The 53,619-nt window shown below is 67.8% G+C and carries 60 protein-coding genes and 1 tRNA gene (2 of these 61 cut by a window edge); 34 read left to right on the forward strand and 27 right to left on the reverse strand.

Annotated features, from left to right (window positions below):
- A protein-coding gene (locus R0232_RS12060; RefSeq protein WP_431512247.1) for a SurA N-terminal domain-containing protein crosses the window boundary here: on the forward strand, window positions 1-484 show its 3' portion. 1,436 nt of this gene lie to the left of the window's left edge; 484 of the gene's 1,920 nt are visible here — the last part of the coding sequence; its start codon lies beyond the left edge, outside the window; the stop codon is at window positions 482-484.
- A gap of 115 nt (window positions 485-599) precedes the next feature.
- A complete protein-coding gene (locus tag R0232_RS12065) occupies window positions 600-1,274 on the forward strand; it encodes a histidine phosphatase family protein (protein WP_208512135.1) in 675 nt (224 codons plus the stop codon).
- Window positions 1,275-1,289: 15 nt separating this feature from the next.
- On the opposite strand, the gene R0232_RS12070 is transcribed toward R0232_RS12065, so the two are convergent.
- Window positions 1,290-1,622 (reverse strand): hypothetical protein, encoded by a 333-nt coding sequence (locus R0232_RS12070; protein ID WP_093343026.1) that lies wholly within the window; start codon window positions 1,620-1,622, stop codon window positions 1,290-1,292.
- Between the two features lie 25 nt (window positions 1,623-1,647).
- Window positions 1,648-1,896 carry a GlsB/YeaQ/YmgE family stress response membrane protein gene (locus R0232_RS12075; protein WP_093343024.1) on the reverse strand — a complete coding sequence of 83 codons (249 nt, stop codon included), beginning with the start codon at window positions 1,894-1,896 and terminating at the stop codon, window positions 1,648-1,650.
- A gap of 204 nt (window positions 1,897-2,100) precedes the next feature.
- Between R0232_RS12075 and R0232_RS12080 the strand changes: the two genes are divergently transcribed.
- The 3 genes from R0232_RS12080 to R0232_RS12090 all read left to right on the forward strand — a co-directional run bounded on the left by R0232_RS12080 (window position 2,101) and on the right by R0232_RS12090 (window position 3,614).
- Window positions 2,101-2,757: a YbhB/YbcL family Raf kinase inhibitor-like protein gene (locus R0232_RS12080; RefSeq protein ID WP_431512248.1), complete on the forward strand. Its 657-nt coding sequence runs from the start codon at window positions 2,101-2,103 to the stop codon at window positions 2,755-2,757.
- Window positions 2,758-2,834: 77 nt separating this feature from the next.
- Window positions 2,835-2,910, forward strand: a tRNA-His gene (locus R0232_RS12085).
- A gap of 356 nt (window positions 2,911-3,266) precedes the next feature.
- Complete coding sequence (locus R0232_RS12090; protein ID WP_093343020.1) at window positions 3,267-3,614, forward strand: H-NS family nucleoid-associated regulatory protein; 348 nt, start codon at window positions 3,267-3,269, stop codon at window positions 3,612-3,614.
- Window positions 3,615-3,725: 111 nt separating this feature from the next.
- On the opposite strand, the gene R0232_RS12095 is transcribed toward R0232_RS12090, so the two are convergent.
- Entirely contained in the window at window positions 3,726-4,712 is a 987-nt protein-coding gene (locus R0232_RS12095; RefSeq protein ID WP_057590318.1) for an NADPH:quinone oxidoreductase family protein, read from the reverse strand.
- 130 nt (window positions 4,713-4,842) lie between these two features.
- Here R0232_RS12095 and surE point away from each other — a divergent pair, with 130 nt between their 5' ends.
- Genes surE through rlmD form a run of 5 tightly spaced genes read left to right on the forward strand, consistent with a single transcriptional unit; the run spans window position 4,843 to window position 9,838 of the window.
- On the forward strand, window positions 4,843-5,601 hold the full coding sequence (gene surE, locus R0232_RS12100) for a 5'/3'-nucleotidase SurE (protein WP_093343018.1): 759 nt from the start codon (window positions 4,843-4,845) through the stop codon (window positions 5,599-5,601).
- 1 nt (window position 5,602) lies between these two features.
- Window positions 5,603-6,394: a protein-L-isoaspartate(D-aspartate) O-methyltransferase gene (locus tag R0232_RS12105; RefSeq protein WP_431512249.1), complete on the forward strand. Its 792-nt coding sequence runs from the start codon at window positions 5,603-5,605 to the stop codon at window positions 6,392-6,394.
- Between the two features lie 11 nt (window positions 6,395-6,405).
- A complete protein-coding gene (locus R0232_RS12110; RefSeq protein ID WP_431512250.1) occupies window positions 6,406-7,320 on the forward strand; it encodes a peptidoglycan DD-metalloendopeptidase family protein in 915 nt (304 codons plus the stop codon).
- A 4-nt stretch (window positions 7,321-7,324) separates the two neighbouring features.
- Entirely contained in the window at window positions 7,325-8,338 is a 1,014-nt protein-coding gene (locus R0232_RS12115; RefSeq protein WP_431512251.1) for a sigma-70 family RNA polymerase sigma factor, read from the forward strand.
- 51 nt (window positions 8,339-8,389) lie between these two features.
- Entirely contained in the window at window positions 8,390-9,838 is a 1,449-nt protein-coding gene (rlmD, locus tag R0232_RS12120) for a 23S rRNA (uracil(1939)-C(5))-methyltransferase RlmD (RefSeq protein WP_093343011.1), read from the forward strand.
- Window positions 9,839-9,929: 91 nt separating this feature from the next.
- Here rlmD and R0232_RS12125 read toward each other — a convergent pair whose 3' ends face one another.
- The gene (locus R0232_RS12125) at window positions 9,930-10,631 is read right to left on the reverse strand and encodes a Bax inhibitor-1/YccA family protein (RefSeq protein ID WP_093343010.1); all 702 of its coding nucleotides are present in this window, start codon (window positions 10,629-10,631) and stop codon (window positions 9,930-9,932) included.
- 180 nt (window positions 10,632-10,811) lie between these two features.
- Here R0232_RS12125 and R0232_RS12130 point away from each other — a divergent pair, with 180 nt between their 5' ends.
- Complete coding sequence (locus R0232_RS12130; protein ID WP_093343471.1) at window positions 10,812-11,219, forward strand: GlcG/HbpS family heme-binding protein; 408 nt, start codon at window positions 10,812-10,814, stop codon at window positions 11,217-11,219.
- 200 nt (window positions 11,220-11,419) lie between these two features.
- On the opposite strand, the gene hemP is transcribed toward R0232_RS12130, so the two are convergent.
- The 7 genes from hemP to R0232_RS12165 form a co-directional block, all read right to left on the reverse strand.
- Window positions 11,420-11,632 carry a hemin uptake protein HemP gene (gene hemP, locus R0232_RS12135; protein ID WP_093343008.1) on the reverse strand — a complete coding sequence of 71 codons (213 nt, stop codon included), beginning with the start codon at window positions 11,630-11,632 and terminating at the stop codon, window positions 11,420-11,422.
- A gap of 95 nt (window positions 11,633-11,727) precedes the next feature.
- A complete protein-coding gene (locus R0232_RS12140; RefSeq protein WP_093343007.1) occupies window positions 11,728-12,141 on the reverse strand; it encodes an ExbD/TolR family protein in 414 nt (137 codons plus the stop codon).
- 5 nt (window positions 12,142-12,146) lie between these two features.
- Complete coding sequence (locus R0232_RS12145) at window positions 12,147-12,860, reverse strand: MotA/TolQ/ExbB proton channel family protein (RefSeq protein WP_057590302.1); 714 nt, start codon at window positions 12,858-12,860, stop codon at window positions 12,147-12,149.
- A gap of 11 nt (window positions 12,861-12,871) precedes the next feature.
- A complete protein-coding gene (locus R0232_RS12150; RefSeq protein WP_093343469.1) occupies window positions 12,872-13,573 on the reverse strand; it encodes an energy transducer TonB in 702 nt (233 codons plus the stop codon).
- A 114-nt stretch (window positions 13,574-13,687) separates the two neighbouring features.
- Window positions 13,688-13,960 (reverse strand): (2Fe-2S)-binding protein, encoded by a 273-nt coding sequence (locus R0232_RS12155; RefSeq protein WP_082322199.1) that lies wholly within the window; start codon window positions 13,958-13,960, stop codon window positions 13,688-13,690.
- Window positions 13,961-14,090: 130 nt separating this feature from the next.
- Entirely contained in the window at window positions 14,091-14,771 is a 681-nt protein-coding gene (locus tag R0232_RS12160) for a Fe2+-dependent dioxygenase (protein WP_208512141.1), read from the reverse strand.
- 101 nt (window positions 14,772-14,872) lie between these two features.
- Window positions 14,873-17,278 carry a catecholate siderophore receptor Fiu gene (locus tag R0232_RS12165; protein ID WP_431512252.1) on the reverse strand — a complete coding sequence of 802 codons (2,406 nt, stop codon included), beginning with the start codon at window positions 17,276-17,278 and terminating at the stop codon, window positions 14,873-14,875.
- Between R0232_RS12165 and R0232_RS12170 the strand changes: the two genes are divergently transcribed.
- The gene (locus R0232_RS12170; RefSeq protein ID WP_431512253.1) at window positions 17,277-17,438 is read left to right on the forward strand and encodes a hypothetical protein; all 162 of its coding nucleotides are present in this window, start codon (window positions 17,277-17,279) and stop codon (window positions 17,436-17,438) included. The two genes, R0232_RS12165 and R0232_RS12170, sit on opposite strands and share 2 nt — an antisense overlap.
- 147 nt (window positions 17,439-17,585) lie before the next feature.
- Here R0232_RS12170 and R0232_RS12175 read toward each other — a convergent pair whose 3' ends face one another.
- The 6 genes from R0232_RS12175 to bfr form a co-directional block, all read right to left on the reverse strand.
- A complete protein-coding gene (locus R0232_RS12175; RefSeq protein ID WP_431512254.1) occupies window positions 17,586-18,947 on the reverse strand; it encodes a sulfite reductase subunit alpha in 1,362 nt (453 codons plus the stop codon).
- On the reverse strand, window positions 18,944-19,972 hold the full coding sequence (locus R0232_RS12180) for an FAD:protein FMN transferase (protein WP_431512255.1): 1,029 nt from the start codon (window positions 19,970-19,972) through the stop codon (window positions 18,944-18,946). The genes R0232_RS12175 and R0232_RS12180 overlap by 4 nt, the downstream gene beginning before the upstream one ends.
- 26 nt (window positions 19,973-19,998) lie before the next feature.
- A complete protein-coding gene (locus tag R0232_RS12185; protein ID WP_431512256.1) occupies window positions 19,999-20,808 on the reverse strand; it encodes a DUF4198 domain-containing protein in 810 nt (269 codons plus the stop codon).
- Window positions 20,809-20,855: 47 nt separating this feature from the next.
- A complete protein-coding gene (locus R0232_RS12190; protein WP_177239332.1) occupies window positions 20,856-21,356 on the reverse strand; it encodes a DUF2271 domain-containing protein in 501 nt (166 codons plus the stop codon).
- A 70-nt stretch (window positions 21,357-21,426) separates the two neighbouring features.
- Window positions 21,427-22,080, reverse strand: coding sequence for a PepSY-associated TM helix domain-containing protein (locus R0232_RS12195; protein WP_431512257.1), 654 nt, complete (start codon window positions 22,078-22,080; stop codon window positions 21,427-21,429).
- A gap of 228 nt (window positions 22,081-22,308) precedes the next feature.
- Window positions 22,309-22,785, reverse strand: a complete 477-nt coding sequence (bfr, locus tag R0232_RS12200) for a bacterioferritin (protein WP_056583098.1) — start codon at window positions 22,783-22,785, stop codon at window positions 22,309-22,311.
- Window positions 22,786-23,058: 273 nt separating this feature from the next.
- Here bfr and ahpC point away from each other — a divergent pair, with 273 nt between their 5' ends.
- The 7 genes from ahpC to R0232_RS12235 all read left to right on the forward strand — a co-directional run bounded on the left by ahpC (window position 23,059) and on the right by R0232_RS12235 (window position 31,653).
- Window positions 23,059-23,622: an alkyl hydroperoxide reductase subunit C gene (gene ahpC, locus R0232_RS12205; protein WP_057595992.1), complete on the forward strand. Its 564-nt coding sequence runs from the start codon at window positions 23,059-23,061 to the stop codon at window positions 23,620-23,622.
- 91 nt (window positions 23,623-23,713) lie between these two features.
- Window positions 23,714-25,270, forward strand: coding sequence for an alkyl hydroperoxide reductase subunit F (ahpF, locus tag R0232_RS12210; RefSeq protein ID WP_093342995.1), 1,557 nt, complete (start codon window positions 23,714-23,716; stop codon window positions 25,268-25,270).
- 194 nt (window positions 25,271-25,464) lie between these two features.
- Window positions 25,465-27,735, forward strand: a complete 2,271-nt coding sequence (locus R0232_RS12215) for a TonB-dependent hemoglobin/transferrin/lactoferrin family receptor (RefSeq protein WP_431512258.1) — start codon at window positions 25,465-25,467, stop codon at window positions 27,733-27,735.
- A gap of 34 nt (window positions 27,736-27,769) precedes the next feature.
- Window positions 27,770-28,867 carry a hemin-degrading factor gene (locus R0232_RS12220; RefSeq protein ID WP_431512259.1) on the forward strand — a complete coding sequence of 366 codons (1,098 nt, stop codon included), beginning with the start codon at window positions 27,770-27,772 and terminating at the stop codon, window positions 28,865-28,867.
- Between the two features lie 40 nt (window positions 28,868-28,907).
- Window positions 28,908-29,810, forward strand: a complete 903-nt coding sequence (locus R0232_RS12225) for a heme/hemin ABC transporter substrate-binding protein (protein ID WP_431512260.1) — start codon at window positions 28,908-28,910, stop codon at window positions 29,808-29,810.
- Window positions 29,807-30,847, forward strand: a complete 1,041-nt coding sequence (locus R0232_RS12230; RefSeq protein WP_431512261.1) for a FecCD family ABC transporter permease — start codon at window positions 29,807-29,809, stop codon at window positions 30,845-30,847. The genes R0232_RS12225 and R0232_RS12230 overlap by 4 nt, the downstream gene beginning before the upstream one ends.
- Window positions 30,844-31,653 carry a heme ABC transporter ATP-binding protein gene (locus R0232_RS12235; RefSeq protein ID WP_431512262.1) on the forward strand — a complete coding sequence of 270 codons (810 nt, stop codon included), beginning with the start codon at window positions 30,844-30,846 and terminating at the stop codon, window positions 31,651-31,653. The genes R0232_RS12230 and R0232_RS12235 overlap by 4 nt, the downstream gene beginning before the upstream one ends.
- A 48-nt stretch (window positions 31,654-31,701) precedes the next feature.
- Here R0232_RS12235 and ppsR read toward each other — a convergent pair whose 3' ends face one another.
- Window positions 31,702-32,523 (reverse strand): posphoenolpyruvate synthetase regulatory kinase/phosphorylase PpsR, encoded by an 822-nt coding sequence (ppsR, locus tag R0232_RS12240; protein WP_057595986.1) that lies wholly within the window; start codon window positions 32,521-32,523, stop codon window positions 31,702-31,704.
- A 194-nt stretch (window positions 32,524-32,717) separates the two neighbouring features.
- Here ppsR and ppsA point away from each other — a divergent pair, with 194 nt between their 5' ends.
- The 7 genes from ppsA to dnaB all read left to right on the forward strand — a co-directional run bounded on the left by ppsA (window position 32,718) and on the right by dnaB (window position 38,970).
- Entirely contained in the window at window positions 32,718-35,111 is a 2,394-nt protein-coding gene (gene ppsA / locus R0232_RS12245) for a phosphoenolpyruvate synthase (protein WP_296778058.1), read from the forward strand.
- 192 nt (window positions 35,112-35,303) lie between these two features.
- On the forward strand, window positions 35,304-35,759 hold the full coding sequence (locus tag R0232_RS12250) for a hypothetical protein (protein ID WP_431512263.1): 456 nt from the start codon (window positions 35,304-35,306) through the stop codon (window positions 35,757-35,759).
- Window positions 35,760-35,921: 162 nt separating this feature from the next.
- The gene (gene rpsF / locus R0232_RS12255; RefSeq protein WP_057595983.1) at window positions 35,922-36,302 is read left to right on the forward strand and encodes a 30S ribosomal protein S6; all 381 of its coding nucleotides are present in this window, start codon (window positions 35,922-35,924) and stop codon (window positions 36,300-36,302) included.
- A 7-nt stretch (window positions 36,303-36,309) separates the two neighbouring features.
- A complete protein-coding gene (gene priB / locus R0232_RS12260; protein WP_093342982.1) occupies window positions 36,310-36,624 on the forward strand; it encodes a primosomal replication protein N in 315 nt (104 codons plus the stop codon).
- A gap of 21 nt (window positions 36,625-36,645) precedes the next feature.
- On the forward strand, window positions 36,646-36,927 hold the full coding sequence (gene rpsR, locus R0232_RS12265; protein ID WP_007830781.1) for a 30S ribosomal protein S18: 282 nt from the start codon (window positions 36,646-36,648) through the stop codon (window positions 36,925-36,927).
- Window positions 36,928-36,941: 14 nt separating this feature from the next.
- Entirely contained in the window at window positions 36,942-37,394 is a 453-nt protein-coding gene (rplI, locus tag R0232_RS12270; RefSeq protein WP_093342980.1) for a 50S ribosomal protein L9, read from the forward strand.
- 178 nt (window positions 37,395-37,572) lie between these two features.
- Entirely contained in the window at window positions 37,573-38,970 is a 1,398-nt protein-coding gene (gene dnaB / locus R0232_RS12275; RefSeq protein ID WP_093342979.1) for a replicative DNA helicase, read from the forward strand.
- Between the two features lie 135 nt (window positions 38,971-39,105).
- Here the strand turns inward: dnaB and R0232_RS12280 are convergent, their stop codons facing one another.
- From R0232_RS12280 to R0232_RS12315, 8 genes are all read right to left on the reverse strand, one after another.
- Window positions 39,106-39,882: a helix-turn-helix transcriptional regulator gene (locus tag R0232_RS12280; protein ID WP_296778050.1), complete on the reverse strand. Its 777-nt coding sequence runs from the start codon at window positions 39,880-39,882 to the stop codon at window positions 39,106-39,108.
- Window positions 39,882-40,364 (reverse strand): 6-O-methylguanine DNA methyltransferase, encoded by a 483-nt coding sequence (locus R0232_RS12285; protein WP_431512264.1) that lies wholly within the window; start codon window positions 40,362-40,364, stop codon window positions 39,882-39,884. Before R0232_RS12285 ends, R0232_RS12280 begins: the two co-directional genes overlap by 1 nt.
- Window positions 40,361-40,810, reverse strand: a complete 450-nt coding sequence (locus tag R0232_RS12290) for a GyrI-like domain-containing protein (RefSeq protein WP_208511181.1) — start codon at window positions 40,808-40,810, stop codon at window positions 40,361-40,363. Before R0232_RS12290 ends, R0232_RS12285 begins: the two co-directional genes overlap by 4 nt.
- 38 nt (window positions 40,811-40,848) lie before the next feature.
- Complete coding sequence (locus R0232_RS12295) at window positions 40,849-41,298, reverse strand: EVE domain-containing protein (RefSeq protein ID WP_296791532.1); 450 nt, start codon at window positions 41,296-41,298, stop codon at window positions 40,849-40,851.
- A 6-nt stretch (window positions 41,299-41,304) separates the two neighbouring features.
- Complete coding sequence (locus tag R0232_RS12300; RefSeq protein WP_208511180.1) at window positions 41,305-41,676, reverse strand: VOC family protein; 372 nt, start codon at window positions 41,674-41,676, stop codon at window positions 41,305-41,307.
- 150 nt (window positions 41,677-41,826) lie between these two features.
- Window positions 41,827-43,605 carry a PhoH family protein gene (locus tag R0232_RS12305; protein WP_431512265.1) on the reverse strand — a complete coding sequence of 593 codons (1,779 nt, stop codon included), beginning with the start codon at window positions 43,603-43,605 and terminating at the stop codon, window positions 41,827-41,829.
- A gap of 235 nt (window positions 43,606-43,840) precedes the next feature.
- Window positions 43,841-44,317, reverse strand: a complete 477-nt coding sequence (locus R0232_RS12310; protein WP_057595862.1) for a peroxiredoxin — start codon at window positions 44,315-44,317, stop codon at window positions 43,841-43,843.
- Window positions 44,318-44,516: 199 nt separating this feature from the next.
- On the reverse strand, window positions 44,517-44,900 hold the full coding sequence (locus R0232_RS12315) for an Mth938-like domain-containing protein (protein ID WP_093342966.1): 384 nt from the start codon (window positions 44,898-44,900) through the stop codon (window positions 44,517-44,519).
- 133 nt (window positions 44,901-45,033) lie between these two features.
- Here R0232_RS12315 and R0232_RS12320 point away from each other — a divergent pair, with 133 nt between their 5' ends.
- From R0232_RS12320 to R0232_RS12350, 7 genes are all read left to right on the forward strand, one after another.
- Window positions 45,034-46,266, forward strand: a complete 1,233-nt coding sequence (locus R0232_RS12320; RefSeq protein ID WP_431512266.1) for a pyridoxal phosphate-dependent aminotransferase — start codon at window positions 45,034-45,036, stop codon at window positions 46,264-46,266.
- A complete protein-coding gene (locus R0232_RS12325) occupies window positions 46,263-47,300 on the forward strand; it encodes a DUF1176 domain-containing protein (RefSeq protein ID WP_431512267.1) in 1,038 nt (345 codons plus the stop codon). The genes R0232_RS12320 and R0232_RS12325 overlap by 4 nt, the downstream gene beginning before the upstream one ends.
- A 14-nt stretch (window positions 47,301-47,314) precedes the next feature.
- Window positions 47,315-48,637, forward strand: a complete 1,323-nt coding sequence (locus R0232_RS12330; RefSeq protein ID WP_431512268.1) for a homoserine dehydrogenase — start codon at window positions 47,315-47,317, stop codon at window positions 48,635-48,637.
- Window positions 48,634-50,049, forward strand: a complete 1,416-nt coding sequence (gene thrC, locus R0232_RS12335; protein ID WP_431512269.1) for a threonine synthase — start codon at window positions 48,634-48,636, stop codon at window positions 50,047-50,049. The genes R0232_RS12330 and thrC overlap by 4 nt, the downstream gene beginning before the upstream one ends.
- A gap of 82 nt (window positions 50,050-50,131) precedes the next feature.
- Complete coding sequence (gene mobB / locus R0232_RS12340) at window positions 50,132-50,671, forward strand: molybdopterin-guanine dinucleotide biosynthesis protein B (protein WP_431512270.1); 540 nt, start codon at window positions 50,132-50,134, stop codon at window positions 50,669-50,671.
- The gene (locus R0232_RS12345) at window positions 50,664-51,962 is read left to right on the forward strand and encodes a molybdopterin molybdotransferase MoeA (protein ID WP_431512271.1); all 1,299 of its coding nucleotides are present in this window, start codon (window positions 50,664-50,666) and stop codon (window positions 51,960-51,962) included. Before mobB ends, R0232_RS12345 begins: the two co-directional genes overlap by 8 nt.
- Before the next feature lie 5 nt (window positions 51,963-51,967).
- Entirely contained in the window at window positions 51,968-52,219 is a 252-nt protein-coding gene (locus R0232_RS12350; protein ID WP_057595854.1) for a MoaD/ThiS family protein, read from the forward strand.
- Here the strand turns inward: R0232_RS12350 and R0232_RS12355 are convergent.
- On the reverse strand, window positions 52,206-53,111 hold the full coding sequence (locus tag R0232_RS12355; RefSeq protein WP_431512272.1) for a 4-hydroxy-tetrahydrodipicolinate synthase family protein: 906 nt from the start codon (window positions 53,109-53,111) through the stop codon (window positions 52,206-52,208). The genes R0232_RS12350 and R0232_RS12355 overlap by 14 nt on opposite strands.
- A gap of 263 nt (window positions 53,112-53,374) precedes the next feature.
- Here R0232_RS12355 and R0232_RS12360 point away from each other — a divergent pair, with 263 nt between their 5' ends.
- On the forward strand, window positions 53,375-53,619 hold the 5' portion of the coding sequence (locus R0232_RS12360; RefSeq protein WP_431512273.1) for a molybdenum cofactor biosynthesis protein MoaE. Its footprint extends 235 nt past the window's final position; 245 of the gene's 480 nt are visible here — the first part of the coding sequence; its start codon is at window positions 53,375-53,377; its stop codon lies off the right edge, out of view.

Below are 53,619 nucleotides of genomic sequence, written 5' to 3' on the forward strand. Positions count from 1 at the left end.
GACCCAGTACTCGGCCGCGCATCCGATCCCGCTGGCCGACGTGAAGGACAAGATCCGCGCACAGCTCGTCACCGAGCGCGCGGCAGCGCTCGCGAAGACCGAGGGCGAGGCCAAGCTCGCGGCCTGGACCACGAAGGCGGACGGCGCCAACTTCGCGGCGCCCGTCACCGTGTCGCGCACCGATGCGAAGGCGCAGCCGGGCGTGGTGGTCGAGGCCGCGCTGCGTGCCGACGCCAGCAAGCTGCCGACCCTGGTCGGCGTCGACCTCGGCACGCAGGGCTATGCCGTGGTGCGCGTGACCAAGGCCGTGCCGCGCACCGCGCCGACGGCGGAAGTCGCGAAGCAGGAGAACGCGCAGGTCGGCCAGTCGATCGCCGCCGCCGAAGACGCCGCCTACTACAACCTGCTGAAGGACCGCTACAAGGCCGAGATCCTGGTGCCGCGTCCCGCGACCGACGGACTGCCGTTCGCCGGCGCACGCTGACCGGTCGCGCCGCGAGGCGCTTCCTCTTCTCTTCGCGGGCCGCCTTGTGCGGCCCGTTGCTTTTTCCGTCTCGCGTGGGACAAGCGCCGCGGTCGCTTCTTGCCAGAATCCGCGCATGGGAACTCTCTACCTCGTGCGCCATGGCCAGGCCAGCTTCGGCGCTGCCGACTACGACAACCTGAGCGAACTGGGCCACAGGCAGTCGGTGCGGCTCGGCGAGTACTGGCGCGAGCGCGGCATGCGTTTCGACGCCGTGATCACCGGCACCTTGCGCCGGCATCGGCAGACCTGGGAAGGCATCGCGCAGGGCCTCGGTCTGACGCGCGACGACGTGCTGCCGTGGCCCGGCCTCAACGAGTACGACAGCGAGGCGGTGATCGCCACCATCCACGAAGGCAAGCTCGAGAAGCCCGATTCGCCCGAGATGTACCGGCATCACTTCCGCCTGCTGCGCGAAGGACTGGGTGCCTGGATGCAGGGACGCACGAAGCCGGTCGGCATGCCCAGCTACGTGGACTTTCTCGCGGGCGTGACCACCGCGCTCGACCATGTGCGCGACAAGCACCATGGGGCCAAGGTGCTCGTGGTGTCGAGCGGCGGCCCGATCAGCACGGCGGTGGGCCATGTGCTGGGCACCAGCCCCGAGACCACGATCGAGCTCAACCTGCGCATCCGCAACTCGTCGGTGACCGAGTTCGCCTTCACGCCCAAGCGCCACATGCTGGTGACCTACAACACGCTGCCGCATCTCGACGGGCCGGCGTACGAGGACTGGGTCACCTATTCCTGAAGCGCGCCTTCGCGCTCAGGCCTGCCAGACGCCGTAGCCCGCCTTGCGCAGGGCGATGCCGAGTTCGACTTCCATCGAGCGCGCGTCTTCGTAGTTCATCGGGTTGTAGCGCTCGTAGAGCGCGGGCAGCAGGTGCAGGCCGTAGTCCTGTACGAAGCTGTTGGCCTGGATGCCGGCCTTGTGCTTGTCGAAGCGGATGTCGGGATCGAGCCCGGTCATGCCCACGTAGACGAAGGGCTTGCCGAGCTGGTAGTCGGGATTGGCGCGCCGGAAGCGGCCGATGTTCCAGACGCGGTCGTCGAGCTCGACCACGTAGACATGGTGGTGCGCGCGGGGTTTGCGTGGCATCGGCCCCGCCCGATGGCCCGGCGGCTCAGCTCTTGCGCTTGATGAGACCGTAGAGGATCAGCAGCACGATCGCGCCGAGCACCGACGCGATGAAGCCGGCGCCCTGGCCGGCGGTGTACCAGCCGAGCGACTGGCCGACGTAGGTGACGATCAGCGAGCCCGCGATGCCGATCAGCGTGGTGACGATGAAGCCCGCGGAATCGTCGCCCGGCTTGACGGCGCGTGCCACCAGACCTACGACGAAACCGATCAGGATGGTCCAGACGATGCTCATGAGTGATCCCTTTGGTTCGTGAATGAAGCGGCGCCCGCATGGCAGGGCGCGGCCATGATAGCGGCCGGATGCGCCGCGCGGGCGCTGCGAAAGCGCGTGCCGGCGAATCGGGATGCAAGGCTGCGCAATTTGGCGCCGCCGGCTGCGGCCGGCCCGCTGTGGCGTCCTACAGGGCTGCGGCGAACGGGGCGCTATACCCTTGGCATGCTCGAAAAGTTGCCCGAAGTCATCGGCCAGGCCCTGCACGGCGTGCGTGCCGGCCTGGACAAGATCGTTTTCAATACGCTCGGCCTGCGCGAAGGCATGGCCTCTATTTCACTGACCAGCGTGGCCTTTGCCGATCACACGCCGATTCCGCCGCGCTACACGGCTGATGGCGAAGGACTGTCGCCGCCCCTGCAGTGGGAGGGCGTGCCGCAAGGCGCCGCCTCGCTGCTGCTGGTGGTGGAGGACGCGGATTCGCCCACGCCGAACCCGCTGGTGCATGCCATCGTCGTCAGCCTGCCGCCCGGCGACACCCGGCTGGTCGAGGCGGCGCTGCCGAGCCAGGGCAACGAAGGGCAGGACACGGTGCATGCCGGGCGCAATTCCGGGCTGCAGGCAGCCTGGCTGCCGCCCGATCCGCCGCCCGGCCATGGCGTGCATCGCTATGCCTTCCAGCTGTTCGCGCTCGACCGGGCACACGAGTTCTCGGTGGCGCCCGGGCGGGACGAGGTGGTCGACGAACTGAAGGCGCATGCGATCGCCAGCGGCCTGCTGATCGGCACCTTCGAGCGATCGGATGGTTCGATCCGGCAGAAGGACGCCGCGCACGAGGAGGCGCCACAGGTGGCGCCTTCCGGCCCGCTGGCGGCGGGTTGAGTGGGCCGCGCGCATCATTCTTTCAAACCGGGGTCGGGCGCGCGGCTTTTATGGCTATAATCGTGGACTCTATTACGGTGGCTGTAGCTCAGCTGGTAGAGTCCCAGATTGTGATTCTGGTCGTCGTGGGTTCGAGTCCCATCAGCCACCCCATATGAATTCCGAAGAAACGGCCCTGGAGCGATCCAGGGCCGTTTTTCTTTTGGGGCGCGGCTATAGCGCCTTTTGCATGCAATGCCGGGCCGGGCATTTCTTTCCTGCTTCCGAATAGGCGCGAACGAGCCGAAACGGGCCGCCGCGGTACCGCGGCATTCAATTTTTTCGCTCTGCCATTGCCGCCGAGCGTTCAAAACCCTGGTCCAGCCTTCGATCTCGCCCAGGAACGGGGCGTTTTACCCCCTCGGCTGTTGTAAAACGCCAAGCGGCCCGGATTTTTCTGCTCGGGTTTGCTCAAAATCAATTGCAAACTGAATTAAACTGCGGGCGTTTTCATTTACAGGAGTTCGCCAATGGCCTCGACGCTCGCAGATATCAATTCCCAGATCCAGAAGCACGACGAACAGATCGCGCAATTGCGCAAGCAGGCCGAAGAACTGCGCAACCATGAACGTGCCGGGGTGATCGAGGAGATTCGCAAGAAGATCGCCGACTATGGTCTGACCGCGTCGGATTTGAAGCTTTCGGCCGGCCGTGCCGTTTCCGTCAAGCGCGCCGCCAGCACGCCGGCGCCCAAGGCCGCCGCCAAGTACCGCAGCCCGACCGGCGAAACCTGGTCCGGTGGCCGTGGCCGCAAGCCGCGCTGGGTGACCGAGGCGCTGGCCGCCGGCAAGTCGCTGACGGATTTCGAGATCAAGTGAGCGTGGTGCGCGAACACGCGCTGGCCGACTCCGCAATAAAAAAGCCCGCATGCGCGGGCTTTTTTATTGCGTGCATGGACACCCGTCTCGCGATGCCCAGGTCCGTGGCGATCAGTTCACCATCACGAGCTTTCCCTTGACGCCACGCGAGCCCATGTGCGCGTAGGCGGCTTTCAATTCGGCCATCGGCATCGTGCTGTCGATCACCGGCTTGATCTTTCCCTGGCCATACCATTGCGCCAATTCCGCCATCATCTGCGCGTTGGCCTTCGGTTCGCGCTTGGCGAAATCGCCCCAGAACACGCCGACCAGCGACGCGCCTTTCAACAGCGTGAGGTTCAATGGCAGCGAGGGAATCGGGCCCGACGCAAAACCCACGACCAAATAGCGGCCGCGCCATCCGATCGAGCGAAATGCGGGTTCCGCGAAATCGCCGCCGACCGGGTCGTATATGACGTCCGGGCCTTTGCCGTCGGTCGCGGCCTTGATGGCATCCCTGAAACCGTTCGGCAGCGCATGCGTGGTGTAGTTGATCGTCGCGTCGGCACCGATCGAACGGCACAGCTCGCATTTCTCGTCGGTGGAAGCCGCCGCGATCACCTTGGCGCCGGCCGCCTTGGCGATCTGGATGGCGGCCGTGCCCACGCCGCCCGCCGCGCCGAGCACCAGCACGGTTTCGCCGGCCTTGAGCTGCGCGCGGTCCATCAGGGCATGCCACGAGGTCGCGTAGATCATGATGAAGGCGGCCGCGTCGACATGGCCGAAGCCTTCGGGCAGCGGCATGCACAGTGCCGCGGGCGCCAGCGTGTGGGTGGCGAAGCCGCCGGTGCCCGAGAGGCAGGCGACGTTCTGGCCGACCTTGAGGTGCGTGACGCCTTCGCCCACGGCCTGCACGATCCCCGCGTACTCCGAGCCGGGCACGAAGGGCAGCGGCGGCTTCATCTGGTACTTGTTCTGCACGATCAGCAGGTCGGGGAAATTCAGGCTCGCGGCCCGGATCTCGATCAGCACCTGGCCCGGGCCGGGTGTCGGCGTGGGCAGCTCTTTCCAGGTGAGCGCGTCGACGCCGACGGGGTTCTCGCAAAGCCATGCGTGCATGCTCGGTCTCCTTCGAAACGGGTAGTAATGTTGAGGCAATGAAGCGCGCGATGATAGGCGTCGCCCTCGCGTGTCCTTGTCCCTGCTGCGACGCACCCGACGCCTACAATCCGTTGCACCGCACCGCATCATGAAGATACTCATTTCCAACGACGATGGCTTCCAGGCGCCAGGCATCGTCGCACTGCACGACGCGCTCAAGGATCTGGCCGACGTCGAGGTGGTGGCGCCCGAGCACAACAACAGCGCCAAGTCGAATGCGTTGACGCTGGCCGCACCGCTCTACGTCCACACCGCGCACAACGGCTTCCGCTACGTGACCGGCACCCCGGCCGACTGCGTGCACATCGCGCTCAAGGGCCTGCTCGGCTACCGGCCCGACCTCGTGGTCTCGGGCATCAACAACGGCGCCAACATGGGCGACGACACCATCTATTCGGGCACCGTCGGCGCGGCCATGGAGGCCTACCTGTTCGGCATTCCCGCGATCGCGTTCTCGCAGATCGAGAAGGGCTGGGCCCATGTCGACGCGGCGGCCCAGGTGGCGCGCCGGCTGGTGCAGCGCATCGAGCGCGAGCGCATGCTCGAGGGTGGCGCCTTTCTTTTGAACGTCAACGTGCCGAACCGGCCGTTCGACGAGCTCAAGCCGGTGAAGGTGTGCCGCCTGGGCCGCCGCCACGCGGCCGAGAAGGTCATCACGCAGGAAAGCCCGCGTGGCGACACGATGTACTGGATCGCCGGCGCGGGCAGCGCCAAGGACAGCGGCGAGGGCACCGACTTCCATGCCACGGCCGAGGGCCACGTGGCGCTGACGCCGTTGCAGATCGACCTGACCGACCACGCCAACCTGGGCCAGTGGCGCGACGCGGTGGTCCGGCTCGCCGACTGACATGGCGACCCAACGGCCTGGATTTCCGGCTCGCCTCGCGCCCACCGTCTCGGCTTCGACGCCGGCTTCGTCCGCGCTGCGCGGACGGCAGCCCGCCGTGTCGCCCAAGCCGCCGGTCCCGTCGACGCCATCGATGGCCTCCGACGCGGTGCGCGCGCGCATGGTGCAGAAACTGGCCGCGCAGGGGATTTCGGATGCGCGCGTGCTGCGCGCCATGGGCGCGGTCGAGCGGCATCGCTTCGTCGACAGCGCGCTGGTCAACCAGGCCTATGAAGACACCAGCCTGCCGATCGGACTGGGCCAGACCATCTCCAAGCCCAGCGTCGTTGCGCGCATGATCGAACTTTTGCTCGCGGCCCCGGCTCTGAGTGGCAAGCCGCAGGACCGTCTGGGGCGCGTGCTCGAGATCGGCACCGGTTGCGGCTACCAGGCCGCGGTGTTGAACCACGTGGCCACGGAGGTCTACAGCATCGAAAGGTTGCGCGGCCTGCACGAGCGGGCACGGACCAATCTGCGGCACTTCCGGCTGGCCACGGTTCACCTGATGTTCGGCGACGGCATGGTCGGCTACGCCAAGGGCGCACCCTATGCGGGCATCATCGCCGCCGCCGGTGGCGAGGCGGTGCCCGAAGCCTGGATCGAACAGCTCGCGGTGGGAGGGCGGATCGTCGCGCCGACGCACTCGGCGAAGGGCGGCCAGGCCCTCGTCGTGATCGACAAGACGGCCCGCGGTCTCGAGCGCCTCATTCTTGAGGCGGTTCACTTTGTCCCCCTAAAATCGGGCGTTGCTTGAAGGAATAACAAATGCAGGGTTTTGGCAATCGGAGTTGGTACGCTGGCGTCACGTTGGCCGTCGTGCTCGTGATCGCGGGGTGTTCCACGCCGCGGGGCCCGGCACCGGTCGAAGACCGCGGCACGATGACCCGCGCCCCCGGCGCGGCCGCGCCCGTTCCGGGCGGTCCGACCATCACCACCGACGCCTCGGGCAAGCCGCTGGCCGGCATCGAGAACTTCGGCAAGCCGGGCTACTACGCCGTGCGTCCCGGCGACACCATCCGCCGCATCGCCAACGACACCGGCCAGACCTGGCAGAACCTCGTTCGCTGGAACAACCTCGACAACCCCGACCTGATCGAGGTGGGGCAGGTGCTGCGCGTGATTCCGCCCTCGGGCCCGGGTTCCACCGTGGCCGCCGCGCCGTCGGCACCGAACGAGAACGGCGTCGTCACCAAGCCGGTGACGCCGCAGCCCGCGGTCGTGCCTGGCGCGGCCGCGAGCGGTGCCGCCGCTGCGGGCGCCAAGCCGCCGGTCACGGCCTCGCCCTCGAGCCCGGCTGCATCGGGTGGCGACGAAGACATCGGCTGGATCTGGCCCGCCCATGGTTCGCTGATCGCGGGCTTCGACGATGCCAAGAACAAGGGCTTCGACATCAGCGGCAAGGCCGGCGACCCGGTGCTGGCCGCGGCCGACGGCCGCGTGGTGTATGCGGGTGCGGGCCTGCGCGGTTACGGCAACCTGATCATCCTGAAGCACAACAACACCTACCTCACGGCCTACGCGCACAACCAGACGCTGCTCGTGAAGGAAGACCAGTCGGTCCAGAAGGGCCAGAAGATCGCGGAGATGGGCAGCAGCGATGCCGATCGCGTGAAGCTGCACTTCGAGATCCGTCGTCAGGGCAAGCCGGTCGATCCGGCGCGCTACCTCCCGAACCGGTGATGCCATGGCCGGTTCCCGCTCCCGTCGCACGCTGCCCGTGCGTCGGTCGGCGGGCAGCACGGCCGAAGCGGTATCCGGCGGTGAGGCCTCACCGCCTGTCTCGTCCCCCGACGGCCTGATCGCGCCCGAACCGAACGCCGAAGCGCTCGCGCGCACAGGCGACGACACGGCCGACGCGCTCACCGTCTACCTGCGCCGCATCCGGCGCACCGAGCTTTTCACCCCCGAGCAGGAATACGCGGCTGCCTGCGCCGCGCGGGCCGGCGACTTCGCGGCGCGCCAGTCCATGATCGAGCACAACCTGCGGCTCGTGGTCAACATCGCCAAGGCCTACCTCAACCGCGGCGTGCCGTTCTCCGACCTCATCGAGGAGGGCAACCTCGGCCTGATGCACGCGATCACCAAGTTCGAGCCCGAGCGCGGCTTCCGTTTCTCGACCTATGCGACCTGGTGGATACGCCAGTCGGTCGAGCGCGCGCTGATGACCCAGTCCCGCACGATCCGCCTGCCGGTGCACATCGTGCGCGAACTGCAGCAGGTGCTGCGCGCGCGCCGCACGCTCGAGGGCGATCCCGAGTTCCTGGCGCGCCGGCCCGACGGGGTGCGCGTGGAAGACGTGGCGGCGCTGCTGGGCTCGGACGTGCAGTCGGTGGCCGACCTGCTGGCGCTGGCCGAGGCGCCGCGCTCGCTCGACGCGGGCGAGTCGTATGGCGAAGAGAGCTACGCGCTGTCCGACTCGGTCGCTGCCGACAGCGAGGAGAGCGATCCCACGGGCGCGACGCAGGCGCACGAGGTCGAGCGCCTGCTCGACAGCTGGGTGACCGCGCTCGATGCGCGCGAGCGCGAGGTGCTCGAAGGCCGCTACGGCCTGCACGACCGCGAGCCCGAAACGCTCGAGGTGCTCAGCGTGCGGCTGGGCCTGACGCGCGAGCGCGTGCGCCAGATCCAGAACGAGGCGCTCGCGAAGATGCGGCGCCAGCTCGCGCGTTCGGGCGTGGGTCGGGACGCCTTGTTCTAGCCCTGGCGGGTTCCGCGCGAGGGCCTCTTCCCACGCTGAGACAATCGGGGCATGACGGAATCCATCAAGAAAGATAAATCCCCCACGGACACCCCCACGAACGCCGGCGGCGAATGGCTGCACGTGGAATCGCTGGACCTCGATGCGCAGGGCGTGGCGCACAAGGCCGACGGCATGGTCGTGTTCATCGAGGGTGCGCTGCCCTTCGAAGAGGTGCAGCTCAACGTGCATCGCCGCAAGAACAACTGGGAGCAGGGCACGGTCACGCAGATCCGGCGCGAGTCCTCGCAGCGCGTGCGGCCCGGCTGCCCGCACTTCGGGCTGCACACGGGCGCCTGCGGCGGCTGCAAGATGCAGCATCTCGACGCCGCGGCGCAGGTGGCGGTGAAGCAGCGCGCGCTCGAGGACAACCTCTGGCACCTCGGCAAGGTCCGTCCCGAGAACCTGCTGCGTCCGCTCGAAGGCCCGGCCTGGCACTACCGCTACCGCGCGCGACTGTCGGTGCGCCACGTGGTCAAGAAGGGCACGGTGCTGATCGGCTTTCACGAGCGCAAGAGCCGCTACCTGGCCGACATGCAGGTCTGTCCCGTGCTGCCCAAGCAGGTCAGCCAGATGCTGATGCCGCTGCGCGCGCTGATCGCCTCGCTCGACGCGCGCGACACCTGCCCGCAGATCGAATTGGCCTGCGGCGATGCGCCGGGCACCCAGGCGCTCGGCACCATCGCGCTGGTGCTGCGGCATCTCGAGCCGCTGTCGGGCGCCGACATCGGTCGCCTCAAGGCCTTCGCCGCGAAGAACGAGCAGGTGCAATGGTGGTTGCAGCCCAAGGGGCCCGACACGGTGCGGCTGCTGGAGGAGGGCGGCACGCCGCTGGCCTACGGGCTGCCCGAGTTCGGCGTGACGATGCCGTTCCGGCCCACCGACTTCACGCAGGTCAATCCGCACATCAACCGCGCGCTCGTGGGCAAGGCGCTGCGCCTGCTCGACGTGCAGTCCGACGAGCGCGTGATCGACTGGTTCTGTGGCCTCGGCAACTTCACGCTGCCGCTGGCGAGCCGCGCGCGCGAGGTGCTGGGCATCGAGGGCAGCGACACGCTGGTGGCGCGGGCCACCGAGAACTTCCGCAAGAACCAGCCCGCGACACCGGCACGGCGCGCGCTGTCGCCGGCGTCGTTCGTGGCGCGCAACCTGTTCGAGATGACGCCCGAGATGCTGGTCGCCGACGGGCAGGCCGACAAGTGGCTGGTCGACCCGCCGCGCGAGGGCGCCTTCGCGCTGGCCAAGGCGATGGCCGACCTGCACCAGCAACCCGAGCTGCGCACCGGCGGCTGGACGCCGCCGAAGCGCATCGTCTACGTGAGCTGCAATCCGTCGACGCTGGCGCGCGATGCCGGCTTGCTGGTGCACCAGGCCGGCTATCGCTGCACGCACGCGGGCGTGGTCAACATGTTCCCGCACACGGCGCACGTGGAGTCGATCGCGGTGTTCGAGCGCGAATGAGGCGGGCCTGACGCCGCAATGAGAAAGGGCCCCGAAGGGCCCTTTCTTTTTTCACCGATCGATGGCCGCCGGGCCATCGAAAGAGGAAGCGTCAGTCGCGTTCACCGCCCGCGAGGCCCAGCAGCGCCAGCAGGCTCTGGAACACGTTGAACAGGTCGAGGTACAGGGCGAGGGTCGCGCTGATGTAGTTGGTTTCGCCGCCGTCGATGATCTGCTTCAGGTCATAGAGCATGTAGGCCGAGAAGATGCCGATGGCGGCGACCGAGATTGCGAACATGCCGGCGGTCGAGCCGACGAACACGTTGATGACCGCGCCGACCATCAGCACCATCGCGCCGACGAAGAGCCACTTGCCCATGCCCGACAGGTCGCGCTTGATCACGGTGGCCAGCGAGGCCATCACGAAGAACACGCCGGCGGTGCCGCCGAAGGCCGTCATGATCAGTTCGGGACCGTTCTTGAAGCCCAGCACCATCGAGATCAGGCGCGAGAGCATCAGGCCCATGAAGAAGGTGAAGGCCAGCAGCACCGGCACGCCGGCGGCCGAGTTCTTGGTCTTCTCGATCGCGAACATGAAGCCGAAGGCACCGCCGAGGAAGACGATGAGCCCGAGGCCGCCGGTCAGCGAACGGGTGATGCCGGTCTGCACGCCCAGCCAGGCGCCCAGCACGGTGGGAAGAAGGCTCAGCGCCAGCAGCCAGTAGGTGTTGCGCAGCACGCGTTGGCGGTCAGCCTGCGGCAGCACCTGGCCGTAGCCGGTGGAAGTGTCGAGGGTTGTAACGCGGTCGTTCATGGCCGAAGCTCCTGTGGTTGCTGCCGTAGCAGTTGGGCGCATTCTAGAAGTCTGCAAGAGCGCGGCTCGCAAAGACCGTATGGGGGGTGTTCCTTAGACGGCGCGCCGTCCGACAGGGGGAGGCCGCACGGCGGGCCGGTATGCTCTGGGGTTCGACGCAACAAGACTTTGATCACCATCATGCAAACCAAATCATTCCTTGAACTCGCCGATGTCAAGCTGATCGCCGCCGCCGCCGAAGCCGAGGCGCTCAAGAACAACTGGGCCGTGACGATCGCCATCGCCGACGACGCGGGCAACCTGCTGTGGCTGCAGCGCCTCGACGGCGCGGCCGCGCTGTCCTCGCACATCGCTCCGGCCAAGGCCCACACGGCCGCCCTGGGCCGCCGCGAGAGCAAGGTCTACGAGGACATCATCAACGGCGGCCGCACTGCTTTCCTGACGGCACCGCTGGTGCACGGCCTGCTCGAAGGCGGCGTGCCGATCGTGAAGGACGGCCACGTGATCGGTGCCGTGGGCGTGAGCGGCGTGAAGTCGAACGAGGATGCGCAGGTCGCCAAGGCCGGCATCGCGGCACTCGGCCTCTGAGCTGCCGCACGGGCGCCTCGGCGCCCTGCACGAACGAAAACGCCGACTCGAGAGTCGGCGTTTTGCATTGGACGTTCAGCGTGAAAAAAAGCTTGGCTAGTCGGCGAACCGTTGGCTAGCAAAAAACGACCCTTCGGAGAAATGAATCTCCTGGAGTCGCCCCACGATGAAACTTGCGCGAGGGGCGGGCTGACCGGGACCTACTTGGTCAGGATCAGCTTGCCCAGTTTGGTGGCCTGCAGGCGGTACAGCGAGCCGTTGTGCATGATGCCGACGGTCTTGCTGCCCTTGAGCAGCTCGGTGCTCTCGACCATCGGAACCGGTCGTTGAGCCTGGATGGTGGCGTGACCGCCGCCCGATTGATCGAGCGAAGGGTGGCTCAGAACAGCAAAGGCGTTGGTGGTGGCTGGCATCTCGAATTCCTCTTATCGAAGCGATGATTGAATGATAATAATTCTCAACAAGAAGTCAATCGCTGCGATGAAAAATTTTGTGACCCGCGGAGCAGTTATTTCGCGTCGGGTTCGGTGATGAAACCGATCTTGCGCACGCCGGCTTCGCGCGCCTCCGACATCGCCTTGGCCACGCGCTCGTAGCGCACCGCCTTGTCGCCGCGGATGTGCAGCTCGGGCTGCGGCTCCTTGGCGGCCTCGGCGGCGAGGCGGGTGGGCAGCTCGCTGTCGGAGATCTTCTGATCGTTCCAGTAGTAGTCGCCCTCGGCCGTCACGCTGAACAGGATGTTCTCGGGCTTCGGCTGCTCGGGTTCGCTGGTGGCGCGCGGCAGGTCGATGTTCACCGCGTGCTTCATCACCGGCACGGTGATGATGAAGATGATCAGGAGCACCAGCATGACGTCGACCAGCGGCGTCATGTTGATCTCGTTCATCACCTCATCGGGTTCGTCTTGGGTTCCGAAAGCCATGATGCTCAGCCCTTCTTGAGCGGAACCACGATCGATTCGGCACCGCTCTGGACACGGGCACCGGTCACGAAGTAGGCGTGCAGGTCGTGCGCGAAGGCGTTGAGCTTGGTCAGCACGAACTTGTTGCCGCGCACCAGGGCGTTGTAGCCGAGCACGGCGGGGATGGCGACCGCGAGGCCCAGGGCCGTCATGATCAGCGCTTCGCCGATCGGGCCCGCGACCTTGTCGATCGTGGCCTGGCCGGCCGAGCCGATGCTCATCAGCGCGTGGTAGATGCCCCAGACGGTACCGAACAGGCCGATGAAGGGCGCGGTCGAACCGACCGACGCCAGCACGGCCAGGCCGGTCTGCAGGCGCGCGGTGAAGGCGTCGATGCCGTTGCGCAGCGAACGCGTGATCCAGTCGCTGACGTCGAGCGCGTCATGCAGGTGCGCCTTGGTGTTGCGGTGATGCGCGGCGGCTTCGCGGCCCTCGAGCGCCAGGGCGCGGAAGGGGTTGCTGTCGTCCTTGCCGAGCTTGTTGAGCGCGGTGGCGAAATCCTCGCTGTGCCAGAAGTCCTGCGACTGCTTGGCGAGACGCTTGTAGCGGATGACGTCGAGCGCCTTGACGATGATCACGATCCACGACGCGAGCGACATGGCGATCAACAGCACCGCGACGGCCTTGGTGACGAAGTCGCCTTGGTGCCAGACATTCATCAAGCCAAATTGGGAATCCATAGGGGTCTCAGTTACTTAGGTTGGTTGAAAACGATGGGCGCGGGCAGCATGAAGAGGGTCTCGTCGCTCGCGTTCGGATAGTTGCTCACGGTCACGGACGACTTCAGCACCGCATCGCGGGCCGCGCGGTCGAGGCGGTCGTAGCCGCTGGACTTGAGGATTTCGGCACGGCGCACGAGGCCGCTGCGGTTGAAGTACACGGCAATGGTCACCGTGCCGGCCTCGCCGAGACGCGAACTCAACTGCGGATAGACCGGAGCCGGAGGACGCAGCCACTGCGCCTGCGCGGCCGTCACTTCGACCACCTTGGGCGGTGCGGGCGGCGCCGGCGGAGGAGCCGGCGGCGCGGGAGGCGCGGGCGGCGGCGAGGGCGGTGTCGGTGCAGGCGGCGGTGGTTCCGGATCGCCCACTGGGGCTTGCGGCGCCGGCGTGGGCTTGGGCTCGCGGATGGCCTGCGGCCGGGGCGGCGGCGGCGCCTTCACGCGCGGCTGGGGCGGCGGCGGTGGGGGAGGTGGCGGCGGAGGCGTGGGCTTCGGCGGCTCGACGAACTGGCTCATGATCTCGACCGGGATCACCACTTCGGCGGCCCGGCGGAGCAGGCCGCTCTGCAACGCCCAGAGCGCGGCGGCGTGGAAAACGATCACGCCGCCGGCGATGGCAGCGTTGCGCGAGAGGCCGAAGACGGAGGGAGGGGGGGCAAAGCGGTCAGACACGATCAACCATTCGAGTGCGAGCACGTGGGTACGTGCCCCGATTGCAGCAAAACCGCTACGACGACGTCTACTTCTATTTACGAAGGATCCACCAGACGGAGCCCGCCACCAGGATCAGGCTGCCGCCGAGTGCAGAGACGAGTTCCATGCTTTGCTTTCCTTGATGGAGTTGGCAAGCTGGATCGACTTCGGTTCCGATTCGCAGTGCAGGGCCGCGACCGGGTGCGAAGCGCTGCACTGCGCGACGATATCGCGCGCACATCCTTCACATTGGCCACACTGGGTGGCCACGCCGAGTTCGAACTGCACTTCGTCGAAGGTCATCCCCGCGCGCACATGGCGTGCGATTTCGCGGTCGGAGACTCGGCGGCAAATGCAAACGATCATGGCTGTGAAAGCGGCAGTTTGGCTGGCTGTTGGATGTAGCGATTATAAATAAGAATCCCTCGCATTTGCAATAACTATCGTATTCGTCAGCGCCCGGCGCGACAGCTATTCGCTATGAGGGGTGGTCCGGCTATATCTCCGACCAGAGCCGAAGCAGGTTGTGATAGTGGCCGGTCAGGGCCACGGTTTCCTCGGATTCGCCCAGCCGGGCGCGCAGTTTCTGGATGTTCTGGTCCAGTTCGAACAGCATCGCGCGCTGCTGGTCGTTGCGCACCATGCTCTGGGCCCAGAAGAAGGCGCACACGCGCGCGCCCCGGGTCACCGGGTGCACCCGGTGCAGGCTGCTCGACGGATACAGGATCAGGTCGCCGGCCGGCAGCTTGACCTCGTGCGAGCCGTAGGTGTCGACCACCTCGAGCTCGCCGCCGTCGTAGTCGTCGGGGTCGCAGAGAAACAGGGTGCACGACAGGTCGGTGCGCAGCGGCTGCTCGCTGCCGGGCACGGCGCGCACCGCGCCATCGACGTGCAGGCCGTAGTGCTCGCCGCCCTCGTAGCGGTTGAACAGCGGCGGCACGAAGCGCGCGGGCAGGGCGGCCGAAAAGAACAGCGGATTGCGCGCCAGCGCGGCCAGCACGGTCTTGGCGAGCTCGCGTCCGACCGGCGAATGCTCGGACAGCTGCCGGTTGCGCTTGACCTGCGCGCCCTGGTCGCCGACGGTCTCGCGCCCGTCGACCCACTGGGTGGCATCGAGCGTGGCGCGCATCCTGCGCACCTGGTCCGGGCTCAGCACTTCGGGCACATGCAGCATCATCTTCGGGGACTCCGGAAGGAAAAAAGCCCCGGCGCGGGCCGGGGCTCGAGTGTCGCACCGCGGCGCACCGGCCCTGGCCGGCGGCTCGCCGTGGCGAACGATCAGAACGCGAAGTTCGCGGTGACCTTGAACGAGCGCGGCGTGCCCGGCGTGTAGCGGTAGCCCGACTTGTTGATGGCCGCCACGTAGTCCTTGTCGAACAGGTTGTAGACGTTCAGCTGCAGGTCCACGTTCTTGTTGATCCGGTAGGACGCCATGGCGTCGACCACCCAGTACGACTCGACGTAGGCCGGCGTGCCGACCGCGCCGTCGGTGCCGCGGTACAGCTTGCCGTTGTAGCGCGCGCCGCCGCCGATCGTCAGGCCGAACGGCAACTGGTAGGTGGTCCACAGCGTGAAGGCGCGCTTCGGGGTGTAGGCCAGCGAGGTCGAGCCGTCGGCCAGCACCGAGGGGCCGCTGAGCACGCGGGTGTTCATCGTCGTGAAGCCGGTGGTCACGCCCCAGTTGTCGGTGATCGCACCCGACACGCCGAGTTCGATGCCCTGCACGCGCTTCTTGCCGGTCTGGTAGTACTGCTGCGAGATCGAGTCCTGCACCACCTCGTTGCTGACGTCGGTGCGGTAGAGCGCGGCCGTCAGCGCGAGGTGCTTGTTGAGCACGTCCCACTTGGTGCCGAGTTCGTAGGTCTTGGCCTTCTGCGGCAGGAAGTCGGTGCGCGCGGCGCTGTTGCCGGTGCCGCCTGCTGCGAGCTGGAAGTTGGCGCCACCCGGGGGCTGTGCCGCCGTGCCGTAGGCCGCGTAGACGCTGCTGTTCTCGGTCGGCTTGTAGACCAGGCCAATCTTGCCCGACCAGAGGCTGTCCGACAGCTTGAGGCGCGTCGGTGCGATGGTCGCGGTCTGCGGGTTGTTGCCGGTGCGTGCCAGGGTCAGCGCGGTCGCGTCGTAGTTGGTCGAGTAGTGGTCATAGCGCAGACCACCGGTGAGCTGCCACTGCTCGTTGAACTTGATCGTGTCGAAGGCGAAGAGGCCAATCGTGTCGGTGCTGCCGTCGGAGCCGGTGCCGTTGGGGATCCGGTTGTAGCCGAGCACATTGCGATCGGGCGCGTATAGGTTGGCTGCGGGCCAAGAGCCAGCCAGCGCGAAAGTAGTGCCGACGGTCGGATAGCCCGCCGCGTAGTAGTTGTTCGCGCGCTGGGTTTCGCGGATGAACTCAAGGCCGCCGTTGAAGGTGTGGCTGATGCTGCCGGTATTGAACTTCGCCGAGACGCTGGTCTGGTTGGTGAAGATCGTGTTGGTCTGGTCCTTGTTGGTGGGCAGGTTGCGCGTGATCGTCCAAGTCGCGGGATTCGTGGGCACCACAGTGTTGATGAAGCCGGAGTTCACCGCGGGCAGTTGGCCGACGCCGGCCGTCGACGCCGTGAGGCCACCGCCCATGAACGCGGTCAGCATGTAGTCCTGCTGCGTTTTCGCGTAGCGGGTTGTGTTGCGGATCGTGATGTCGGGCGTGAGGTCGTGTTCGACGCGCGCGGTGAACATGTCGGTGGTGACATGGTCGAAGTCCGAGCTGGTGCCGTAGAAGTTGCTCGAGTCGACGCGCTGCGCGTAGTTCAGGTAGTTGCGGCGAGCGAGGCCGCTGCGGATGGCCGTCGCATCGGGCGTCGAGTAGCCCGGCAGGCCGATCGTCGGTACACCGCCATCGGGCACGTTGTTCTGCTTGACGTGCACGTAGTCGAGGTACACGCGCGTCGGGCTGTTGAGACCGAAGGCCAGCGAGGGTGCGATCGACCAGCGCTTGTTCTTCACGAAATCGCGGCCGGCCACGCCGGCGTCTTCGGCCACGGCGTTCAGGCGGAAGGCCGCGCCGATGCCGTTCTCGCCGCTGAGCGATTTGTTCCAGTCGATGCTGCCGCGCTTGAAGTCGGCGCTGCCGAAGCCCAGCGAGCCCGTGAAGCTGTCGTCGAGCTTGGGCTTCTTGGTCACGAGGTTGATGTAGCCGGTGGGCGAGGTGCGGCCCACGTCGGTGCCCGAGGGGCCCTTCACGACTTCGACCTGGTCGATGTTGAAGGTGTCGCGCGAAACGGAGCCGAGGTCACGGATGCCGTCGACGAAGATCGCGCTCGAGCTGTCGAAGCCGCGCATGAACACCGCGTCGCCCGTGTTGGTGTTGCCGTTCTCCCCGAGGAAGAAGGTGCCCACGCCGGGGGTGTTGCGCAGCGCTTCGGTCAGCGTGGTGGCGCCCTGGTCGCGCAGGACCTGTTCCTTGATCACCTGCACGGTCTGCGGCGTGTTCACCAGCGGTGCCGTGAACTTGGGATTGGCCGAGGTGTCGGCCTTGAAGTCGGCGGCGACCGAGCCCTCGACGCGGATCTCGGGCAGCACGCGCGAGGGCTGCTGCTGGGCGATGGCGGGGGCGGAGAGGGCGATCAGCGTGGCGGCTGCGGCGCCCGAGACCTGGGGAACGGCGCGCGCGACAGCGTGCTTCCGGCTCTTGATATAGGAGTTGGCCATGAAGGTTCTCGAAAAAGGAAAAAACGGCCCTGAGAACTCGACTGGCGATGCCCTGCACGTGTGCCGAGGAGGCACCGGGGGCTGGCTGGGTGAGTTGACCTGCGGGAGGGCAAAGGTAAAAACCGTGTCAAATGATAATGTTTATCAATACGCGACTTAGTACTTTTGCCGGCAGGCACTTTGTAAAGTAGATACTTTGTTGCACTGAAGCAACTCTAATTCTGGGGGAATTGTTGACAGCTCGGAGTCGCTGGTAGGCGTGCCGTCAGACCTCCACGGAGGCCGGTGGGCCTCGTGCGGCTCAAGCTCAGTACACGTCGCGTCGATAGCGTCCCGAGCCGACCAGTTCGGCCCACAGCGCCTCGCCCGCGACCTGCCGCAGCGCCGCATCCACGCCCGCGGCCATCCCTTGCAGGCTGCCGCACACGTACACCGCCGCGCCACGCGCGAGCCATTCGCGCAGCGCATCGGCGCGCTGCAGCAGCCGGTGCTGCACGTAGAGCCGCTCGGCCTGGTCGCGCGAGAACACCATGTCGAGCGCCGTCAGCGCGCCTTCGCGCTGCCAGGCCTCGATCTCGTCGCGGCAGAGGAAGTCGTGCGCCGCGTGGCGTTCGCCGAACACCAGCCAGTTCTCGTGCCGGCCCGCCGCGACGCGCGCGCGCAGGTGGGCGCGCAGGCCGGCCAGTCCGGTGCCGTTGCCGATCAGGATCAGCGGGCGCGAAGCATTGCCCTCGAGGCGGAAGCCGCGGTGCGCGCGCAGGCGCAGCGCCACCGTGTCGCCGATCGCCAGCGTCGAGGTCAGATGGCCCGAGGCCGTGCCCAGCGTGCCGTCGGGGTGCTGTTCCTGCCGCACCAGCAACTGCAGTTCGCCGTCGGCGGACAGCGAGGCGATCGAATAGTCGCGCGGTCGCGTGGGATCGCTCGCGACCGCCATCTGCACCAGGTCGCCCGAGTCCCAGGCCGGCATCGTGCCGGCCTGCGGCACCAGGCCGAGCAGGAAGACCGGTGCGCCCGCGCTGCCGGGATTGAGCAGGCTGCGATGCACGAGACGCCACGGAACGAAGGCGCCGCTTTCTTCCTCGGCGGACGCGACCTCGGCATCTCCCCATTGGGCATGCCATGTGGCCAGCGCTTCGGGATCGCCGTTGTCGACCTCGACGCGCGCGAAGGAGGGCGTCGCGCCCCGGCCTTGCAGCCAGCCGTCCAGCTGGCGCCCGAAGCCGCAGAAGTTCGCGTACTGGCGGTCGCCCAGGGCCAGCACCGCATAGCGCAGCGCGGACAGATCGGGCTGCTCGGCCATCGCCTTTTCGGCGAACAGGCTGGCGTCATCGGGCGCATCGCCTTCGCCATAGGTGCTGGCAACGAACAGGGCCTGCTTCGCGTCGCGCAGGGTGGCGGCGTCGAGCGCATTGAGTTCCATCACGCGCACCGGCGTGCCGGCCGCGCGCAGGCGGCGCGCGGTCTGCCAGGCGATGGCCTCGGCCTGGCCGGTCTGGCTGGCGAACAGCACCAGCGTCGAAGGCGTCGTGCCGTCGCCCGCCAGCGCCTGCGCCGCGCGCGCGGTGGCCGCGACGGCGCGGCGTTCGCGCGTGTAGATCGCCAGGCACATCGCGCCGTAGGCGGCCACGGTGGAGCCCGCGGCCAGCGCGCGCAGCAGCGTGTCGTTCATGCGGAGGCGGTCCGTTCGGTCCAGGCCGGGGTCGCGCGCAGGCTCGGCGGTGCGTCGCCGTCCGCCGCATGTGCGACGAACAGCGCCGCGATGCCGCGCGCCTCGGCGAAGGCGAAGCCTTCCTCGGGCCCGAGCACCGTCAGCACCGTGGCCAGCGCGTCGGCGTGCATGCACTGCGCATGCAGCACCGTGACGCTCGCGAGCCCGGCGGGCACGGGCTCGCCGCTGCGCGGATCGATGGTGTGCGACCAGCGGCGGCCTGCGTGCTCGCGCTGGTGCCAGCGATCGCCGGAGGTGGCGATCGCGAGGCTGTCGAGCGCCACGTGCACCGGCGCGGGCAGTTCGCCGTCGACCTGCACGCGCCATGGCTGTCCGCCGGGGCGGCGGCCCACGCCGCGCAGTTCGCCGCCGATCTCGAACAGGAAATCCTCGAGGCCCAGTGCCTGCAGGGCCTCGACGCCGTGATCGACCGCGAAGCCCTTGGCGATGCCCGACAGATCGAGCGCGAAGCCACCGGGTTGGGTCAGCGTGGCCGTTGCGTCATCGGCCAGGTCGAAGGCGAGCTTTCTCCAGCCTGTGCGCTCGCGTGCCGCTTCAAGGGCGTCCATGTCGATGGGGCCATCGTTTGCATCGGGGCCGAAACCCCAACTGGCGACCAGCGCGCCGACCGTCGGATCGATCGCGCCGCCGCTGTCCTCGGCCCATTGCAGCGCGCAGGCCATCACGCGCGCGAACTCGGTCGACAGCGTGTGCCGCGTGCCCGCCGGCGCACGGTTGAAGCGCGAGATCTCGGCGTCGGCCTCCCAGTGGCTCATCTGTGCGATCACGCGCGCGAGTGCCGATTCGACCGCCTCGCGCACTTCGGTCAGCGGCCGCATGCCGGGGTTGTCGAAGCGCAGCGACCAGGTCGTGCCCATGGTCCGGCCGGCCAGCTGGTGCAGGCGGGCCGGATCGGCGAGGCGCGGCACGGCCGCGTCGGCGTAGCCGCCGTGCCAGGAACTGCGGGAGGCGAACGAAATGCCCAAGGCGGTGCGCGAAACGTCGCTCGGGTTCAGGGCATCACTTCGAGCGTGGCCGCGTAGCTCAGGCGGCGCTCCTTGGCGTTCGGCACGGTGGTCTTGTTGTCGCGCGTGGACACGTCGAGCCAGTACATGCCGGCGCTCGGCCAGGTCACGCTGAACTGTCCTTTGTCGTCGGTCTTGACCTTGAGCTCCTCGAGCTTGTCGCGGTACTGCGTGTTGCCCGCGGTCACCGTCACTTCGAGGTCCTTGGCGGGCTGGCCGTCGAGCTGCAGCGTGAAGCTGGCCTTCTCGCCCTTCACGAGGTCGGTTGGGCTGCCGCTGGCGATCAGCTCCAGGCCCTGGCCGATCGGCTTCAGCGCCGAGGGCTTGCCGACGGTGACGAAGGTCTCGATGCGGCCCGCCGACTGGGTGATGGTCACGTCCTGCGCGTCGGCCGGGATTTCCTTGGCGATGGTCTCGGGCGTGCCGCGTGCGCGCTTGTTCTGGCCGGTGGCCTTGTCCTTCCAGCTCGCGAAGGCGCCGCCGTTGATCACGGCGATGCGGTAGGTGCCGGGCTGCGCGACCGGCACGTCGAACACGTTGCGCTGCTTGAGCTTGGCTTCGCTCTCGGGCTTGATGGCGCTGCCGTCGGGCGCGGTGATCTGCAGGCCCTCGAGGCGCAGCGGCGCATGGTTGGCGACGAACAGATCGTTCGACACCGCGGCATCGACGCTGACGGTGTCGGCCTTCGAGAACACGGTGCCCGAAGGCAGCAGCCAGGCGTTGTGCGCGTGGGACAGCGGGGCGATGGCGACGAAGGCGGCGGCAATGGCGGCGGCGCGCAGGCGGAGGGTGTTCATGGCGATTCCTTGAGATGGGGCTGCGAAGGTGCGGGGCGGTGCGGCGGTCAGGGCTTGAGCTCGAGCTTGATCTCGCCCAGTTCTTCCTTGCCCGAAGCGCTCGGCTGCGAGGCGCTGGTCGGCGGCCACTGGAAGGGGATGCTCACGACCTCGCGGCCGCCGACTTCGCGTGCGGCCTCCACCACCAGCTTGTAGCTGCCCGGCGCCAGTTGCGGCATCGGCGCGCTGCCGTCGCTGAAGTTCAGCTGGTGCTTGCCCGCGGGCTTGGTCGCCCCGGTCACGCCGTCGATCGGCACCGACAGGTCGCGGCCGCCGCGGCGCCACCACTGGCGCATGTCCTTGAGCCACTTGGTGCCTTCGCCCTCGGGGTTGTTGGTCTTGGTGCGCACGTCGTACCAGACCGCCAGCGTGCCGGCCACGGTGTTGTCGGCGCGTTCGATCCAGGTCGCGATGTAGGGGCGGTGGTACTCCGACACGTTGAGGCGCGGCACCTCGATGTTGACGCCGAGGCTGGCCGAGAAGGCCGGGGCGGCGAAGAGCGCCGACATGGCGAGCGGTGCGAGCGAGTAGCGGATGTGCACGAGAGGAACCTCTTTCACGAAACGGACGAAACCAAAGTCAGTGGATGAAAAGCAGCGCGAGCAGCACCGGCACCACCAGCCCCATGCCCACCATCGGCCAGGTGAAGGGGCGGTTGCCCGCATGCATCTTGAGGATGAACAGGCCGGTGATCGAGAAGACCAGCGCGGCACCCGCGAAGATGTCGATGAACCAGCTCCAGGCGGTGCCGGTGTTGCGGCCCTTGTGCAGGTCGTTGAAGTAGGAGAGCCAGCCGCGGTCGGTGCGCTCGTACTCGGCCTCGCCATCGGCCAGGCTCAGGCGCAGCCAGGCGTCGCCGCCGGGGCGGGGTAGCGACAGGTAGATCTCGTCGTCCGACCATTCGGCCTCGCGGCCGGCGGTGTCGATGTCCCAGCGCTGGCGCACCCAGGCCTGGAGTTCGGCGGGCAGCGCGGCCTTGCCCTTGATCGCGGGGTTCGACTTGACCTCGGCCATGGCCGATTCGAGGCGGGTGCGCAGCGCCTCGTCGATCGCCGCGTGCAGCCGCGTGACCTGCGGCTTGCCCTCGATCTGGCCCGCGTGGTTGAGCGTGAAGCCGGTGACGCTGAACAGCACCATGCCGATCAGGCAGATGGCGGAGCTGACCCAGTGCCATTCGTGCAGGGTCTTGAGCCAGTAGGCACGGCGGCGGTTGTCGGTCGGGGCGGCATTCATTGGCGGCCGGGATTTTAGGCGCGCAAATGAGAATTGATTTCGTTTGACAATCGGGCCCGACCCTTGCCGAGACGGTCGATCCGGCGGAATCGAAGGTAAATCCTTTGTCTTATGCTATCGATTCAATAGCATGTGAAGTTTGGTAAAGCGAAAACGCCGGGCCAAAAAAAGCGGGACCGAAGTCCCGCAGTTGTTCGTGGCGTGCCGTGCGGCTTGCGAGGGCGAGGCTTACTCGAGTTCGCCCATCTGCGACTGCAGGTAGTTCTGCAGGCCGACGCGGTCGATCAGGTCGATCTGGGTTTCGAGGAAGTCGATGTGCTCCTCGGTGTCGTCGAGGATCTCCTGCAGCAGGTCGCGCGAGACGTAGTCGCGCACCGATTCGCAATGCGCGATGCCGTCCTTGATCGTGGCCTGCGCGCCGGTCTCGGCACCGAGGTCGCAGCGCAGCAGTTCGGGCACGTCTTCGCCGATGTTCAGCTTGCCGAGGTCCTGCAGGTTCGGCAGGCCGTCGAGCATGAAGATGCGGTCCATCAGCTTGTCGGCATGCTTCATCTCGCCGATCGATTCTTCGTATTCCTTCTTGGCCAGCTTGTCGAGACCCCAATGCTTGAGCATGCGGTAGTGAAGGAAATACTGGTTGATCGCAGTCAGCTCGTTCTTGAGCTGCGCCTGCAGATGCTCGATGACCTTGGGATCGCCCTTCATGGTGTTTTTCCTTGTTATGAAAGCAGTAAAGGCCGCGATTGTCGGAGCGCGAAGGAGGGTGGCGCAAGCAAAGCCATGCATTCGCGCTCTGCATGCGTTTGATGCTGATACACGTTCGTATCCAGAGGGGGACTCATGCCGCCAGGCATGCGGTCCGCCCATCGCAAGACATAGGGGGCTGCAATGCAATCAATAGCTATGAACTATTGAAAGATGTCATTTGGTAGCTATACTCATGGTTCGCTTTTTTCATCACCACCAAGGAAACCAGCAATGTCCCTGATCAACACCCAAGTCCTGCCCTTCAAGACCCAGGCCTACCTCAACGGCAAGTTCATCGATGTGTCCGACGAGACGCTCAAGGGCAAGTGGTCCGTGCTGATCTTCATGCCGGCGGCTTTCACCTTCAACTGCCCGACCGAAGTCGAAGACGCGGCCGACAACTACCCCGAATTCCAGAAGCTGGGTGCCGAGGTCTACATCGTGACCACCGACACGCACTTCTCGCACAAGGTCTGGCACGACACGTCGCCGGCCGTCGGCAAGGCCAAGTTCCCGCTGGTGGGCGACCCGACCCACACGCTGACCAACAATTTCGGCGTGCACATCCCCGAAGAAGGCCTGGCACTGCGCGGCACCTTCGTGATCAATCCCGAAGGCATCATCAAGACTGCCGAAGTGCACTCCAACGAGATCGCCCGCGACGTCAAGGAAACCCTGCGCAAGCTCAAGGCAGCGGTCTATACCGCCGCCCACCCGAACGAAGTCTGCCCGGCCAAGTGGAATGAAGGCGACAAGACCATCGCCCCGTCGTTCGACCTCGTCGGCAAGATCTAAGGCGCTCCGCGCGAAAGCCCGGGCGCTCACGAGGCCCCCGGGCTTTCTTGTCCCCAGTTGATAGTTTCCAGTTATCGAAAGAGAGTTCCTCATGCTCGACGCCAGCACCAAAGCCCAATTGAAGAGTTACCTCGACCGCGCCACGCAGCCGATCGAGATCGTCGCCTCGCTCGACGACAGCAAGGCCTCGGACGAAGTGCTGTCGCTGCTGAAGGACGTGGCCGAAGCCTCGCCGCTGGTCCGCCTGAGCGAAAGCCGCGACGACAACCACCGCAAGCCCTCGTTCTCGGTCAACCGTCCGAGCGAAAACCACGGCCCGCGCTTCGCCGGCCTGCCGATGGGCCATGAATTCACCTCGCTGATCCTCGCGCTGCTGCAGATCGGCGGTTACCCGCCGAAGGTCGAGCAGGCCGTGCTCGACCAGATCAAGGCGCTCGACGGCGATTTCGAGTTCGAGATCTACGTCTCGCTGACCTGCCACAACTGCCCCGACGTGGTCCAGGCGCTGAACCTGATGGCGGTGCAGAACCCGCGCATCCGTACCACGATGATCGAGGGCGGCACCTTCCAGGAAGAAGTGAAGGAACGCCAGGTGATGGCCGTGCCCACCGTGTTCCTCAACGGCACCGAGTTCGGCCAGGGCCGCATGAGCCTGGAAGAGATCCTCGCGAAGATCGACAACAGCGGCGTCGAGCGCGAAGCCAAGAAGATCGCCGCCAAGGACCCGTTCGACGTGCTGATCGTCGGCGGTGGCCCCGCGGGCGCCGCGGCGGCCGTGTATGCCGCGCGCAAGGGCATCCGTACCGGCGTGGCCTCCGAGCGTTTCGGCGGGCAGGTGCTCGACACCATGGGCATCGAGAACTTCATCTCGATCAAGGAGACCGAGGGACCGAAGTTCGCCCATGCGCTCGAGGAGCACGTGCGCGACTACGAGGTCGACATCATGAACCTGCAGCGCGCCAAGGCGCTGATTCCGGGCGAGGGCCTGATCGAGGTGCAGCTCGAGAGCGGCGCGTCGCTCAAGAGCAAGTCGGTGATCATCTCGACCGGCGCGCGCTGGCGCAACATCAACGTGCCCGGCGAGCACGAGTTCAAGAACAAGGGCGTGGCCTACTGCCCGCACTGCGACGGCCCGCTGTTCAAGGGCAAGCGCGTGGCCGTGATCGGCGGCGGCAACTCGGGCGTCGAGGCGGCGATCGACCTGGCCGGCATCGTGGGCCATGTCACGCTGATCGAGTTCGACACGCAACTGCGCGCCGACGCCGTGCTGCAGCGCAAGCTGCACAGCCTGAAGAACGTCGACGTGTTCACCAATGCGCAGACCACCGAGATCACCGGCGACCAGAAGGTCAACGGCCTGGTCTACAAGGACCGCGCGACCGGCGAAGCCAAGCGCGTCGACCTCGAGGGCGTGTTCATCCAGATCGGCCTGGTGCCCAACACCGACTGGCTCAAGGGCACGATCGAACTGTCGAAGCACGGCGAGATCGTGGTGGATGCGAAGGGCCAGACCTCGGTGCCCGGCGTGTTCGCCGCGGGCGACGCGACCACGGTGCCGTTCAAGCAGATCATCATCGCGGCTGGCGACGGCGCGAAGGCGGCACTCGGTGCATTCGATCACCTGATCCGCACTTCAGCCCCAGCTTGAGTGGGTACATCGGCGGTCAGATGAGAATTATTCTCATAAAATAGTTTTCAGAGGCTCGCACGCCGCGCATCGCGGCGAGAACACCAAGAAAAGGGAACCGAGCCTCCCGCCGCCAGCCAGGTCAGCCGCGCAGCTTCTGCTGCGCCGAGGTCCAGCAAGCCGTTGTTCATTCCAACGCTTGCCGGACCTTTTTCGTGGCCGCCACCTCTACCCGTTCCTCGCGCTTCGAGCGCCCGTTCTCTTCCTCTTCCCGACCCGTGCGCGCTCGCCGCGCGCTGCTGCCCTGGCTGATCGCCAGCGGCTTCGGCGCCGCGGCGCCCGCCTGGGCCCAGCAGCCGCCTCCGCAGCAGGTCGCCGCGCTCGGCGAGATCGTGGTCAGCGGCTCGCGCTCCGAACAGGAGAAGGACGCGCTGCCGGTCAGCGTCGAAGTGCTCAACCGCGAGACCCTCGAGTCCAAGCAGATCAACGACATCCGCGACGCGGTGCGCGACCTGCCGAACGTCTCGGTCAAGCGCTCGCCGGCGCGCTTCGGGCTCGCCCAGGGCAACACCGGCCGCGACAACAACGCCGGCTTCAACATCCGCGGCCTCGACGGCAACCGCGTGCTGCTGCTGACCGACGGCATTCGCACGCCGCGCAGCTACGTCTTCAGCGCCAACGCCTTCGGCCGCGACTACTTCGACATCGGCCTGATCGAGCGCATCGAGATCCTCAAGGGCCCGGCCTCCGCGCTCTACGGCTCCGACGGCCTCGCGGGCCTGGTCAACTTCATCACGCGCGATCCGTCCTCGTTCCTGCGCGACGGCAAGAGCTTCGGCGGCAGCGCCAGCCTGGGCTACAGCGGCGACGACAACGGACGGCGCGCCGGCGTCACGCTCGCGGGCAAGCCCAGCGAGACCTTGCAGTGGCTGCTCTCGGCCAACCTCGGCCGCTCGCACGAACTCGAGAACCGCGGCAGCTACAACGCGCCCAATGCCGACCGCACCACGCCCAACCCGCAGCGCGACCGCAGCGGCGCGCTACTGGCCAAGGTCATCCTCACGCCCGATGCCGACCAGCGCCACGGCTTCACCTTCGAGCACATCGAGAAGACCAGCCGCTACGACCTGCTGTCGGGCCTCGCGAAGCCGCCCTATGCCTCGACCTCGGTGGTCGGCCTCAACGCCCGCACCGACCTGCAGCGCGACCGCTTCACCTACGATGGCCGGCTGCGGCTCGACTCGGTGATGGCCGACAGCCTGCAGGCCACGGTGAGCTACCAGAAGTCGAAGTCGCGCGAGTACATCTTCGAGGACCGCTTCAGCGCCGCCGACCGCTCGCGCGACGTCACCTACGACGAGAGCACCTGGCAGTTCGGCCTGCAGGCCGACAAGCTGGTGCGCACGGGGGACTGGGCCCAGAAGATCACCTACGGCTTCGACTACGCGCGCACCAACGTCGAGAACCTGCAGACCGGCCTGGTGCCGCCTGCCGGCGAGAGCTACCCGCTCAAGCGCTTCCCCGACACGCGCGAGACCTCCTCGGCCTTCTATGTGCAGGACGAGTTCATCCATGACCGCTGGAGCATCACGCCCGGCATCCGCTTCGACCGCTTCTCGCTCGACGCCGACCAGGCCGGCTTCAGCGCACAGGCGGTCTCGCTCTCGGGCTCGGCGGTCTCGCCCAAGCTCGGGGTGCTGTTCCGCGCCACGCCGCAATGGAGCGTCTACGGCAACTACGCCTCGGGCTTCAAGGCGCCCAACGCGTTCCAGGTCAACAACTTCTTCGAGAACACGATCTCGGGCTACCGCACGATCCCGAACCCCAACCTCAAGCCCGAGAAGAGCCAGAACGTCGAGCTCGGCGTGCGCGGGCGCACCGGCCTGCTGAACTTCGACGTCGCCGCCTTCAGCGGCAACTACAAGGACCTGATCGAGAACGACCGCCAGGTCGGCGGTGTGTTCGGCTCGCGAGTGAACCCGGCCACCTTCCAGTCGGTCAACATCGGCCGCGCGCGCATCAGCGGCTTCGAGGTCAAGGGCGAGCTCGACTTCACCGACAACGGCATGGGTTTCTCGGTGCCCTTCGCCTGGGGCCAGACGCGCGGGCGCGACCGCAGCAACAACCGGCCGCTGAACTCCATCGATCCGCGCAAGATCAACCTCGGCCTGGCCTACAAGGCGCCGGCCTGGTCGGTGCGGCTCGACGCGGTGCACCATGCGGCCAAGAAACGCTCCGACGTGGATTCCGCCGAGATCACCACCGGCGGCGTGCAGTTCCTCACGCCCTCGGCGACCACGCTGGACCTGAGCGCCCAATGGCGCATCAACCGCGACCTGCGCCTGAACGCCTCGATCACGAACCTCACGAACAAGCGCTACTGGATGTGGAGCGACGTGCGCGGCCTGACCTCCACCGCGCTGATCCGCGACGCCTACACGCAGCCGGGACGCAGCTTCAACGTCTCGCTCGTGGCCGACTTCTGAGCCACCGAATTCAACCCAGGAAGGACCACCAACGATGAATGCCGACGACATCCGCCACCGTTTCGCCGAGCTGCGCGCCAAGGGCATGCGCCACAAGGACGCCGCCGCGGCCATGGGGCTTGCCGAGGGCGCCGCGATCGCGGCCCATGTGGGCGCGCACGACAAGGCCCTGCACGCCACGCCGCTGCGCGGGCCGTGGCTGGCGCTGCTGCAGTCGCTCGAGGCCTGCGGGCCGCTGCTGGCGCTCACGCGCAACGAGACCACGGTGCACGAGAAGACCGGCATCTACGAGAAGCTCTCGGGCGGCGAAGCCATGGGGCTCGCGCTCGGCGAGGCGATCGACCTGCGGCTGTTCTTCAGCCGCTGGCACGCGGGCTTCGCGGTGGACGAGGCGGCCGCCAACCCCGGCGTGCCGTCCTCGCTGAGCCTGCAGTTCTTCGACGCGCACGGCCTGGCGGTGCACAAGATCTTCGTGCGCGAGGCCACCGACCGTGGCGCGCTGCAGGCGGTGATCGATGCGCATGCGGCGCCGGAGCTTCAGGTGGCGTTCAAGCCGGCCGAGCCCAGGCCCGTGCCGCGCGCCGACGCCGCCATCGACGCCGCCGCGCTGGCCGAGGCCTGGCGCGGCATGCAGGACACGCACGAATTCTTCGGCCTGCTCAAGAAGTTCGATGCCGAGCGCCAGCAGAGCTTCCGGCTCACCGAGGGCGAGTTCACGCAGCGCGCCGCGCTGCATGCGGTGGGCGACCTGCTGCAGGGAGCGGCCTTCAGCGGCACGCCGATCATGGTCTTCGTCGGCAGCCCCGGCTGCATCCAGATCCACACGGGGCCGGTGGTGCGCGTCGAGCCGATGGAGATGCCGGCGCGTGGCGACGCCGCGCCGATGCGCTGGCTCAACGTGCTCGACCCGGGCTTCAACCTGCACCTGCGCGAGGACCGCATCGCGAGCGTGTGGATCGTCGAGAAGCCCACCAGCGACGGCCATGTGACCTCGGTCGAGGCCTTCGACGGCGAGGGCGAGCTGATGGCGATGTTCTTCGGCGCGCGCAAGCCCGGCGTGCCCGAGCGTGAGGACTGGCGCAAGCTGGTGCGCGGGCTCGCGCGGTTGCCCGCGGCGGCACCGGCCGCCTGATCGCGCAGACGTTTTTCTCCTTGCCCCACGTTTTTTCTCCATGACCGAAGAACGCATCTCCCCCTCCCTCGTCCGCCGCCGCGACGCACTGCGCCTCGCCGCCGCGGCCTCGTTCGGCACCGCCGCGCTGCCGCTATTCGCCCAGTCGCCCGAGGCGAAAAAGCTGCCGCGGCTCATCACCGTGAGCGGCGCCATCACCGAGGTGGTGTACCTGCTCGGCGCCGAGGGCCAGCTCGTCGGCACCGACACCACCAGCCTCTATCCGGCCGCGGCGCGCGGCACGCCCAAGGTGGGCTACATGCGGCAGCTCTCGGCCGAGGGGCTGCTGTCGCTCAAGCCCGATGCCGTGATCGCCACCAACGAGTCGGGCCCGCCGGTGGTGCTCGACCAGGTGCGCTCGGCCGGCGTCAAGGTCGAGATCGTGCAGGCCGACCACAGCTGGGGCGAGGTGCAGCGCAAGATCCAGGTGGTGGGGCGCGCCGCGGCCCGCGAGGCGCAGGCGCGCGCGCTGCAGGCCGGGCTCGATGCCGAATGGGCGCAGGTGCAGCAGCGCGTGGCCGCCGCGCAGGGGCGCAAGCCGCGCGTGCTGTTCGTGCTCTCGCACAGCGCGAGCCCGCAGGTGTCGGGCGAGAAGACCGCCGCGCACGCGGTGATCGGCTATGCGGGCGGCGTCAATGCGCTCGGCGGCTTCGAGGGCTACCGGCCGATGACGGCCGAGGCCATGGCCACGGCCGCGCCCGACATCGTCATGACCAGCGACCAGAGCATCGAGGCCCATGGCGGCATCGAGCGCTTCTGGCAGCGGCCCGAACTGGCGCTCACGCCCGCGTTCAGGAAGCGCTCGCTGGTCACGCTCGACGCCTTGCTGTTGCTGGGCTTCGGCCCGCGCATGCCGGCGGCGATCGCCGAGCTGCATCCGAAGTTCATGGCCGCGGTGGCATGAGCCAGCGCTTCCCGCCGCGGGCCGTGCTGGCCGGCTGCGCGCTGCTGCTCGCCTTCGCGCTGGCGCTCGGCGCGGTGTCGGGCGCCTACGCGATCAGCCTGCCGCAACTCTGGAACGTGCTGAGCGCGCTGGGGCAGGGCGCCGCGGCCGACAGGTCGCCCGAATACCTGGTGTTCGTCAACATCCGCCTGCCGCGGCTGGTGCTCGGCGTGGCGGCCGGCGCGGGCCTGGGCATGGCGGGCACGCTGATGCAGGGGCTGTTTCGCAACCCGCTGGCCGATCCCGGCCTGGTGGGCATCAGCAGCGGCGCCGCGCTGGCGGCCGGCGTGACCATCGTGCTGGGCGCCTGGTTCATGCCGGTGCTGCCGCGCACGCTCGGCAGCTGGACGCTGGTGATGATGGCCTTCGGCGGCGGCCTCTCGGTCACCCTGCTGATCTACGCGCTGTCGCGCAGCGAGGGCGGCACGCGCATGGCGCTGATGCTGCTCGCGGGCATCGCGGTCAATGCGCTGGCGGGCGCGGGGCTCGGCTTCCTCAGCGTGATGGCCACCGACGAGCAACTGCGCAGCCTGCAGTTCTGGCTGCTCGGCAGCCTGGGCGGCGCGCGCTGGAGCGCGGTGATCCTGGTCGGCGTGGCGGTGCTGCTGTCCTGCGTGGCGGCGGCCTCGCTGGCCGCGCCGCTCAACGCCATCGCGCTCGGCGAATCGCAGGCGGCGCTGCTGGGCGTGGACGTGGAGCGCATCAAGCGGCGCGCCATCGTCGTCACGGCGGTGGCGGTGGGCGCCGTGACGGCCACCACCGGGATCATCGGCTTCATCGGCCTGATCGCGCCGCACTGGGTGCGCATGGTGGCCGGGCCCGACCACCGCGTGGTGTTGCCCGCCTCGGCGCTGCTGGGCGCTGCGCTGGTGCTGGTGGCCGACACGGTGGCGCGCACCGCGATGGCGCCGGCCGAGCTGCCGCTGGGCGTGCTCACGGCCTTCATCGGCGTGCCGATGTTCCTGCTGATGCTGCGGCATTTCCGGGGGCGCATATGAAGGCGCCGGACCTGAACCAGGGGCTGCACTGCGAGGATGCCGAGGTGCGCATCGGCGCCAAGGCGCTGCTCTCGCGGGCCACGGTGCAACTGGCGCCGGGGCGGGTGACGGCGATCCTCGGTCCCAATGGCGCGGGCAAGTCGACCCTGCTGTCGGTGCTGTCGGGACAGCGCGAGCCCACGGCGGGCCGGGTGCTGCTCGACGGCCGGCCGCTGCGCGCCCACGGCATGCCGGCGCTCGCGCTGCGGCGCGCGCTGATGCCGCAGGAAAGCGCGGTGGCCTTCGACTTCAGCGCGCGCGACGTGGTCGCGCTGGGCCGCTATCCGCACCGGCTGGCGCCCGCGCCCGACGAGGACGCGATCGTCGCCGCGGCGATGGCGCTGACGGACGTGTCGGCGCTCGCGCCGCGCGTCCTCAACACGCTGTCGGGCGGCGAGAAGGCGCGCGTGCACATGGCGCGGGTGCTGGCGCAGCTGTGGCATCCGCGCGCCGACGGAGCCGCGCGCTGGCTGCTGCTCGACGAGCCGACGGCCGCGCTCGACCTGGCCCACCAGCATGCCGCGATGCGGCTGCTGCGCGGCTGGGCCGGGCAGGGCGTCGGCGTTGTGGTGGTGCTGCACGACCTGAACCTGGCGCGGCGCTATGCCGACGAGGTGGTGGTGCTGGGCGTGCCCGATATCCCTGGGGGGTTGTGCCAGGGCCCGACCGGCGAAGTGCTGGCGCCCGCGCTGATCGAGGCGGTCTGGCGCATGCCGTGCCAGAGCGTGGTCGGCGCGGACGGGACGGTGCAGTACCTGTTCGGCTAGGACCGCGGACGGGCGGTCAGCCGGTCAGTAGGTCAGTAGGTCAGTAGGTCAGTAGGTCAGCCGCTCCGGCCGCAGCTCCTGCAGGATCGTGGTCGCGATCTCCTCGATCGACTTGGTGGTGGTCGAGAGCCAGCGGATGCCGGCGCGCCGCATCATGGCCTCGGCCTCGCTGACCTCGTGGCGGCAGTTCTCGATGCTGGCGTAGCGCGAATTCGGCCGGCGCTCGTTGCGGATCTCGCTGAGCCGCTCGGGCTGGATGGTCAGGCCGAAGATCTTCTTGCGGTGCGGCATCAGCGCCGGCGGCAGCTGGCGGCGGTCGAAGTCTTCCGGAATCAGCGGGTAGTTGGCCGCCTTCAGGCCATGCTGCATCGCCAGGTAGAGCGAGGTGGGCGTCTTGCCGCTGCGGCTCACGCCCACCAGGATGACGTCGGCGCCCTGCAGGTCGCGGTTGCTCTGGCCGTCGTCGTGCTGCAGGCTGAAGTCGATCGCGGCGATGCGGTCGTTGTATTCCTTGCTCTTGCTGACGTCGCTGAAGCGGCCGATGCGGTGGTTGGACTTCATCGCCAGCTCGATCTCGAGCGGGCGCACGAAGGTGCCGAACATGTCCAGCAGCATGCCCTTGCAGCCGGTTTCGATCACTTCCAGCACGTCCATGTTGGCCAGCGTGGTGAAGACGATCGGGCGCACGCCCTCGAGTTCGGCCGTGTGGTTGATCTGTCGCACCGCCTGGTGGGCCTTGTCGACCGTGTCGGTGAAGGGCAGCCGCACGTGGCGCGGTTTCATCTCGAACTGGGCGAGCACGGCGTTGCCGAAAGTCTCGGCCGTGATGCCCGTGCCGTCGGAAACGAAGAAGACAGTTCGTGTGTGCATGGTCTGGCGGTGTTGTCCTGCGACGCGCGCGGCCCCGGCGCGCCTACAATCCGCCCCATTATCGGGATTCCGCCCCTCGGCACCCACCGTATCTTTCCTTCCATGCCCACCGCGTCCGCACCCAAAGCAACGACAACGATCGTGCCGCGCCGTCCGCATGGAATGCAGCAGGTTTCAACTTCTGGAGCTTTCCCATGTCTGCACTTTTCGACGCGACCGCCCTGGTCGTACCGTTTGAAAACCTGAGAATGACCGACGTCGAGGCGGTTGGCGGCAAGAACGCCAGCCTCGGCGAGATGATCTCGCAACTGCCCCAGGGCGTGCGCGTGCCTACGGGCTTCGCGACCACCGCCCATGGCTTCCGCCAGTTCCTGGCCCACGATGGCCTGGCCGACAAGATCAGCAAGCGCCTGGCCGCGCTCGACACCGAGGACGTGCGCGCGCTGGCCACCGCCGGCGCCGAGATCCGCGCCATGGTCGAGGCCCAGCCGTTCCCGGCCGACCTCGAGAAGGCCATCCGCGACGCCTTCGCCGCCCTGAGCGCCGGCAATCCGCAGGCCTCGTTCGCCGTGCGTTCCTCGGCCACCGCCGAGGACCTGCCCGACGCCTCCTTCGCCGGCCAGCAGGAAACCTTCCTGAACGTCGTCGGCATCGAGGACGTGCTGCACAAGATGAAGGAGGTGTTCGCCTCCCTCTACAACGACCGCGCCATCAGCTACCGCGTGCACAAGGGCTTCGCCCACGACGTGGTGGCGCTGTCGGCCGGCGTGCAGCGCATGGTGCGCTCCGACCTCGGCGCGGCCGGCGTGATGTTCACCATCGACACCGAGTCGGGCTTCGAGGACGTGGTGTTCATCACCTCGAGCTACGGCCTGGGCGAAACCGTGGTGCAGGGCGCCGTGAACCCCGACGAGTTCTACGTCCACAAGCCCACGCTCAACGCCGGCAAGCGCGCGGTGATCCGCCGCAACCTGGGCTCCAAGCTGATCCAGATGGAGTTCGCCACGCCCGAGGAGAAGAAGGCCTCCGGCAAGCTGGTCAAGACCACCGACGTGAAGGCCGAGCAGCGCAACCGCTATTCGCTGACCGACGACGAGGTCGAGCAGCTCGCCAGGTATGCGCTGGTGATCGAGCAGCACTACGGCCGTCCGATGGACATCGAGTGGGGCAAGGACGGCACCGACGGCCAGATCTACATCCTGCAGGCGCGTCCCGAGACCGTGAAGAGCCAGCAGCAGGGCAAGGCCGAGCAGCGCTTCAAGCTGCTGGGCCGCGGCGCCGTGCTGGCCGAGGGCCGCGCGATCGGCCAGAAGATCGGCACCGGCCCGGTTCGGCTGGTCCACAGCATCAGCGAAATGGACAAGGTGCAGGCCGGCGACGTGCTGGTCACCGACATGACCGACCCGAACTGGGAGCCGGTGATGAAGCGCGCCGCGGCCATCGTCACCAACCGCGGCGGGCGCACCTGCCACGCGGCCATCATCGCGCGCGAACTGGGCATCCCGGCCGTGGTCGGCTGCGGCGACGCCACCGACCTGCTGAAGGACGGCACCCTGGTCACCGTGAGCTGCGCCGAGGGCGACACCGGCTACATCTACGACGGCCTGCTCGAGACCGAGGTCACCGAGGTCCAGCGCGGCGTGATGCCCGAGATCGACATCCAGCTGATGATGAACGTCGGCAACCCGCAGCTGGCCTTCGACTTCGCGCAACTGCCCAACCACGGCGTGGGCCTCGCGCGGCTCGAGTTCATCATCAACAACAACATCGGCGTGCACCCGAAGGCGATCCTCGACTACCCGAACGTCGACAACGACCTCAAGAAGGCCGTCGAGTCGGTGGCCCGCGGCCATGCCTCGCCGCGCGCCTTCTACGTCGACAAGGTGGCCGAGGGCATCGCCACCATCGCCGCGGCCTTCTGGCCCAAGAAGGTGATCGTGCGCCTGTCGGACTTCAAGTCGAACGAGTACCGCAAGCTGATCGGCGGCAGCCGCTACGAGCCCGAGGAAGAGAACCCGATGCTGGGCTTCCGCGGCGCGGCGCGCTACCTCAGCGAGGACTTCGGCCAGGCCTTCGCCATGGAATGCGAGGCGCTCAAGCGCGTGCGCAACGACATGGGCCTGACCAACGTGCAGATCATGGTGCCCTTCGTGCGCACGCTGGGCCAGGCCGAGCGCGTGACCGGCCTGCTGGCCAAGTACGGCCTGAAGCGCGGCGACAACGATCTCAAGCTGATCATGATGTGCGAGGTGCCGAGCAACGCCATCCTGGCCGACGAGTTCCTCGAGTACTTCGACGGCTTCTCGATCGGCTCGAACGACCTGACCCAGCTCACGCTGGGCCTGGACCGCGACTCGGGCCTCGAGCTGCTGGCGGCCGACTTCGACGAGCGCGACCCGGCCGTGAAAGCCATGCTGAGCCGCGCCATCAAGGCCTGCAAGGACAAGGGCAAGTACGTCGGCATCTGCGGCCAGGGCCCGTCGGACCATCCCGACTTCGCGCTGTGGCTGGCGGAGCAGGGCATCGAGTCGATCTCGCTCAATCCCGACAGCGTGATCGACACCTGGCAGCAGCTCGCCAAGCGCTGAGCCGGCGACCGACCTGCGGGAATCCCCATCGGGGGATTCCCGTGTCAGGCGGGTGCCCATCTTCGGGAATGGCGTTTCCGGTGTCAGACTCGTGAAATTCATCACGAAGCGGCGCGCACCGGCCTTCCTTCCGTGGCGCGCGGCGATCCCGCGCGCAGCGGGCGTCGGTCACAGCACCGTCGGGAGACACGCATGATTCTTGTCAAGACGGAGACCGGCCAGCAGGTCCTCAAGGACCGCTCGGTCCCGCTGTCGCCGCGGCAGCGCACCGCCTTCATCTTGTTCGACGGCAAGCGTTCGGTCGACGACGTGATCGCGGCCGGCGCGGGCATCGCGCGCGAGGACATCGACCAGATGGTCGCGCTGGGCCTGCTGAGCCCGCTGGGCGGCGCCGTCGCGGAAACGCCCGCGAGCTCCGCCGAGGGCGCGCCCAAGGCCGGTTCCGGCCGCAGCAGCCAGCAGCGCTACACGGACGCCTATCCCATCGCCACGCGGCTCACGGCCAGCCTCGGGCTCAAGGGCGTGCGGCTCAACCTGCAGGTGGAGGGGGCAGGGGGCTACGAGGACCTCGTGGCGCTGGCGCCGAAGATCCGCGCGGCGGTCGGGCCCGAGAAGGCCGAGCCGCTGGACCGGGCGCTCTACGACTGAATCTGGGCGGTCATCCGGGCCGCTCGAGCGCCCGATTTGGCGTTTCGCCAAAGATATGGCTACAATAGCCGGCTTTGCCTTGCCACACTGCGCCGACGCTGCGGGTGGCTTCAACCCCTTCTTCCGGGCAAAAAGCGGAAGAAGAAACCCACAAGGAGTGCCATGCGTCACTACGAAATCATTCTGCTGATCCACCCGGATCAAAGCGAGCAAGTTCCGGCCATGCTGGAGCGTTACAAGGGCCTGATCACGACCGGCGGCGGCAAGATCCACCGCGTCGAGGACTGGGGCCGTCGTCAACTGGCTTACCAGATCAACAAGCTCAACAAGGCGCACTACCTGTGCGTCAACATCGAAGCCGAACAGGCCGTGATGAGCGAACTGGAACACGCCTTCAAGTTCAACGACGCCGTGCTGCGCCACCTGACCGTTCAGAAGAAGAAGGCCGACACCGGTCCTTCGTCGATGATGAAGACGGTCGAGCGCGAAGAAGCCCGCAAGGCTCAACAGGCCGAATACGCCGCCGCCAACAACAACAACTGATGTCGGCGTGAGTGCTGCCGCTGCGGCAACCGGGGTCAACCAGCTTCTGCTGTCCGCCCATGTTGCCGAACTCGGTGCCTTGCGATTCACCCCGGCCGGTTTGCCCGCCATCGACCTGAAGCTCGAACACGAGTCGACCCTTCAGGTGGCGGGACAGTCCAGGCAGGTGAAGACGGCCCTCAAGGCCGTTGCGTTCGGCGCCATCGCCGAGCGGCTCGCAAAGCAGTCGATGGGAAGTCTCTGGCGATTCCAGGGGTTCCTCTCGACACCGGCCAACGGCAAGCTTCCGGTCCTGCACATCCAGGATTTTCAGCAAGATTAATTTTCGACAAGAGGTCCCACAATGGCCACGTTCAAGAAATTCAACAAAGACAAGCGCCCGAAGCGCAACACCCAGTCGCTGCTGTTCAAGCGCAAGCGTTTCTGCCGCTTCACCGTCGCTGGCGTCGAGGAAATCGACTACAAGGACATCGACACGCTGCGTGACTTCATCAGCGAAAACGGCAAGATCATCCCGGCCCGCCTGACCGGCACCCGCGCGATCTACCAGCGTCAGCTCAACACCGCGATCAAGCGCGCCCGCTTCCTCGCCATGGTCCCGTACAGCGACCAGCACCGCGTCTAAGAAGGAGACACAGCATGCAAGTCATTCTTCTGGACAAGGTCGTCAACCTCGGCACCCTCGGTGAAATCGTCAAGGTCAAGGACGGTTACGCCCGCAACTTCCTGATCCCGTCGGGCCGCGCCCGCCGCGCCACCGCCGCCAACAAGGCCGAGTTCGAAGCCAAGCGCGCCGAACTCGAAAAGGCAGCCGCTGCCAAGCTGGCCGAGTCGCAAGCCCAGGGCGAAAAGCTCGGCGGCACGACCGTCAAGCTGACGCAGAAGGCTGGCGTCGACGGCCGCCTGTTCGGCTCGGTCACCAACAGCGACATCGCTGAAGAGCTGGGCAAGCAAGGCTACAAGGTCGCGAAGTCGCAAGTTCGCCTGCCGAACGGCCCGATCAAGACCGTCGGCGACACCACCGTCAGCGTCTCGCTGCACACCGACGTGGTGGTCGACATCAACGTGACGGTCTACGGCGAAACCGCCTGATCGTTCCGGCGCGTCCTAGATGCGCTGCCAGAAGCCGCCTTCGGGCGGCTTTTGTTTTTTGTGCCCGCCGGCGGAAGTTGTCCCGCCCGCTGCACCGGAAGTTCACCTGTTATTCACAACCTTGTCCACGTGACGCCGCGGGGTGCGCGGGCTAGCATGGAGGGTTGCAAGGAAGCCCATGGCCGCCGTCTTCTCCTACGCCGACAACGATCCCTCCGACCGCCAGGTCGCGCAGCTGCGTATTCCGCCGCACTCGATCGAGGCCGAATCGAGCGTGCTGGGCGGCTTGCTGCTCGACAACACGGCCTGGGACCGCATGGGCGACCTGCTGGTCGACGGCGACTTCTACCGCCATGAGCACAAGCTGATCTTTGCCGCCATCGGCGGCCTGATCAACGGCAGCAAGCCCGCCGACGTGATCACGGTCTACGAGCAGCTGCAGACGCTCGGCAAGGCCGACGAGAGCGGCGGGCTGGTCTACCTGAACTCGCTCGCGCAGTACGTGCCGAGCGCGAGCAACATCCGCCGCTACGCCGAGATCGTTCGCGAGCGCTCGATCCTGCGCAAGCTGGTCTCGGCCAGCGACGAGATCGCGACCAACGCCTTCAACCCGCAGGGCAAGACGGTCGACAAGATCCTCGACGAGGCCGAGCAGAAGATCTTCAACATCGGCGAGGAAGGCACGCGGATGAAGCAGGGCTTCCAGAGCATGGATGCCCTGGTGGTCGAGCTGCTGGACCGCGTGACCGAGATGGCCGACAACCCGAACGACATCACGGGCGTTCGCACCGGCTTCTACGAGTTCGACAAGATGACCTCGGGCCTGCAGCCCGGCGACATGATCGTGCTGGCCGCCCGTCCGTCGATGGGGAAGACCTCGCTGGCGATCAACATCGCCGAGCACGTGGCGCTCAACGAGGGGCTGCCGGTGGCGGTGTTCTCGATGGAAATGGGTGCCTCCCAGCTCGCGGTGCGTATCGTCGGCTCGATCGGCCGCATCGACCAGGGCCACCTGCGCACCGGCAAGCTCACCGACGAGGAATGGCCGCGCCTGACCGAGGCCATCGAGAAGCTGCGCACCGTGTCGCTGCACATCGACGAGACCCCGGGCCTGTCGACCAGCGAACTGCGCGCCAATGCGCGCCGGCTGGCACGCCAGTACGGCCGCCTCGGCCTGATCGTGGTCGACTACCTGCAGCTGATGTCGACCAGCATGTCGGGCGACGAGAACCGCGCCACGGCCGTGGGCGAAATTTCGCGCGGCCTGAAGATGCTGGCCAAGGAACTCAAGTGCCCGGTGATCGCGCTGTCGCAGCTCAGCCGCGGCGTCGAGAGCCGCACCGACAAGCGCCCCATGATGAGCGACCTGCGCGAATCGGGCGCCATCGAGCAGGACGCGGACATCATCATGTTCATCTACCGCGACGACTACTACAACAAGGAGTCGAAGGAGCCGGGCGTGGCCGAGGTGATCATCAGCAAGCACCGGAACGGCCCGACGGGCACCGTCAAGCTGGCCTTCCTGAAGCCCCTCACCAAGTTCGAGAACATGGCGATGGGCAGCGACGACTTCTGAGAAGGCGTGAATGAACCTGCTGCGCGCCCCGATCTCGCATCTGCGGTCTCGCCGTACGTGAGTACGGCTCCAGTCCTCGACGCGACCTCGGGGCGCTCGCGACGGTTCCTTCACGCCTTCTGAGTTCTCGCGCCTTCAGCGCGGCTCGGTGGAGCGCGCGAGCGCGACGCCCGCATCGGGCGCGGTCGGAACGCCCTCGGGCCAGCTCTTCTGCAGCCGCTTCGCCTCGGCGGCCTCGGTCTTCACCTGGCGCAGCATGTCGGCCATCGTCTTGCCGGGCTCGTCGCGAAAGCGCTCGGCCAGCACTTCGACCGCGTCGATGCGGTCGATGCGAAAGCCGCGGAAGTCCTCGCGCAGCTCGCACCAGGTCGACAGCGTCCAGACCTTGCCCCAGTAGAAGCAGCCCAGCGGCCGCACCGTGCGCTCGCTGGGCTCGCCCGCCACGTCGCGGTAGACCAGGTGCAGCTTGTGGTGCGACTGCACCGCTTCGCGCAGCGTCTGCAGGCGTTCGCGCAGCAGGTCGCTCAGGCCCAGCGCGGGCGCGTAGAGCGCGAGCGCCTCGGCCGACACGCGTGCCGAAGGCGGCAGCACCGAGAGGATCTTGCCCAGCCCGGTCTCGATGTCGCGCGCCATCGCCGGGTCGACCCAGCTCTGCGCGAGCCGGGCCGCGGCCACCAGCGCCGAGGCCTCGTCCTGGGTGAACATCAGCGGCGGCAGTTCGAAACCCGCGCCGAGCCGGTAGCCCACGCCGGCCTCGCCCTCGATCGGCACGCCCTGGTGCTGCAGGTCGGCGATGTCGCGATAGACCGTGCGCTCCGAGACCTCGAGCCGCTCGGCCAGGAAGGCGGCCGTGGTCAGGCGCCGGCCGCGGATCAGCTGGACGATCTGGAACAGGCGATCGGCGCGGCGCATCAGCGCGTTCCCGCCAGCTTCTTCGCGAAGTCTTCGACGAAGTAGCGCTTGCCGCGCTGCACCACGGTGTGGCCCTCGGCCTCGAGCCGGGACATCTGCGCCTCGATGCCGCCGGGGTAGTTCGCATTGAGTTCGCCGCCGCTCTTGAGCGTGCGCCACCAGGGCACGGCGGCATCGCGCGCCGTCCCCTTGCTGCCGGCCGATTCCTCCACCGCGTGGGCCACCATGCGCGCGAAGATCGCCGTGGTCACGGTGCAGCCGATGCTGGCCTGGTGCCGCGCCGCGATGTCCTCGCCGATGCCGAAGACCGTGGCGAGCCGCCCTTCGGGCACATCGCGCATCGCCGCCTCGACCTCGGCCGGCGAAGGCGTGGCGATGGTGCCTTCGCCGCGCCGCGCGCGCAGCGCGTCGGGGATCGGCTTGACGCTCGGCAGGTGAGGGTAGCTGGCCAGTCGGTCGCGCCAGCGCTTCGGGGGGCTCATGAAACTCCGATGTGGATCGCCACCTTGTCCGGCCCGTCGTAGGCTTCGAAATCGCTGCGGTAGCGGCGCGCGATGTCCGGGTGCGCCTCGAAATACTGCCAGATGCGCTGCCAGGTGGCGATCACCATCTGCGGCATCTCGCCCTGGCCGTCGAAGACCAGGTAGTCGCCGGCCTCGATGGCCACGCTGTCCGCGCCGCCCGAGACGGCCACGCCCACCGTCACGTCGAAGGGGCCATGGGCATCGGATTCATAGGCGGCATAGACGCCGAAGATGCGCGTGTCGCCCGTGCGATGCGGCGTGGCTTCGTAGGTCTGCTCGCCGAAGAAGCGCCCCCACAGTGCGCCGATGCGGGCGGTCGCGGGGTCGTTCTCTTCGCGGTTGGTGGTGCGGACCGTGAGGCCTGCGACCGCGAAGGCGTCGTGATGTAGTCGCACGGGTTCCATGGGGGTCTTCTCCTGCGGAGGTGTTCGGGTCGTGTGGTTCAAAGCGCCAGTGTCTTCAGGTCGGCCTTCATGCAGCGCGCGATCAAGGCCATGTCGGCATCGCCGATGTCGAACAGGCCGAAGCGGAACTTGTAGCCCCATTGCTTCGGGTTCTCGATGAAGGCGAGGCGCTCGATCATCGGTGCGATCGGTGTCTCGTGCGCGACGGCATAGCGCACGTCGCGGCGCCAGGGCACGAAGCCGCCGCCCATGTCGAATTCGTAGACCTCGCCAGGCTGCACGATGCCGATCGACACGAAGCTCTGCAGCCTGTCGGTGCCGCCGAACACCGTGGCCGGCGAATAGTAGGCCACGCGGTCGCCCGCGGCGACCCGCCGGAGCGGGCCCGGTTTGCCGTGGCAGGTCTGCATGAAGCCCTGCGGTCGGTGGTCGCGCCCGCGCCGGGCATGCTCGGCGCTCGCGACTGCAATCCAGTTGCGCTGCGGCATGGCGCTTCAGGCGAGGGCGTGCAGGCCGACTTCGTTGCCTTCGGTGTCGCGCAGATGGGCAATGAAGCCCATGCCGGGCGGCAGCGCCGACTTGGGCGCCACGATCTGCCCGCCGGCCGCCTCGATGCGCGACAGCACGGCGTCGATGCTGGGTGCGCAGTCGAGGTAGATGCGGATGCCGGTGCCCGCCTTCGCCGCCCCCTTTGCGCCGGCTTGCAGGGCGCCGCCGGTCGCGGGATCGTCGTAGGGGAACACCGCCAGCGGGTCGCCGCCGAGGGTCTCGCGGCGCAGCTTGCGGCCGAGCACGGTTTCGTAGAAGGCCTGGGCACGGTCCAGGTCGGCGACGGGGATCTCGAACCAGCTGATGGTCTTGGACATGAAGGGCTCTCTTTCGTTGGTGATGAAGAGCCTCGATGGTGCGGACCGGCTCCTGACAACGTCTTGTCAGGAGCCTGTCATCGCGGGACGAAGAAAAGCCCGCGCTGCTCCGGGGAGCGGGCGCGGGCTTGGGGCCGACGAGGCGGTGTCTTAGAGCACGTCGCTCGCGAAATCGGCCAGTCGCGAGCGTTCGCCGCGCGCCAGCGTGATGTGCCCGCCGTGCGGCCAGCCCTTGAACTTGTCGACCGCGAAGGTCAGGCCCGAGGAGCCTTCGGTGAGGTAGGGCGTGTCGATCTGCGCGAGGTTGCCCATGCAGATGATCTTGGTGCCCGGACCCGCGCGCGTGATCAGCGTCTTCATCTGCTTGGGCGTGAGGTTCTGCGCCTCGTCGATGATCACGTACTTGTTGAGGAAGGTGCGCCCGCGCATGAAGTTCATGCTCTTGACCTTGATGCGGCTGCGGATCAGCTCGTTGGTGGCGGCGCGCCCCCATTCGCCAGCACCACCGCCGTCGCCCTTGGCGAGGAACTCGAGGTTGTCGTCGAGCGCGCCCATCCAGGGGCCCATCTTCTCTTCCTCGGTGCCGGGCAGGAAGCCGATGTCTTCACCGACGCTCACGGTGGCGCGGGTCATGATGATCTCGGTGTAGCGGCGGTCGTCGAGCACCTGCGTGAGGCCCGAGGCCAGCGCCATCAGCGTCTTGCCGGTGCCGGCCGTGCCGGTCAGCGTGACGAAGTCGATCTCCGGGTCCATCAGCAGGTTCATCGCGAAGTTCTGCTCGCGGTTGCGCGTGTTCACGCCCCACACCGCGTTCTTGCCCGAGCTGTAGTCCTTGAGCGTCTTGAGCACCGCGGTCTTCTCGCGGATCTCGGTGACGCGCGCATACATGCTCGGCTCGCCAGGCGCCTCGAAGAACACGAACTGGTTGATGTAGAGGTTGGGCACGATCGGACCGCTGATGCGGTAGAAGGTGCTGCTGCCGCTCTGCCAGCTCTCCACCGTCTTGCTCTGGCGGGTCCAGAAGTCGGGCGGCAGGGCGAGCGAGCCCGAATAGAGCAGGTCGCCGTCTTCCAGCGTCTTGTCGTTCTGGTAGTCCTCGGCGTCCAGGCCCAACGCGCGCGCCTTGACGCGCATGTTGATGTCCTTCGACACCAGCACCACCTCGCGCCTGGCGTGGTCGGGCGCTTCCTTGGCGTAGAGGTCGCGCAGCGCATGCACCACGCCGAGGATCTGGTTGTCGGCCTTGCCCTGCGGCAGGCTCAGCGGCAGCGCGTAGTCGAGCGGCTCGGTCTGGAAGAACAGCTTGCCGCCGGCCTCGCGATGGCCGGTGGTGTCGAGCTTCAGGCCCTTGGCGATGTCGGCGTCCTGCGCGGCGGCCAGGGCATCGAGCGTGCGGCTGGTCTGGCGGCCATTGCGCGCGACCTCGGTCGTGCCCTTCTTGTGGCCGTCGAGCTCCTCGAGCACGATCATCGGCAGGTAGATGTCGTGTTCCTCGAAGCGGAACAGGCACATCGGATCGTGCAGCAGCACGTTGGTGTCGAGCACGAAGAGCTTGGCGGGGCCGCTCGAGCGGCTGCGCTTGGGCTTCGGTGCCGGCTGCGGCGCGGGCGCCTCGGCACGCGGGGCTTCGGCCGGCGCCGAACGGGTCAGGGCCTGTTGCTGCTGTGGCGCCGGGGTGGGCGCGGGTGCCGAGCGGGGCTTGCGGCGGGGGCGGGCGGCCGGTGCCGGCGGGGCTTCGAGGCCGCCGCCGGGGACTTCGGCCGAATGCCGGTCGAACAGTTCCAGCGCTTGCGGTCCGCTCGGCGCCTCGGTGTCGGCGCGTGCATCGCCGGACCGGCGGGACCCCCTGTGCGAAGAACGGGCGGGCGCGTCAATCGCGTCCGGAGAAAGCAGTGCGGCACGTTTCGTGGGGGCGGGGGGCAATGGCATGTGTCAGGTCGCTCGCAAAAAGGTGGGAACCAGAAAACGAAAAAGCCGCCTGAAGACCCAGGCGGCTTTGTTCGGAGGATGCGGTCGTGGAGCTCAACAGCATGCGGCCATTATGCACACCGCCTCAGGGGCGTCAGGACCACTTTACGCCGTTCGTTGGACATTCCCCACGCGAAAGCGCAATTGCGCACGCCTGACACGTGGGTGAAACCTTCGACCGGGCGGACTCGGTGGCTCAGGCCGGCTTCTTCAGGGTCTTGACGGCCTTGAGGACTTCATCGACGTGGCCCGGCACCTTGAGGCCGCGCCATTCGGCCTTCAGGATGCCGTCGGCGCCGATCAGGAAGGTGCTGCGCTCGATGCCCTTGACCTTCTTGCCGTACATGATCTTGTTCTTGACCACGCCGAACATGTGGCACATCTTCTCTTCCGTGTCGGCGATCAGTTCGAACGGCAGCTCGAGCTTGGCCTTGAATTCGTCGTGCGACTTCATGTTGTCGCGCGAGACGCCGAACACAGTGGCGCCGGCTTTTTCGAAGTCCTTGTAGCGATCGCGGAATTGCATGGCTTCGGTCGTGCACCCCGGAGTGTTATCTTTCGGGTAAAAATACAGGACCAGGACATGGCCGAGGTGCGAAGTATTCGAAACCTTGAGGCCACCGGTGGCGTTGGCGTCGAATTCGGGAATGGGTTTGTTGACAACGATCGCCATGAAACTTGTTTTCTCCGTTTGTTTCCACTGCCCGAGCCTGCCTGTGTCGAGCTGAAGCGCCTTTCGGTGCCGCTCGCCAAAATCTCGGGTCCTCGGTTGATGGAAGATTGGTCGTTGCTAACTCTGGGTGCCCGGTGGCTCCCAAAAGGAGCGCGCCAGGCGGTTCGCAACCCGAGATTTTACCCCGAAAACCCCTCTCTCAGCCACCCTGGGGCCGCTCGACCAGCAGGGCCGCGACCACGTGCCGGCCTTCGCCGGCCAGGATGTTGTAGGTGCGGCAGGCCGCGGGGGTGTCCATGGTCTCCACGCCGGTGCGCTGGGCCATCAGGGGTTTGAGCCACGCGGGCTGCGGGAAGCGGATGCGCGCGCCGCTGCCGAAAATGACCAGTTCGGCGCCCAGCGCGGCCAATTGGGCGAAGTGCTCGGGACCCAGGTCCTCGAAGCGGCTGCAGTTCCATTCGAAGCGCTCGCCGCGCGAGCCGACGACCACGCTGCCCTCGACCTTTTCGTTGTTGATGGCGACCCAGCCCGGGCCGTGCGCGGTGAGGGTCTGGGTGTCGGATTTGTCGGGCTGGAGCTTCATCGGGGCACTGGGAACTGTGGTCAAATTATAGGTTTTCCCTAGTGACACGAGGCTCGCCAGGGCCTTTGCGGGCCGCGCGGCGATCCACGCAGTCTTCACACTTTCTTGCATGAACCGCGCCCGGGAGGGCCCTTTGAAGCAGCTCAGGAAATCGGCCAAGCTGGCCAACGTGCTCTATGACATTCGCGGTCCGATCATGGACGCGGCGAAGCAGATGGAGGAGGACGGCCAGAAGATCATCAAGCTCAACATCGGCAATCTCGCCGTGTTCGGCTTCGATGCGCCCGAGGAAATCCAGCAGGACATGATCCGCAACCTGCCCACCTCGGCCGGTTACTCGGACAGCAAGGGCGTCTTCGCCGCGCGCAAGGCGGTGATGCACGAGACGCAGAAGCAGGGCATCGCGGGCGTGACCCTCGACGACATCTACCTGGGCAACGGCGCCAGCGAGCTGATCGCCATGTCCACCAATGCGCTGCTCAACGATGGCGACGAGCTGCTGCTGCCGGCCCCCGACTATCCGCTGTGGACCGCCTCCACGAGCCTGTCGGGCGGCACGCCGGTGCACTACCTGTGCGACGAGGACAACGGCTGGATGCCCAACCTGGCGGACATCCGCGCCAAGATCACGCCGCGCACCAAGGGCATCGTGGTCATCAACCCGAACAACCCGACCGGCGCGCTCTATTCCGACGCGCTGCTCAAGAGCATCGTCGAGATCGCGCGCGAACACGGCCTCGTGATCTTCGCCGACGAGGTCTACGACAAGGTGCTCTACGACGATGTGAAGCACACGGCGATCGCCAGCTTGTCGAGCGACGTGCTCACGCTGACCTTCAATTCGCTGTCCAAGAGCTACCGCTCCTGCGGCTACCGCGCCGGCTGGCTCGTGGTGTCGGGCGACAAGCGCGCCGCGCGCGACTACATCGAGGGCCTGAACATGCTCTCGAACATGCGGCTGTGCGCCAACGTGCCCGGCCAGTGGGCGATCCAGACCGCGCTCGGCGGCTACCAGAGCATCAACGAGCTGGTGGGCGAGGGCGGCCGGCTGCGCCGCCAGCGCGACCTGGCCTACGAGCTGATCACCGCGATCCCCGGCGTGAGCTGCGTCAAGCCCAGCGCCGCGCTCTACATGTTCCCGAAGCTCGACCCGAAGGTCTACCCGATCGAGGACGATCGCCAGTTCTTCCTCGAGTTGCTGAAGGAAACCCGCGTGATGCTGGTGCAGGGCACCGGCTTCAACTGGGCCACGCCCGACCACTTCCGGATCGTGTTCCTGCCCCACGAGGACGACCTGCGCGAAGCCATCAACCGCATCGCGAAGTTCCTGGAGCAGTACCGCCTGCGCCGCAAGACGGAGTCATGAAAGCCGCCTGCGCCGCCGCGGCCCTGTCGCTCGCCGCGTTGTCCGCCTCGGCCGCCGGGCCGGCCGCCAAGGCGCCGGTGTCCTTCACGCACAACGACTGGGAACTGGCCTGCGACAACACGCGCACCTGCCGCGCGGCTGGCTACCAGTCCGAAACCGGCGCCAACGAGCCGGTCTCGATGCGCATCACGCGTGCCGCCGGGCCGGGCACCGCGCTCGAGATCGACCTGCAGATCGGCACCGAGGACGTCAAGGGCCCGTTGCGCCTGACGGTCGGCAAGGCCGTGGTGCCGGGCCTGAAGAACGATGCCCTGAGCCTCGATGCCGCCCAGATCCGCGCCGTGCTGCCCGAGCTGCTCAAGGTCGACAGCGCCAAGCTCACGGCCGGCGGCGGCCGCGAATGGCAGCTCTCGCTCTCGGGCCTGAACGCCGTACTGCTCAAGATGGACGAGGCCCAGGGCCGCATCGACACTCCCGGCGCGCTGGTGCGCCCCGGCGGCAAGGCCGAATCGACGGTGCCGGCGGCCGTGCCCGCGCCCGTCGTGCGCGCGGTCCAGCCCGCGAAGCCGAAGCCCGGCGACGACGCCCTGGCCGCGCGCATCTTCCCCTCGCTCGACCTCAAGAAGGCCATCGAGTACTGCAACAACAGCGAGAAGGTCGACCCGAAGTCGCTCGAGGTGCATCGCCTCACCGGCACCAGGGTGCTGCTGTCGCTGGGTTGCGGCATGGGTGCCTACAACTACTCCAGCCTGCAATGGCTCGCCAACGACAAGCCGCCCTATGCGCCGGTCGCGCTCGAGGCCAACGGCGAGTACGACGACAAGGACGCCAGCATCACCTCCAGCTTCAAGGGCCGCGGCATCGGCGACTGCTGGTCCAGCGAGACCTGGCATTTCGACGGCCAGGGCTTCGTGCGCACGGCCGCCGAGAGCGACCAGATGTGCCGCGGTTTCGCCGGCGGCGCCTGGTCGCTGCCGCGCTACGTCAGCCGCGTCGTGAGCGCCGCGCCGTCCACCACCCCATCCAAACCATGAACGCGACTCTCCCCATGAAACCCATCCAAGTAGGCCTGCTCGGCGCAGGCACGGTCGGCAGCGGCACCTTCAAGGTGCTCCAGCGCAACCAGGAGGAAATCAAGCGCCGCGCCGGCCGCGGCATCGAGATCACCATGGTGGCCGACCTCGACACCGCGCGCGCCCGCGAAGTGGTCGGCGACGGCGTCAAGGTGGTCGGCGACGCGCGCGAGGTCATCGCCAATCCCGACATCGACATCGTGATCGAGCTGATCGGCGGCTACGGCATCGCCAAGCAGCTCGTTCTTGAGGCCATCGCGGCCGGCAAGCACGTGGTCACGGCCAACAAGGCGCTGCTCGCGGTGCACGGCACCGAGATCTTCGCGGCCGCGCATGCCAAGGGCGTGATGGTGGCCTTCGAGGCCGCGGTGGCCGGCGGCATCCCGATCATCAAGGCGCTGCGCGAAGGCCTCACGGCCAACAGCATCCAGTGGCTGGCCGGCATCATCAACGGCACCACCAACTTCATCCTGTCCGAGATGCGCGACAAGGGCCTGGACTTCGCGACCGTGCTCAAGGAAGCGCAGCGCCTGGGCTATGCCGAAGCCGATCCCACCTTCGACATCGAGGGCGTCGACGCCGGCCACAAGGTCACGCTGATGAGCGCACTGGCCTTCGGCATCCCGGTGCAGTTCGACAAGGCCCACATCGAGGGCATCACCAAGCTGGCCGCGCAGGACATCAAGTACGCCGAACAGCTCGGCTACCGCATCAAGCTGCTGGGCGTCACCAAGCGCACCGCCAAGGGCATCGAGCTGCGCGTGCATCCCTCGCTGGTGCCGAGCAAGCGCCTGCTGGCCAACGTCGAGGGCGCGATGAACGCCGTGGTGGTGCATGGCGATGCCGTCGGCACCACGCTCTACTACGGCAAGGGCGCGGGCAGCGAGCCCACCGCCAGCGCGGTGATCGCCGACCTGGTCGACATCACGCGCCTGCACACGGCCGATGCCGCGCACCGCGTGCCGCACCTGGCCTTCCATCCCGATGCGCTGAGCGACCTGCAGGTGCTGCCGATGGCCGAGGTGGTCACCAGCTACTACCTGCGCCTGCGCGTGGCCGACCAGGCCGGCGTGCTGGCCAAGGTCACGGGCCTGCTCGCGACCGCCGGCATCAGCATCGACGCCGTGCTGCAGCGCGAAGCCGACGAGGTCGGCGGCGAGGGCTCGACCCAGACCGACCTGATCATCCTCACGCACGACGCGCGCGAAGGCACGGTCGACGAAGTCATGGCCGAGCTGCAGGCGCTGCCGACCGTGCTCGAGCCCATCGTGCGCATCCGCAAGGAAGAGTTGAAGTGAACTACCTGAGCACCCGCGGCCATCCCGACCGCAAGCGCTTCTGCGAAATCCTGCTCGAGGGCCTCGCGCCCGACGGCGGCCTCTACCTGCCCGAGCGCTATCCGCAGGTCGATGCCGCCACGCTCGCGAAGTGGCGCTCGCTGTCCTATGCCGAGCTGGCCTTCGAGATCCTGTCGCTCTACATCGACGACATTCCGCCGGCCGACCTGAAGGCGCTCTGCGCGAAGACCTACACCGCCGAGGTCTTCGGCTCCGAAGAGATCGTGCCGCTGCGCGAGCTCGAGGACGGCGTCTACCTCGAAGCCCTGTCCAACGGCCCCACGCTGGCCTTCAAGGACATGGCGATGCAGCTGCTGGGCAACCTGTTCGAGTACGAACTGGCCCGCCGCGGCGCCGAGCTCAACATCCTGGGCGCCACCAGCGGCGACACCGGCAGCGCGGCCGAGTACGCGATGCGCGGCAAGAAGGGCGTGCGCGTCTTCATGACCTCGCCCGACGGCCGCATGAGCCCGTTCCAGCAGGCGCAGATGTTCAGCCTGCAGGACGAGAACATCCACAACATCGCCATCACGGGCGTGTTCGACGACTGCCAGGACATCGTGAAGGCGGTCTCGAACGACCTCGCCTTCAAGCGCAAGTACCGCATCGGCACCGTCAACTCGATCAACTGGGCGCGGCTGTTGGCGCAGGTGGTCTACTACTTCGCCGGCTACTTCCAGGCCACGGCGAATGACGAGCAGCCGGTGAGCTTCACCGTGCCCTCGGGCAACTTCGGCAACATCTGCGCCGGCCACGTGGCGCGCATGATGGGCCTGCCGATCCACACGCTGGTGGCCGCCACCAACGAGAACGACGTGCTCGACGAGTTCTTCCGCACCGGCGTCTACCGTGTGCGCGGCGCCGCCGACACGCACGAGACCTCGAGCCCGTCGATGGACATCAGCAAGGCCAGCAACTTCGAGCGCTTCGTGTTCGACCTGGTCGGCCGCGACAGCGGCAAGCTGCGCAGCCTGTTCGTCGACGACCTGGGCCGCCAGGGCTTCTTCGACCTCAGCGCCGATCCCGCCTTCGCGCAGGCCGCGTCGCGCTTCGGTTTCCGCAGCGGCCGCAGCACGCACGCCGACCGCCTCGCGACCATCCGCGACACCGAGAAGCGCTTCGCCACCCTGGTCGACCCGCACACCGCCGACGGCCTCAAGGCCGCGCGCGCGCACCTGGCGCCGGGCGTGCCGATGGTGGTGCTCGAGACCGCGCTGCCGATCAAGTTCGCGGCCACGCTGGTCGAGGCGCTCGGCGAGGAGCCCGCGCGGCCCGCGAAGTTCGAGGGCATCGAGGCGCTGCCCAAGCGCGTGGTCAAGCTGCCGGCCGATGCCGAAGCGGTGAAAGCCTACATCGCGGAACACTGCGACTGAGCAAGCGAAAAGAAGGGGTGGCCGCGCGGCCGCCCCGGTCGGCAAATCAAAGCTATCCCCTGAATAGCATCGGAGACATCGGATGAAAGTGGTCGGCTTCGCCGGTTACTCGGGCGCCGGCAAGACCACGCTGGTCGAGCGGCTGATTCCCGTGCTCAAGCGCGCCGGACTGCGCGTGTCGGTGGTCAAGCACGCGCACCACAAGTTCGACATCGACCATCCGGGCAAGGACACCTGGCGCCACCGCGAGGCCGGTGCCTTCGAGGTGGTGGTCGCCTCCGACCGGCGGCTGGCGCTGATGCGCGAGTTCGAGACCCCGGTCGATCTGGACGTGCACCAGCTGATCGCCGAGCTCTACAGCGGCGCCGACTGGGTGCTGGTCGAGGGCTTCCGCCACAGCGACCTGCTCAAGATCGAGGTCTGGCGCACGTCCGGCGAGGGCGAGGATCCGCGGCCCTCGCTCTATCCCGAAGATCCCTTCGTCGTCGCGATCGCCGCCAACGCCGGCCTGCCGGTCCCGACCGAGCGGCCCGTGCTCGACCTCGACGACGCCGAGGCCATCGCGCGCTGGCTGATCGACAGCGGCGAGCGCTTCGACTACAACCCCGAGCACCATGGCTGACTCTCCCGCTGTTCCCTTCGCCGCCTCCTCGCGCCGGCCGCCGCTGCTGCCGCTCGACGACGCGATCGCCCAACTGCTCGCCAAGGCCCGGCCGGCACTGCCGTCCGAGCTGGTCAGCACCTTCGATGCCGACGGCCGCGTGCTGGCCGCGGACCTCGTGGCCGGCCTCACCGTGCCGCCGCGCGACAACAGTGCGATGGACGGCTACGCGCTGCGCGTGGCCGATTGCGCCGCGCCCGGCGCGCTGCTGAAGGTGGCGCAGCGCATTCCCGCGGGCACCGTCGGCACGCCGCTCTTGCCCGGCACCGCGGCGCGGATCTTCACGGGCGCGCAGATTCCCGAGGGCGCCGACGCGGTCGTGATGCAGGAAGACACCGCCGCCATCGCCGAGGAAGGCGGCCTGGGCAGCGTGCGCATCGAGATCGTGCCCGCGGCCGGCCAGTGGATCCGCCGCGCCGGCGAGGACGTGGCGGCCGGCGACGTGGTGCTGCGCAAGGGCGAGCGCCTCACGCCCGCCGCGCTGGGGTTGGCGGCCAGCATCGGCTTCGACCGGCTGCCGGTCGCGCGCAAGCCGCGCGTGGCGCTGCTGTCCACCGGCGACGAGCTCGTGATGCCCGGCGAGGTCGCGCCCGAGGCGATGAAGCCCGGCGCGATCTACAACTCCAACCGCTTCTTCATGCGCGCGCTGCTGCACCGGCTGGGCTGCGAGGTCCACGACCTCGGCATCGTGCCCGACCGGCGCGAGGCCACCATCGAGGCGCTGCGCGAGGCGGCCGACCACAACGACCTGATCATCACCACCGGCGGCGTGTCGGTCGGCGAGGAGGACCACATCCGCGCCGCGCTGCAGGCGCTCGGCGAGATCGAGCTGTGGTCGCTCTCGATGAAGCCCGGCAAGCCCTTCGCCTACGGCTCGATCCCGCGCTCGGGCCGGGGCGACGCGCAGGGCCACTGCCACGTCACCGGGCTGCCCGGCAACCCGGTGTCGAGCTTCCTGACCTTCCTGATGCTGGTTCGGCCCTTCCTGCTGACCCTGCAGGGCGCCAGCCGCGTCACGCCCGAGCCGGTGCGCATGCGCGCCGACTTCGACTGGCCGCGCGCCGACAAGCGCCGCGAGTTCCTGCGCGCGCGCCGCAATGCCCAGGGCGGGCTCGACCTGTTCGGCAACCAGAGCTCGGGCGTGCTGACCTCGATGGTCTGGGGCGACGGACTGGTCGACAACCCCTCGGGCCAGACCATCCGGGCCGGCGATCCGGTCGAATTCATTCCCCTCGCAGCCCTGCTGTCCTGACGCGCATGAAGGTCCATCTCCGTTATTTCGCCTCGGTGCGCGAAGCGCTCGGCAAGAGCGACGAAACCATCGACACCGCGGCGCCCACGCTGGCCGCGCTGCGCGACGAGCTGATCGCGCGCGGCGGCGCCTACGCCACGGTGCTCGCGCGCGGCCGCGCGCTGCGCATGGCGCTCGACCACACCATGAGCGACGAGGCCGCGGCCCCGCACGAGGGCTGCGAGGTCGCGTTCTTCCCGCCCGTCACGGGCGGCTGAGGGCCGCGTCCAGCGCCACCAGGCGCTCGCGCAGCGCGTCCGAGGCGCGCGTCATCGGCGAGCGCAGCTCGTCGCGCAGCGCGCCCTGGTGTGCCAGCAGGGCCTTCAGCGGGCCCGGATTGGCTTCCGTGAACAGGCCCTCGACCAGCGGCTGCAGCGGCTGCCACAGCGCGCGCGCCTCGGCCAGCCGGCCCTCGCGCAGCAGCGCGATCAGCCGCACGAAGCGCGCCGTCTGCACGTGGCCGCTGGCCGCGATCGCGCCCACGCCGCCCTCGGCCACGGTGCCGAAGATCTGGCCGTCCTCGCCCGCGAGCACCTGCAGCCGGCCATCGGCGATCACGGCGCGGGTCTTGCCCGCGTCGCCGCCGCAGTCCTTGATGCCGCGGATGCGCGGGTTGGCGGCCAGTGCCAGCAGCGTGTCGCGCGCGATCGTGGCGCCGGTGCGGTAGGGGATGTCGTAGATCAGCAGCGGCGCGTCGCTGGCCTCGGCGATGGCGCCGAACCACTCGAGCAGGCCGGCCTGCGAGGGCCGGATGTAGTGCGGCGCCGGTACCAGCAGGCCCGCGAGCGGGCGCTGCGCGAGCCGGCGCACCCAGGCCGTGGTCTTGCCCAGGTGGTAGCCCGAAAGGCCCATGATCAGCGGCAGGCCGCCCGCGGCTTCGGCCACCGTGTCGAGCGCGGCGAGCTGCTCGGCCTCGTCGAGCGCCGCGGCCTCGCCGGTGGAGCCGCAGACCACGAAGCCGGCCACGCCATCGGCGGCCAGGCGGCGCGTGAGCGCGGCCAGCGCCGCATGGTCGAGCGCGCCGTCGCGAAACGGGGTCACGAGGGGAATCCACAGGCCCGAGAAATCGGGAATGGCGGTGGCGGAGGAGGAGGGATGGTTGGCGGGCACGCGGGCGTCCTTTCGACGATCGACCGATGGAAGGAACCATCGTCCGATGCGCGCGCAACCCATGCGGGGCCAGTGCCTGTGCCGGTTCCGTCGCTCATCCGACGACGGAACCGAAGCTCCGGTCAGACGAGCTTTGGTTTTTTGGCTTTGCCGCCCAGGCGCGCGCCGTTCGTGCCTTCGGTCGAAGGTGCGGGCGAACGTGCGGTCAGGGCGAACATGGGGCTGGAGTTTAGCCGCGAGCGCCGCGGTGCCACAATTTGCACATGGCATTTCCGCAACGCGTCACCATCCAGTCGGCCGATTTCGATCTCGGCGCCGAAGTCGCCGCCCTGCGCGCGAGCGACGCGCGCATCGGCGCCGTCTGCAGCTTCATTGGCACCGTGCGCGATCGCAACGACGGCGCCGATGTCGCGTCGATGGAGCTCGAGCACTACCCCGGCATGACCGAGAAATCGATCGAGGCCATGATCGACGAGGCCCACGAACGCTTCGACATCCTAGGCGTGCG

The organism is Variovorax sp. DAIF25, from assembly GCF_050711835.1.
Taxonomy (GTDB): domain Bacteria; phylum Pseudomonadota; class Gammaproteobacteria; order Burkholderiales; family Burkholderiaceae_C; genus Variovorax.

What these genes read in the sequence shown, in the direction of transcription:
- mobB (WP_431512270.1), top strand. Translation starts at nt 50,132, where the DNA reads ATGAAAGTGGTCGGCTTCGCCGGTTACTCGGGCGCCGGCAAGACCACG.
- R0232_RS12220 (WP_431512259.1), top strand. Translation starts at nt 27,770, where the DNA reads ATGAATGCCGACGACATCCGCCACCGTTTCGCCGAGCTGCGCGCCAAG.
- R0232_RS12310 (WP_057595862.1), bottom strand. Translation starts at nt 44,317, where the DNA reads ATGGCGATCGTTGTCAACAAACCCATTCCCGAATTCGACGCCAACGCC.
- R0232_RS12095 (WP_057590318.1), bottom strand. Translation starts at nt 4,712, where the DNA reads ATGCACGCATGGCTTTGCGAGAACCCCGTCGGCGTCGACGCGCTCACC.
- ahpC (WP_057595992.1), top strand. Translation starts at nt 23,059, where the DNA reads ATGTCCCTGATCAACACCCAAGTCCTGCCCTTCAAGACCCAGGCCTAC.
- R0232_RS12295 (WP_296791532.1), bottom strand. Translation starts at nt 41,298, where the DNA reads ATGCCGCAGCGCAACTGGATTGCAGTCGCGAGCGCCGAGCATGCCCGG.
- R0232_RS12070 (WP_093343026.1), bottom strand. Translation starts at nt 1,622, where the DNA reads ATGCCACGCAAACCCCGCGCGCACCACCATGTCTACGTGGTCGAGCTC.
- dnaB (WP_093342979.1), top strand. Translation starts at nt 37,573, where the DNA reads ATGGCCGCCGTCTTCTCCTACGCCGACAACGATCCCTCCGACCGCCAG.
- bfr (WP_056583098.1), bottom strand. Translation starts at nt 22,785, where the DNA reads ATGAAGGGCGATCCCAAGGTCATCGAGCATCTGCAGGCGCAGCTCAAG.
- R0232_RS12290 (WP_208511181.1), bottom strand. Translation starts at nt 40,810, where the DNA reads ATGGAACCCGTGCGACTACATCACGACGCCTTCGCGGTCGCAGGCCTC.
- R0232_RS12110 (WP_431512250.1), top strand. Translation starts at nt 6,406, where the DNA reads ATGCAGGGTTTTGGCAATCGGAGTTGGTACGCTGGCGTCACGTTGGCC.
- rplI (WP_093342980.1), top strand. Translation starts at nt 36,942, where the DNA reads ATGCAAGTCATTCTTCTGGACAAGGTCGTCAACCTCGGCACCCTCGGT.
- R0232_RS12285 (WP_431512264.1), bottom strand. Translation starts at nt 40,364, where the DNA reads ATGAGCCCCCCGAAGCGCTGGCGCGACCGACTGGCCAGCTACCCTCAC.
- R0232_RS12345 (WP_431512271.1), top strand. Translation starts at nt 50,664, where the DNA reads ATGGCTGACTCTCCCGCTGTTCCCTTCGCCGCCTCCTCGCGCCGGCCG.
- R0232_RS12330 (WP_431512268.1), top strand. Translation starts at nt 47,315, where the DNA reads ATGAAACCCATCCAAGTAGGCCTGCTCGGCGCAGGCACGGTCGGCAGC.
- rpsR (WP_007830781.1), top strand. Translation starts at nt 36,646, where the DNA reads ATGGCCACGTTCAAGAAATTCAACAAAGACAAGCGCCCGAAGCGCAAC.
- R0232_RS12175 (WP_431512254.1), bottom strand. Translation starts at nt 18,947, where the DNA reads ATGAACGACACGCTGCTGCGCGCGCTGGCCGCGGGCTCCACCGTGGCC.
- R0232_RS12145 (WP_057590302.1), bottom strand. Translation starts at nt 12,860, where the DNA reads ATGGATTCCCAATTTGGCTTGATGAATGTCTGGCACCAAGGCGACTTC.
- surE (WP_093343018.1), top strand. Translation starts at nt 4,843, where the DNA reads ATGAAGATACTCATTTCCAACGACGATGGCTTCCAGGCGCCAGGCATC.
- R0232_RS12280 (WP_296778050.1), bottom strand. Translation starts at nt 39,882, where the DNA reads ATGCGCCGCGCCGATCGCCTGTTCCAGATCGTCCAGCTGATCCGCGGC.
- R0232_RS12325 (WP_431512267.1), top strand. Translation starts at nt 46,263, where the DNA reads ATGAAAGCCGCCTGCGCCGCCGCGGCCCTGTCGCTCGCCGCGTTGTCC.
- R0232_RS12300 (WP_208511180.1), bottom strand. Translation starts at nt 41,676, where the DNA reads ATGTCCAAGACCATCAGCTGGTTCGAGATCCCCGTCGCCGACCTGGAC.
- ahpF (WP_093342995.1), top strand. Translation starts at nt 23,714, where the DNA reads ATGCTCGACGCCAGCACCAAAGCCCAATTGAAGAGTTACCTCGACCGC.
- R0232_RS12350 (WP_057595854.1), top strand. Translation starts at nt 51,968, where the DNA reads ATGAAGGTCCATCTCCGTTATTTCGCCTCGGTGCGCGAAGCGCTCGGC.
- R0232_RS12115 (WP_431512251.1), top strand. Translation starts at nt 7,325, where the DNA reads ATGGCCGGTTCCCGCTCCCGTCGCACGCTGCCCGTGCGTCGGTCGGCG.
- R0232_RS12140 (WP_093343007.1), bottom strand. Translation starts at nt 12,141, where the DNA reads ATGGCTTTCGGAACCCAAGACGAACCCGATGAGGTGATGAACGAGATC.
- R0232_RS12065 (WP_208512135.1), top strand. Translation starts at nt 600, where the DNA reads ATGGGAACTCTCTACCTCGTGCGCCATGGCCAGGCCAGCTTCGGCGCT.
- hemP (WP_093343008.1), bottom strand. Translation starts at nt 11,632, where the DNA reads ATGCCAGCCACCACCAACGCCTTTGCTGTTCTGAGCCACCCTTCGCTC.
- R0232_RS12235 (WP_431512262.1), top strand. Translation starts at nt 30,844, where the DNA reads ATGAAGGCGCCGGACCTGAACCAGGGGCTGCACTGCGAGGATGCCGAG.
- ppsR (WP_057595986.1), bottom strand. Translation starts at nt 32,523, where the DNA reads ATGCACACACGAACTGTCTTCTTCGTTTCCGACGGCACGGGCATCACG.
- R0232_RS12190 (WP_177239332.1), bottom strand. Translation starts at nt 21,356, where the DNA reads ATGTCGGCGCTCTTCGCCGCCCCGGCCTTCTCGGCCAGCCTCGGCGTC.
- R0232_RS12185 (WP_431512256.1), bottom strand. Translation starts at nt 20,808, where the DNA reads ATGAACACCCTCCGCCTGCGCGCCGCCGCCATTGCCGCCGCCTTCGTC.
- R0232_RS12160 (WP_208512141.1), bottom strand. Translation starts at nt 14,771, where the DNA reads ATGATGCTGCATGTGCCCGAAGTGCTGAGCCCGGACCAGGTGCGCAGG.
- ppsA (WP_296778058.1), top strand. Translation starts at nt 32,718, where the DNA reads ATGTCTGCACTTTTCGACGCGACCGCCCTGGTCGTACCGTTTGAAAAC.
- R0232_RS12250 (WP_431512263.1), top strand. Translation starts at nt 35,304, where the DNA reads ATGATTCTTGTCAAGACGGAGACCGGCCAGCAGGTCCTCAAGGACCGC.
- R0232_RS12105 (WP_431512249.1), top strand. Translation starts at nt 5,603, where the DNA reads ATGGCGACCCAACGGCCTGGATTTCCGGCTCGCCTCGCGCCCACCGTC.
- rpsF (WP_057595983.1), top strand. Translation starts at nt 35,922, where the DNA reads ATGCGTCACTACGAAATCATTCTGCTGATCCACCCGGATCAAAGCGAG.
- R0232_RS12080 (WP_431512248.1), top strand. Translation starts at nt 2,101, where the DNA reads ATGCTCGAAAAGTTGCCCGAAGTCATCGGCCAGGCCCTGCACGGCGTG.
- R0232_RS12165 (WP_431512252.1), bottom strand. Translation starts at nt 17,278, where the DNA reads ATGGCCAACTCCTATATCAAGAGCCGGAAGCACGCTGTCGCGCGCGCC.
- R0232_RS12155 (WP_082322199.1), bottom strand. Translation starts at nt 13,960, where the DNA reads ATGATCGTTTGCATTTGCCGCCGAGTCTCCGACCGCGAAATCGCACGC.
- R0232_RS12090 (WP_093343020.1), top strand. Translation starts at nt 3,267, where the DNA reads ATGGCCTCGACGCTCGCAGATATCAATTCCCAGATCCAGAAGCACGAC.
- R0232_RS12305 (WP_431512265.1), bottom strand. Translation starts at nt 43,605, where the DNA reads ATGCCATTGCCCCCCGCCCCCACGAAACGTGCCGCACTGCTTTCTCCG.
- R0232_RS12130 (WP_093343471.1), top strand. Translation starts at nt 10,812, where the DNA reads ATGCAAACCAAATCATTCCTTGAACTCGCCGATGTCAAGCTGATCGCC.
- R0232_RS12170 (WP_431512253.1), top strand. Translation starts at nt 17,277, where the DNA reads ATGAAGGTTCTCGAAAAAGGAAAAAACGGCCCTGAGAACTCGACTGGC.
- R0232_RS12195 (WP_431512257.1), bottom strand. Translation starts at nt 22,080, where the DNA reads ATGAATGCCGCCCCGACCGACAACCGCCGCCGTGCCTACTGGCTCAAG.
- R0232_RS12075 (WP_093343024.1), bottom strand. Translation starts at nt 1,896, where the DNA reads ATGAGCATCGTCTGGACCATCCTGATCGGTTTCGTCGTAGGTCTGGTG.
- R0232_RS12230 (WP_431512261.1), top strand. Translation starts at nt 29,807, where the DNA reads ATGAGCCAGCGCTTCCCGCCGCGGGCCGTGCTGGCCGGCTGCGCGCTG.
- R0232_RS12315 (WP_093342966.1), bottom strand. Translation starts at nt 44,900, where the DNA reads ATGAAGCTCCAGCCCGACAAATCCGACACCCAGACCCTCACCGCGCAC.
- R0232_RS12225 (WP_431512260.1), top strand. Translation starts at nt 28,908, where the DNA reads ATGACCGAAGAACGCATCTCCCCCTCCCTCGTCCGCCGCCGCGACGCA.
- rlmD (WP_093343011.1), top strand. Translation starts at nt 8,390, where the DNA reads ATGACGGAATCCATCAAGAAAGATAAATCCCCCACGGACACCCCCACG.
- R0232_RS12125 (WP_093343010.1), bottom strand. Translation starts at nt 10,631, where the DNA reads ATGAACGACCGCGTTACAACCCTCGACACTTCCACCGGCTACGGCCAG.